Origin of the sequence: Arthrobacter pascens (genome assembly GCF_030815585.1) — a bacterium.
Classification (GTDB): Bacteria; Actinomycetota; Actinomycetes; order Actinomycetales; family Micrococcaceae; genus Arthrobacter; species Arthrobacter pascens_A.
This window is the reverse complement of the sequence record NZ_JAUSWY010000001.1, coordinates 965,791-1,023,141: the sequence shown is the minus strand read 5'-3', so window position 1 is coordinate 1,023,141 and position 57,351 is coordinate 965,791. Positions and strand designations below refer to the sequence as shown.

Below are 57,351 nucleotides of genomic sequence, written 5' to 3'. Positions count from 1 at the left end.
CTCGAGGAATCCTGGCAGGTCCGTGACCCGTCCGGCTGCGAACAGGCGTTGGGCGAGCTGTGATGCTGCGTCCGCCTTGTCCGATGCCTCCAGCTCGAGGATCACCATTTCAGGTGTGGTGAGTTCGGCATCGTACCGGTCAAGTGGTTCCGCCAAGGCGTGTCCCTTCAGTGAGGCGAGAAGTGCTGGCGCCGAGCCCCTCAGCGCAACGGAACGATGTCTTCCACGCCCAGACGGGCGGCGTCGGCGGATATATCGTCCGGCTGCTGCTGGCTCAGCCGCTCGGCTTCAACGCGTGCAATGTAGTGCTTGATTTCGCTTTCGCGCTGCACATCGCTCCAGCCAAGGACTTCACCCATAAGTTTAGCGACTACCGGCACCGCCGAGACACCGCGGTCCCAGGACTCGATGGAAATCCTGGTCCTGCGCGTCAGGACGTCATGGACGTGCCTGGCGCCCTCATGCGTGGCCGCATAGACAGCCTCGGCCTGCAGGTAGTCGTCGGCACCGGGCAGCGGCTCCGCCAGGGCAGGATTCTCTCCGATGATGTCCAGCACCTCGGATGTCATGGATCCGTATCGGTTGAGCAGGTGCTCCACCCGTGCCACATGCACGCCCGACTCCTCCGCGGTCCGGTTTCGGCGGTTCCATGCAGCCTTGAAGCCGCTGGCCCCAAGCAGCGGGATGGTTTCGGTGCAGCTCGGCGGGACGCGCTCGTCCATTGTGCGCGTGGCCTCGTCAACGGCGTCCTTGGCCATGACCCGGTACGTGGTCCATTTACCTCCAGCCACCACCACGAGCCCTGGGACGGGATGGGCCACGACGTGTTCCCGAGACAGTTTCGCAGTGGAATCGTTTTCGCCGGCCAGCAGGGGACGCAGCCCCGCGTAGACCCCTTCCACGTCCTCCCGGGTGAGGGGCCGCTTCAGTACCTTGTTGACGTGCTCCAGGATGTAGTCGATGTCCTTGCTGGACGCCGCCGGATGGGCTTTATCCAGGTTCCAGTCCGTATCCGTGGTGCCGATGATCCAATGCCGCCCCCACGGGATGACAAACAGCACTGACTTTTCGGTGCGCAGGATCAGCCCCACCGTGGACTGGAACCGGTCGCGGGGCACCACCAGGTGGATGCCCTTGGACGCGCGGACCTTGAGCTGGCCGCGGTCGGTAACCATGGCCTGGGTCTCGTCCGTCCATACGCCGGTGGCATTGATGACCTGCTTGGCCCGGATCTTGAACTGCGAACCGTCCTCATGGTTGACCACCTTGGCGCCAACCACGCGTTCGCCTTCACGCAGGAAGTCCACCACCGACATCTGGTTCACGGCATGGGCACCGTAATGGGCGGCCGTCCGGACCAGATTGGCCACGTATTTGGCGTCATCCACCTGGCCGTCGTAGTAGCGGATGGAGCCCACAAAGGCATCATCCTTCAGGCTGGGGGCCGCCCTGAGCGTGCCCCGACGGGTGAGGTGCTTGTGGAACGGGACTCCGCGGCGGTGCCCGTTGGAGACGGACATGAGGTCATACAGGGCGATGCCGGCACCCACGTAGGGCCGCTCCAGGAAAGGCCTGGTCAGCGGGTACAGGAACGGGACGGGCCGGGCCAGGTGCGGCGCGATTTCGGAGAGCAGCAGGCCGCGCTCTTGCAGCGCTTCCTTGACCAGGCCGAAGTCCAGCATCTCAAGGTAGCGCAGGCCGCCGTGGATCAGCTTCGATGACCGGGATGATGTTCCCGCTGCCCAGTCGTTGGCCTCAACAATCCCCACGGTGAGGCCACGGGTCACGGCGTCCAAGGCCGCTCCGGCGCCCACTATGCCGCCGCCCACAATGAGGATGTCGAGTTCCCCGCCGGGCTCTGTGGTGGCCCTCAGCTGAACAATCGACGCTTCCCTTGCTCCGGGGCCCAGGGCCCCACTGGTGTCTGGAACACTCTTCATCGAACGCCTCCGTTGCAGCTTGTGGCCGTAGTAAACCACCCTACTTCCTCCGTGCACGGTTGCGCAGGCCGGGGCCAGGCCGGTTCAGTCCGGGTTCAACCCGGCGGCGCTGCAGCAGCGTCTGTGGAGCCTCAGTTGCCGGCGTAGGGCGAGACCACGACGTCGACGCGCTGGAATTCCTTGAGGTCCGAATACCCGGTGGTGGCCATCGAACGGCGCAGGGCGCCGATCAGGTTGGACGTTCCGTTGGTGTGGTGGCCAGGCCCGAAGAGGACTTCCTCCAACGGCCCGACGGTGCCTACGTTGGCCCGGTCGCCGCGCGGAAGCTCCGTGTGGTGGGCTTCCTGGCCCCAGTGCCAGCCCTTGCCCGGGGCTTCCTCTGCCCGGGCCAGTGCCGTGCCCAGCATCACGGCGTCGGCGCCCATGGCGATTGCCTTGACGATTGCGCCCGAGCTGCCCATCCCGCCGTCGGCAATCACATGGACGTAGCGTCCGCCGGACTCATCCAGGTAGTCCCGGCGAGCGGCGGCGACATCGGAGATGGCGGAGGCCATGGGCGAATGGATGCCCAGGGCGCGCCGGGTGGTGCTGGTGGCTCCTCCCCCAAAGCCCACGAGGACTCCGGCAGCCCCGGTCCGCATGAGGTGCAGGGCCGGGGTGTAGCCCGCCGCGCCGCCGACGATGACGGGGACGTCCAGCTCGTAAATGAACTGCTTGAGGTTCAGCGGCTCGTGGTCCTTCGAGACGTGCTCGGCGGACACCGTGGTTCCGCGGATCACAAAAATGTCGACGCCGGCAGCCACCACCGTTTTGTAGTGCTCCTGGGTGCGCTGCGGGGTCAGGGAGCCGGCCACTGTCACTCCTGCAGCCCTCATCTCGGCGAGGCGCGACGTGATCAGCTCAGGCTGGATGGGGGCGCGGTACAGCTCCTGCATGCGTCCGGTTACCGCGGGACTGTTGGTCTTGTCCTCAAGGGCACTGATCTCATCCAGGATGGGCTGCGGGTCCTCGTAGCGGGTCCAGAGACCCTCAAGGTCCAGCACGCCGAGTCCGCCCAGGCGGCCCAGCGCAATGGCTGTCTGCGGTGACATTGCCGAGTCCATGGGGGCCGCAATCACCGGCATATCGAACTTGTAGGCGTCGATCTGCCATGAGACAGACACGTCCTTGGGATCGCGGGTACGACGGTTAGGGACGATCGCAATGTCATCCAGGGAGTAGGCACGACGCCCACGCTTGCCACGGCCGATCTCGATCTCGTAAGTCACTGCTCTAGGTTATCCCAGCGAACGCGCCCGCCACTGACGGCCCACGGCGGGGCGACCCGAGATCGCCCATACTGCAGGCAAGGAGTACCCCTCGGCTCGCTAGCCGAGAAGTGAGCGGCGGATTTCAGACGCCCTCAGGCTCTTCCACAGTCAGCTGGGACTCAAACATCCTGAAGTAGCGGCCACGCAACCCGACGAGTTCCTTGTGCGTTCCCTGCTCCACGATGCGGCCGTCCTCCAGCATGTAGACGATGTCGGCTTTCTCTATCGTCGCTAGCCGGTGGCTGATGGCGATGATGGTGCTGCTGCGGTCCGCAAAGAGCCGGGTGAAGATGCGGTGCTCCGCCAAGGCATCGATGGCCGACGTGGGTTCGTCCATCACCATGAACGAAGCGTTCCGGTAGAAATTCCTGGCCATCGCGAGCCGCTGCCACTGACCGCCGGACAACCCGCTGCCCTTCCGGCCGCGCGGGTCCTCCATCCAGTTACTGACGTGGTTGTCCAAGCCGTTGGGCAGCTTGTTAATGAAGTCCAGGGCTTCCGCGTCTCCGGCGGCGCGGCGGATCCGCTCATCGTCCCGGGGCGAATCGACGTCCCCGAAGAAGATGTTTTCGGCGGCGGTGGCGAACTCGTACTTGAGGAACTCCTGGCTCAGCACCGCCAGGTGGCGGTGCCAGGAGGTGACGTCGACGGCGGCGAGGTCCACGCCGTCGAGCATCACCTGGCCGGAATCAGGCCGGTAGAGTCCGGCGAGGATGCGGATCAGCGTGGACTTCCCTGCCCCGTTCTCCCCAACGAGGGCGATGTGCTGGCCCTCGCGGATGGTCATGCTGACGCCGCGGATCACCTCGATATCACTGCCCGTGTACGTGAAGCGGATGTCCAGGAGTTCCACGGACTTCGGCGCCTGCAGGAGGGGCGGGGCCTGAACCGAATGCACCGGCAGGGCCATGAACAGTTCATAGTCCTTGAGGTTGGCCAGGTCCTCGTCGATCGAGCTCATGGAGGAGACGAGGCTGTTGGCGGTGGACAGGGCGCGGCTGACGATCTGCTGGACATAGAGGAACTGGCCAACCGGCTGGGCACGGGCGATGATTTGCCCCACCACCCAGATCAATGAGACCACCTCCGCGCCGTACTGGAGGGCATCGGCAGCAAGCTGTTTAGGGATATAGCGCTTCTGGAAGTCGAGGCGGCGGCGCTCGTCCGCGTCGCGGAGCCGGGACCGGAAATCCATCAGGTAGCCCACGATGCCGTACAGGCGCATTTCGGCGATGTGCTGCGGCCGGAGGAGGTTGGTCTCGATCATCCTGCGCTGGCGTCGGGAGTCCACCTGCGTGTTCCAATGGGCAATCTGTTCCCTGGACAGTTTGAACTGGAGGTACACACTGGGCACGATCGCGACGAGGACGATGACGGCGATCCACCAGCTGACCAGCAGCAGGGCGCCGATGGCAAGGATTACCGAGACCAGCTGGGTGAAGATGGCCGCGATGCGGTCCAGGACCCGTGCGTAGGAATCGGAGAAGCGCTTGGCGCGGTCGTACAGGTCAACCGTCTCCTTGTCGTCGTAGCGCCAGAATTCGAGCGCCAAAAAACGGTCATACATCAGGTCGCCAACGATGGCGCCCACCTTGAAGCTCATGAGCTGCTGGATGTAGCGGTCCACGCTGCTGAAGGCTCCCCAGAAAAGTCCCAGGGCCGCAGTGATGATGACGTAGACGATGGCCTGCTGGCCGGCCGCGGCATCGCCGGCGTAGGCCGCCGCGAGCGCCGTCGTGGTGAGCGAGGCGAAGTAGGTGGTGACCAGCGGCAGCAGTGCCGAAATCAGGGAACCAACAACCTTCATCACCACCGCGGCCGGCGAGGCCCGGAAACTGACCCGCAGTATCTGGGCTACGGCACGTGCGTACGGCCGGATGGCAAGCTTTCGCTTGGGATCCTGCTTGGGGGTAAGCCCTGAGGGGTGCCGCGCTTCGGACATGATTACAGCCTAGTTCTGCCCGGCGCGTGGGCCCACGGCGCCCGGGTTCCCTGGCCGCAGCGAAGCGAGGACAGGGAGGCGCCGGGGACTAGCGCGAACCGTAGTTCGGGGCCTCCACCGTCATTTGGATGTCGTGGGGGTGGGACTCCTTGAGCCCGGCCGAAGTGATGCGGACGAACTTGCCGCGGGCCTTCAGCTCAGGAATGGTGGGGGAACCGACGTAGAACATCGTCTGGCGAAGCCCGCCCACCAGCTGGTACGCCACCGAGGCCAGCGGGCCGCGGTAGGCAACGCGTCCTTCGATGCCTTCCGGGATCAGCTTGTCGTCACCGGAGACATCGGCCTGGAAGTAGCGGTCCTTCGAGTAAGAGGTGTTCTTCCCTCGCGACTGCATGGCCCCCAGCGAACCCATGCCGCGGTAGCTCTTGAACTGCTTGCCGTTGACGAAGATCAGTTCGCCCGGCGATTCGTCACACCCGGCCAGCAGGGAACCCAACATCACGGTGTCGGCTCCGGCGACGAGCGCCTTGCCGATGTCGCCCGAATACTGCAGGCCGCCGTCGGCAATCAGCGGGACTCCGGCAGGGATTGCTGCCTTGGCGGATTCGTAGATGGCGGTGATCTGCGGGACGCCCACCCCGGCCACCACGCGGGTGGTGCAGATGGAGCCCGGACCCACGCCTACCTTGATGCCGTCAGCGCCGGCGTCGATGAGTGCCTGGGCACCTTCGCGTGTTGCCGCCTGGCCGCCGATGATGTCCACATGGGCTGCAACAGGGTCCGACTTCAGGCGGCGGATCATGTCCAGCACACCCTGGGAGTGGCCGTTGGCGGTGTCAACGAACAGGGCGTCGACGCCGGCATCGACCAGTGCCATGGCGCGTTCCCAGCCGTCGCCGAAGAAGCCGATGGCGGCACCTACCCGGAGGCGCCCCTCTTCGTCCTTCGTGGCGAGTGGGTACTGCTCTGCCTTGGTGAAGTCCTTAGTGGTGATGAGGCCCTTGAGCCGGCCCTGCTCGTCAACGAGCGGAAGCTTTTCGATCTTATTGGTGGCCAGCTTATGGGAGGCTTCCTCCCGGCTGATGCCCACGTGCCCGGTGACCAGCGGCATCTTGGTCATGACGTCGCTGACAAGCCGCAGCGGGAAGTCTGCCTCCGGGACAAAGCGCGTATCCCTGTTGGTGACGATGCCCAGGAGACGCATACCCTCATCCACCACGGGCAGCCCGGAAACGCGGTACTGGGAGCAGATCTCGTCCAGTTCCGCCAGTGTGGCCTCAGGGCCGATGGTCAGCGGGTTGGTGATCATGCCGGATTCGCTGCGCTTGACGCGGTCCACCTGGTCGGCCTGGTCCTGGATGGACAGGTTGCGGTGCACCACGCCCAGGCCGCCCTGCCGGGCCATCGCGATGGCCATCCGGGATTCCGTCACGGTGTCCATGGCGGCTGAAAGCAGCGGCGTCTCCACCGTGATCCGCTTGGAGATCCGTGAGGAGGTGTCGGCGTCGGACGGGATGACGTCGGTGTGTCCAGGGAGGAGCAGGACGTCGTCGTAGGTCAGGCCAATGAAGCCGAACGGGTTGTGCTCGGGCTGGGTCATGAGTGCGCCTCTTACCTTGGTTATTGATTCACTGGCAGGGGTTGCAGCTGATGACCAGCCCGTCATTACGGGACTGGTCCGTGCAGTGGTTCTTTGTGCAGGGTTCAGTGCAGAAAGTGTTGAATAAATATTAGAACCTCGCGGCCGATCCCCCTATTCCTCGGGGCCAATGTGAGCAACGGCATAGGGGTGCGGACGGCCCTGTTCAGACCCAGCCCGTGGCGGCCAGGAGCCGCTGTTCGAACATGGGGATCATGCTCTGCACGTAGGTCTTGGTGAGATGGTTGTTGTCCTTGTACACGTACACGTTGCCCACAACGGCTGGGCACGTGCCGGCAGCACAGATCAGGTCGCTCAGGTCCATGAGGTGCAGCCCCTCCACCTTGCCGCGGTAGCTGTCCAGCGGCGAGGACTCCGCCAGTGACTCGTTGAGCGGCGCGTTACATTCGGGCGCGTCGGCACCGTTCTTCTGGACGCACTCGGGCATGTTGATGCTGAACCGCGGATTGTCCCGCACGCCCACCACGTCCATCCCGGCGTCGGTGAACGGCCGGATTCCCTCAAGGTAGCCGGGAACCTCCGTTTCGAAGGGTGCCTGCGATTGGGTCAGCGACGCAACGGTGAACACGGCGTCCGGCCGGTGCTCCATGACGTAGGCGGCGCTTGCCCGGTTGAAGGCATTGCAGGCTTCGTCCCGTTCGGACGATTCGGCGCCGAAGCGGCAGTTGCCCTTGAGCAGCGTCACCACTTCCCAGCCGTGTTCCTTGGCGACCGGGCCCAAGGCGGCCATGTACTGTTGCGCGTGGGAATCGCCCAGCACCACGATTCTCTTCGTGACGGTCTCCCGGCCTGGTGTTCTGCAGGCAGCCGGCCAGTAACGGGTCGGAGGGCACGTTGGCATCGGTGCACAGTCCATCGATGTCCGCCCATTCGTTCTTCATGGCAGCCGGGACAGGGATGATCCGCCCTTCGGGGGTGGGTTTTCCGGCGTATTCCGGCGCCAGTGATGCTGCCCCCGGAGTCAGCTCACGGGGCTGCGCGGCTGCCGCCGCTTCCTCCGCCGTAAGGCTTGTTTGCCAGACTGCCACGGGCCCGGCGAGCACCGCGCAGCACGCAGCAATCACGACGGCGGTGCGCCAGGCCCGCAATTGCGGCCAGTGCCATTCGCGCAGCGGCTTTTCCACAAAGCGCGTGGTGAGGACGGCCAAGGCAATCGACGCGGCAACAATGCACAGGCCCTGTACGAGGGTTGGGGACTCGATTCCGGCTCCAGCCAGAGCCAGGACCAGCACGGGCCAGTGCCACAGGTACAGCGCATAGGAGTTGTCCCCCAACGCCACCAGTGGTTTCCAGCTCAACAGCCGGTCCACGCCAAACCGGCTCCCGCTCTGGCCAGCCACGATGATGGCGGCAGCCGCCAGGGTGGGCCAGAGCGCGACGTATCCCGGGAAGGACCGGTCCACGGTCAGCAGCAGCCCGCACGACACCATGGCGGCAAGGCCTGCCCAGCCGAGGACTATGCGGAGCACCTTGCCCGGCTTCAGGTACGGCATGGCCAAGGCCAAGAGCGAGCCCAAGGCGAATTCCCAAAGCCGGGTCCTGGTGTCGAAGTAGGCGTACGCCTGGTTCGTCGCCGTCTGTTCGATCGAGAAGATGAGGGATGCAATGAAGATGCCAGCGAAGGCTACCAGCATGACGAGCCGATAGCTGACGTCGGCCCGAAGGAAGAGGCGACGGCGGTACCGCCTGAGGAGCCGCCAGACGAGGGCGGCACCCGCGAAGATGAGTGGCCACAGGATGAACACCTGGCCCTGGATGGACAGGGACCAGAAATGCTGCAGCGGGCTGGCGCCGGAGTGGTCCTGCGCGTAGTAGTCCACGGCAGTATCGGCCAACAGCCAGTTCTGACGGTAAAGCAGCGAAGCCCATGCCTGGTCCAGGACGTCCGGCCAGCGACTCTGCGGCAAGAACAGCCAGGTGCCTGCCAGGATGCCCAAGAGAACCACGACGGCCGCCGGCAGCAGCCGCTTCAAGAGGTGCAGCCAGTGCGAAAGCAGGTTGAAGGACTTTCCTGCTTCGACTCTCCGTACGAAGGAGAGGGTCAGCAGGAAGGCGGAGATGAGCAGGAAGATGTCAACCCCGCCGGACACCCGTCCCAGCCACACGTGGTAGGTCACCACCATCAGGACGGCGAGCGCCCGGAGCCCCTGGACCTCCGGGCGGAACGTTGATTTCCGCCTGCCAGGGCCGGCTTCGCGAACACGGCCGGATGCAGACTCGGTTCTCGCTATCGACACAAAGCACCTCTCACAGCGGGTAACCAAAGCATCTATGTTACCGATCCGTAATTTCAAAGACCAATCAGTCCCGTTGTACCGGCCCGGCCGGGCGCCCCGGAACCTATGCTGGGTTGAGGCCAGGGAAGGGAGCCGCCGTGATAGTCCAGCTGCGCATTTGCGTTCCCGGAGAGCTCTCCGCAGTAGTGGTGGAATGCTGCACGGAACAGACAGGAACCGCTGAGGTGGCACTACACCCAGATGCGTCGGTGGTGCCTCCCGGCGATGTCATCGAGGTCCAGATTGCCCGTGAATCCGTGGAGGAGCTGCTGGAGAAACTTCATGTCCTGAAGGCGCGCGAGGTGGGTTCAATTGCCATCTCGATGCCGGACCTGGTCCTGTCCACGCGGGCGGAGCGTGCTGAGTCAACGGCGCCGGGCGACGGTGCTGACGCGCTGATCTGGGATGAGGTGACCCGCCAGACCGGTGAGGACTCACGGCTCACATGGAGCTACCTTGCCTTCCTGGTATTGGCCACCCAGCTGGCTGCCATCGGAATAGTCACGAATTCCACCATCGCCATCGTGGGCGCCATGGCGGTGGGGCCGGAGTTCGGTCCGCTGGCCGCCCTGGCCGTCGCCCTAGCCAGGCGCCGGTGGACGCTGGGCCGGCATGCGGCGCTCGCGCTCGGCGTCGGCTTCCCGGTGGCCATGCTCCTTGCGGCCCTGACCACCTGGCTGTCCGCGCCGCTGGGACTTTTTCCGGCCGATGCGTTGGACGCCGGGTCCGCGGTCGAGTTCATCTACCATCCCGGACCGTATTCGCTGATCGTTGCGGTACTGGCCGGTGCGGCCGGGATGCTGTCGGTCATCAGCCGTCGTTCGGCTGCGCTCATCGGTGTGTTCATTTCCGTGACCACCGTTCCGGCGGCCGGGTTCGTGGCTGTGGCACTGGTCCTCGGCGAATACCAGAAGGCTGCCGGCTCGGCACTTCAGCTGCTGCTGAACCTCGTGGGCATCGTCGTGGCGGCGTCGGCTGTGCTGGTCTTTTACCGGCTGGTCTCCAACCGATTGCCCGAGGGCACGGCCCGCCAGCTCAGGTGGCAGCTGAGGCGGGCTCGAGGCTGACCGGAACCGGGATCCTTCCTGCCAGGTAACGTGCGTCCCGGCACGAGCCCGGAAGGGTTGCCGACACCGCTGCGTACATGAATTCCTGTCCCAGGAAGAACAGCCCGGGAGAATCAAGCGCCACGCCGCGTTCCTGCCGGGGCAGCCCTCCGTCGTCGAGGAGGGCCGGATCGATCCAGCTGAAATCATCCTTGAATCCGGTGCACCAGATCACGTTCGAAACCTCCAGCCGCGTTCCGTCTGCCAGGACAGGCAGGCCGTTTTCCGCCCCAGCGACCCGCGGGACAAACCGGACACCAGCGGCTGCCAAGTCCTTGGACTTGGTCCGGATCAAGGGGGCGGCGTGGGCTTTGACGGCCGCCGCCGCCTTGCGGCCGATCGGCGTGCTGAGAGTGAGGACGTGGAGTCCGAGGAACCGCACCAGGGGCAGGACGAAGCGTGCAGCTGTCCTGCCATGCCTCACGGGAATCTCCCCCGCGGGTTTGCCGGCCAGGAGCGTCTGGTGGGTGCGGCAGACCTCAATGCCGATCTCCGCTCCCGAGTTCCCCAGTCCGACCACCAGCACCGGCCCTTCCTGTAGCTGCGCCGGATTCCGGTATTCGCTGGAATGGAACTGGACGATGGCCGGCGCCAATTCCGCCGCGAAGCCAGGCACTTTCGGTGATTGGCTGGAGCCTGTCGCCACCACAACGTTGCGCGCCTCCCAGCGGTGACCGTTGGAGGCGGCGATAAAGCGGTCTGCTTCGCGCCAGAGCCGCTGCACGCGGACGCCGTTGAGGACCGGCAGCTCGAATCTTGCGGCATAGCCTTCGAGATACGCAGCCACGTCGTCCTTGCTGGGGAAGGACAGCGGATCAGCGGGGAACGGTGCGCCGGGGAGTCCGTCGTACTTTGCCGGGGTGAAAAGACGAAGTGTGTCCCACCGCTGGCGCCACGCGTCACCGATTCTGGGGTTTTCATCCAGCACCACGAACTTCCGGCCCTGGCTCTTCAGGTAGTGGCCGATGGCAAGACCTGCTTGCCCGCCGCCGATAATCATCGTGTCCAGCGTGCCGGTCACGCCTTTGTTGTTGCTCATGGCTGCTCTCCTCCTTGGCTAGTCGCGATTCCTTGAGCTGAACATCCCGGGCTCCCTGATGACCGGATTCCTGCGGCGGACACCACCGTTGGAGGGGTGCCGGACAGGACCGGGAGGTTCATGCTTTGAGACTATGGCCGGGCCCAGGCACTCCGCGTCGGCCGAATCATGCAACTGGGCGGCGCCCCTGTGGGTATTTATGTGCAGGCCGCCGTCACCCTGCGAGTCCGTGCTCGTATGCATAACTGGTGGCGGCCGTCCTGGACGACAGTCCCAGTTTGAGGAAGATGTTGCTCATGTGCCGGGCCACGGTCTTCTCGCTCAGATAGAGTTCAGCAGCAATCGTACGGTTGGCCTTGCCGGATGCCACAAGGCGGAGCACTTCCCGTTCACGCGGTGTCAGCGGGCCGGGCTCGACTTCACTGTCTTCATGTATCAGCGATGCCGCCGAGGCTGCCGCCGGAGCCGCCCCAAGTGCCAGGAATTCCGCGTGGGCTGCTTCGAAATCCATCAGTGCCGACGCCTCGTCGCCCAGGGCCCGGCAGGCTTGGCCGGACAACACCCGGCAGCGGGCCGCCTCGAAGGGGACACCCAGTTCCAGCCACAGCGTCCATGCCTGCCGCAGCGACCGCAGGGCACCTGAAGCGTCACCCACCGCAAGGCGCACCGCTCCGTCAGACTGCCAGGACACGGCACGGAGCATTGGCGTGGGGCATTCCAGAGCGAAGGCCCCCAACTCGTCGGCAGCTAGCCGCGCCGCCTCGGGATCCGGGACTGCAAGCTCGATTTCGACCAACGCAGGCAACAAGTGCCGGCGGGAGGCTGGATCGGCATTGGCGGCAGCCCGTCGGATCAGGGCCTGGGCCTGGACCGCCTCGCCGCGCGCCAACCGCAGCAGGGCGAGGCCCGGCTGCGGTTCATCGCCCTCCCGGACGGCCTGCCGGTAAGATGCCTCGGCTGCATCCAACTTGCCGGTGAGCCGCTCCACCTCCCCCTGCTGGTAGTAGCCGCCGTACCGCGCCTGCGGATCACCCCTGGCCGAAAGCACCTGAGCCGCGGCGGCCGCCTCCATGGCCTCAGGCCAGGCCCCGTGCAGGCGGAAGAGCTCGGCGCGGTGGGATTGGCACTGCCCGCTGAAGGCCAGCATGTCGGGGCGGCTACTGCACCAGTGGTCCAGCGCGGCTGTCCATTCCAGTGCCCTTCGCAGGTCAAAAACCAGGTGGCAGTTGCCGATGACGGCGCAATAGACAATTCCGGAGGGGATCGGAGACAGCTCGCCCGCAGTCACTGCCACCATCACCTCATCAAACATCCGGAGGCCGTCGTCGGCATGCCCAAGCATGATGGTGGCCTGACCCGTCCCAAGCAGCGACAGCGCGGCAAGGTCCCTGTCCTGGAATCTCCGGCCGTACACACCTATCTCGGAGAAAATCTCGAGCGCACCTGCCGGGTCGCCGCCGTACAGCTTCCCCAGTGCTGCTGGAAGCAGCAGGAGGCCCCCCACAGCAGACGGTTCATCAAGTTCATCCAGGAGCCTCCGGCCGCGCGCGAACCAGCCCCCTGCACGGGCCATCTCTCCGAGGTTCATCAGCTGGATCCCCAGCCAGCCTGCACAACGGGCGGCGCCCTCAACGTCGCCGACAACCAGGAACTCTTCATGGGCCCGGGTCAGCGTGTCAATGCCTGCAGTGGTGTTGCCGGTCAGGATTTCCGCGGTGGCAAGCCGCTCAAGGTCAGGCGCCGGAAGTCCCCCACGCCTGTCGGCGTCAAGCAAGTTCTCAAAGGCGTCCGTCCAGCGTTGCTCCCTGAATGCTGACCGGCCCTGGTCAATGCCCGCCCCGGACGCTTCCACCCTGCCTCCTTCGGACACCACCCGGCACGCCGGAGCGGCTCCCGTCACTCCTCAAGCCACGGTAATAAGCGCCACGGTACGCCCGCTGAAGAGCCGGCACAAGCGGTCCGCAGGTGCCACGTGGAGACCTGATTCTGGTGTCATTCGCCGCGGCATCGGATGCGGCTGGCCCGAAGGATTCCTCCTCATGCGGCTACGAACGCAGCAGCGCGCGCAGGGTCTGAATGGTGTCAGCCTCCGCCGTCGTCTTGTCGTCGCGGTAGCGCTTGACGCGTGCGAACCGAAGGGCGATCCCGCCCGGATAACGCGAGGAATGCTGCACGCCGTCAATCGCGATCTCCACCACGGTGACAGGCTCAACCCAGACGGTGCCCGCCGTGCGCCGCATCTTAAGCTCCTGGAACCTCTCAGTCTGCCAGCGCAGCAGCGCGTCCGTGAGGCCCTTGAAGGTCTTGCCCACCATCACGTAGCCGCCGGGTTCGCCGAACTCGCCGCTCGGGTCGAGGGCTCCGAGGTGCAGGTTCGACAGCAGCCCGGTGCGCCGTCCCGACCCCCACTCGCAGGCGAGCACCACCAGGTCGTAGGTGAGCACAGGCTTCACCTTGACCCAGTTGGAACCACGCCGACCGGCCGCGTAGGCCGATCCGACGGCTTTCACCACCACGCCCTCATGGCCCGCGGCGAGCGCATCCCGCGACACTCTCTCAGCAACGGCCGCATCCGCCGTGATCTCCCCGGGGATCCGGTACCGGGGGGCGATGCGTTCGAGAACGCCGATTCGCGTGGCCAGCGGCTCGTCGAGCAGGTCGCGCCCGTCGATGTGCAGCACGTCGAAGAACCAGGGATGAAGCAACGTGCTGCGCGCGGCGTCCGCCCCGAACCGCGACATCGTCTCCTGGAAAGGCCGCGGTCCGCCGTCCTCGTCGAGGGCCAGGGTCTCGCCGTCGAGGATCACGTCGCGCACCGGCAGTCCGCGCACCACCTCCACCACCTCGGGCAGCCGGTGGGTCACCTCGGCCAGGGTGCGGGTATAGATGCGCACCTCATCGCCGAGCCGATGCACCTGGATCCGAGCGCCGTCGAGCTTGTATTCCACGGATGCCTCCCCCGTGGCCTCCAGCGCCGCGCCTGCGCTGCCCGCGGTTGAGGCGAGCATGGGCTGCACGGGACGTCCGACGACGAGACCGACGGCATCGAGTTGGGCCGCCGTGCCTGTGACCGCCAAGAGGGCGGTCCCGCCAAGATCGCCGGAGAGCATGGCTGCCCGGCGTACAGCGCCGACGGGCCGACCCGCGGCGCGGGCAACCGCATCCGTCAGAACCCCCTCAAGCGCACCGGTACGCAGTTCACCGAGCAGCACGCCAGCGATGAATGCCTGCTCGCGCTCGGTGGCTGCCGCCGTGAGCAACCGGAGGGTCGCGGCGCGCTCCGCGGCCGATCCAGCGCCTGCGGTGACGAGCAGCCGATCCAGCGCTGCATCGAGGTCAGCGACAGTAAGACTCGGCTCGGCGGCCGGCTCCCCCATGGCCGCTGCCATGCCGCGCCAGCCGATCCCTACCCGGCCCTGCCGCGGCTTGGCGATGAGCAGGCCCACGGCCGTCGCGATCTCCTCGGGCTCGAGCCGGCGCAGCAGGTCGGCCAGTGCATCGACCTTCGCCAGCCGGGAGCGGGTTGACGCGACGGCATCCGCGGTTCTCACGAGCTCGTCGAGCAGCATGGCACCAGTCTGCCACGCCAGCTGATGCTGGACAGGGCCGGAATGCAGTTCCAGACTGGACGCATGGGAATCATCGTCGCGAACCTGTTCATCACCCTCGACGGCGTCTACCAGGGCCCCGGCGGCCGAGAGGAGGACCCCGAGGGCGGCTTCGCCTTCGGTGGCTGGCAGGCGCCGGTATCCGATGACGAGGCCGGCGCTGCCATCGGCGAAGAGATCGCCCGCATCGATGCCCTGCTTCTCGGCCGGAAGACCTACGACATCTTCGCTGCCTACTGGCCCCACCAGTCCGACGAGATCGGCGGCACGCTCAACCGGGTGCCCAAGTTCGTCGTCTCCAGCACGCTGACGGATCCAAGCTGGGCGGGCACCACGGTGCTGCCAGACGCCGCGGCCGCGGGTCGGCTCCGGGAGGAGTACCACCAGGTGCACATGTTCGGCAGCGGCGTCCTCATCCGTTCGCTGCTTGCGGCCGACGTGATCGACCGCCTCCACTTCTGGCTCTATCCGGTCACCCTCGGGCAGGGCAAGCGCCTCTTCGACGCCGGGACCGTCCCCGCTTCCTTCCGCCTCGCCGAGCCGGCGCGCAGCTTTCCGAAGGGAGCAGTGTCGCTGGTCTATGAGCGCGCGGGCGACGTCGAGACGCAGGAGATGGGCACTTAAGGCGGTAGCCGGCCCGGCGCACACAAAAACCGGCCCAGCGGATGCTGGACCGGTTCTTGTTGCGCGGAGGCTGCAGCTTAGTGGCTGTGGCCCGCGTGCTCGTCTTCTTCAGCAGGCTTCTCCACCACGAGGGTCTCGGTGGTGAGGACCAGTGCCGCGATGGATGCAGCGTTGCGCAGGGCCGCACGGGTGACCTTGACCGGGTCGATGACACCGGCAGCAATCAGGTCCTCGTACTCGCCGGACTTGGCGTTGAAGCCGTTGTTGGTTTCCAGCTCTGCGACCTTGGCCGTGACAACGTAGCCGTCGAACCCGGCGTTCTGGGCGATCCAGCGCAGCGGCTGCACCAGTGCGCGGCGGACGATGCCCACCGCAGCGGCGGCGTCGCCGTCGAGCGCCTTGACAGCCGGATCCTCGTCGAGGGCGTTCAGCGCGTGGATCAGCGCGGAGCCGCCACCGGCCACGATGCCTTCTTCGAGGGCGGCGCGGGTGGAGGACACTGCATCTTCGATGCGGTGCTTCTTTTCCTTCAGCTCAACCTCGGTGGCTGCGCCGACCTTGATCACGCCGATGCCGCCGGCCAGCTTGGCCAGGCGTTCCTGGAGCTTTTCCTTGTCCCAGTCCGAGTCCGTGCGGGTCAGCTCGGCACGCAGCTGGGAAACCCGTGCTGCGACGTCCTCTGCTGAACCTGCGCCGTCCACGATGGTGGTGTTGTCCTTGGTGACCGTGATGCGGCGGGCGGTACCCAGCACCTCAAGGCCAACCGAGTCCAGGCTCAGGCCCAGTTCCGGCGAGACAACCTGTGCACCGGTGAGGGTGGCGATGTCCTGCAGCATGGCCTTGCGGCGGTCGCCGAAGCCCGGAGCCTTGACGGCTACAACGTTCAGCGTGCCGCGGATGCGGTTGACGATCAGCGTAGAGAGGGCTTCGCCGTCAACGTCTTCAGCAATGATGAAGAGCGGCTTGGAGCTCTGCAGCGCCTTTTCCAGCAGCGGCAGGAAGTCCTGGACCGAGGAGATCTTGCCCTGGTTGATCAGGATGAGGGCGTCCTCGAGGACTGCTTCCTGGCGTTCCACGTCGGTGACGAAGTACGGGGACAGGTAGCCCTTGTCGAACTGCATGCCTTCGGTGAGAACCAGCTCGGTCTGCGTGGTGGAGGACTCCTCGATGGTGATCACACCATCCTTGCCAACCTTGCCAAACGCCTCGGCCAGGAGCTCGCCGATCTCATCGCTCTGGGCGGAGATGGCTGCAACGCTGGCAACCTGGGTGCCTTCAACGGGGCGTGCATTCTCCAGCAGGCGGGCGGCGACGGCCTCGACAGAAACCTCGATGCCGCGCTTGATCTGGCCGGGAGCGGCGCCCGCCGCAACGTTGCGCAGGCCTTCCTTGACCAGAGCCTGGGCAAGCACCGTGGCCGTGGTGGTGCCGTCGCCGGCAACGTCGTTGGTCTTGGTGGCTACTTCCTTGGCCAGCTGGGCGCCAAGGTTCTCGTACGGGTCATCAAGCTCAACTTCGCGGGCGATGGTCACGCCGTCGTTGGTGATGGTGGGCGCTCCCCACTTCTTGTCCAGAACAACGTTCCGGCCGCGGGGGCCGAGCGTCACTTTGACAGTGTTGGCGAGCTTGTCGATGCCGGCTTCAAGCGACCGGCGGGCAGCGTCGTTAAACGCAAGCTGCTTTGCCATGGTTTTGTCCTTTCAAAGACAGAAACCCCGCGCTGCTGACATCGTCAGACATGAAAGACGAGTCAGCTGCGCGGGGTCCAAGAGTTACTTTACGACGATCGCCAGAACGTCGCGGGCGGACAGCACGAGGTACTCGGCGCCGCTGTGCTTGACTTCGGTTCCGCCGTACTTCGAGTAGATAACGACGTCGCCTTCAGCGACGTCGAGCGGAACGCGGTTGCCGTTGTCGTCAAAGCGGCCGGGGCCTACTGCAACAACTTCGCCTTCCTGCGGCTTCTCCTGTGCGGAGTCCGGGATAACCAGGCCGGAAGCCGTGGTCTGCTCGGCTTCGAGCGGGCGGACAACAATACGATCCTCAAGAGGCTTAATAGAGACCGACACTCGGACCTCTCCTTTTCGTCAGCAAATTTATGGACTGGAAAACTGTGGCGCCCGGCTGGCAAACCGTCGTCGCGGTGCCGGCAGCAGCCTGGCTGGCAGCTCTTCATGTGTTAGCACCCTCCTAGGGAGAGTGCTAATGAAGACTCTATGTAAGTGGTTAGCACTCGGTCAAGGCGAGTGCCAGTATTTCGTCTTCGGCGAACCCTGGTTCGGGGTAGCGGCCGGAGAACCCCACCCTGAATCCAGCAAGGCTTCCGGTGTAGATTCAAGCGGTGAGAGCGTCTGTTTACCTGATCCTGGCCAATCTCTTCTGGTCAGGGAACCTTGTGGTGGGCCAGGTGGCCATGGCTTCCATGACGCCGATCGACGTCACTTTCTGGCGCTGGGCACTGGCTGCCGTCCCGCTGCTGGTCCTTGCCGGTTTTGTGGAGCGCCCCGATTGGTCGGCCGTGCTCCGCCGCTGGCCCACGCTTCTACTCCTGAGTGTTTTGGGCATGACCGGGTACACGCTGCTTCTCTACTCCGCACTGGAACACACATCCGCGATCAACGCCTCGCTGATCGGCGCAGCGAACCCGGCGCTGATTCTGCTGCTGGCTGTTCTCATGCTGGGCGACAGGCCGCGTCCCCTCAGCTGGTTCGGCATTGGCCTTGGCCTGGTGGGCGTGCTCCTGGTTCTCACGGACGGAGACCCCCGGCGGCTGCTGGGCTTTGGCGTTAACACCGGGGAGCTGCTGATGCTTGGGGCCATTACCACGTGGGCGTTCTACACCATCATCGCCCGCCGGCTGAAGCTCCCTGTCATCACCGCCACGGCCATCCAGGTGGCCATGGCGGTGGTGCTGCTCGCCCCCGTCGCACTCGTTTCCGGTGTCCGGCTTCCGGCAACGGCGGCCGAAGGATGGTCGGTGGCCTTCATCGCATTGTTCCCCTCGCTGGGTGCCTACCTCCTGTGGAACCTCGCGCTGAAAACCACGACGGCGGCAAACGCCGGGAACTACCTGAACCTGATCGTTGTGTTCACCGCCGTCATCACCCTGCTTTTGGGCAATCCCATCACTGTTCCGCAGATCCTTGGCGGGATCCTGGTGATTTCCGGCGTGCTGCTGACTGGCCTCAGGAAGCGGCCCACCGACAAGCCGGACGGCATGGGCGAAACACCCGGTATTCCGTCCGCCAGACGGCCCTGACCTCAGCGTCCGGCGAGGTCGTCGAAATCCACGTCTTCGTCGCCTTCGTTGCCGTCCTCAAGCCCTGTGCCGCGCTTGAGGTACAGCACCACTGCGCCGCCCGCGGCGGCAAGCAGTGAAATCACCAGGAGGATGATGCCGCCAATCCGGGCCCCGGCGTAAAGGCCCCGGATGTCCCGTGCCTCGTCCGTGGCATCCTGGATGTTCTTGCCGCCCACGGAGTAGATAGTGGCGTTGAAGGTGTCCAGGAAGAAGATAATCACCAGGAGCGCGATGCAGACGACGGCCACGGCAGCCCCTGCGATCAGTGCAGGCCGCGCGAACCTCACCAGGTCCGGGTTCGCGGATCGGGGCTGTTCGGACGGCTGGGTGCCTGCGCTGTCTTCCATGCCTTCAACCATATCGGGAACTCGCCGCGGTGCTCCTCCACTAGGCTTGAACCCATGGCTCAAGCACCGCAGGACCAGATCGCCCCACTGCTCACCAGCGAAGGCTGGGAGCTGCTGGCGTCCCTGGGTCCCTACCGGGAGGACAGGGCTTTCGAACTCAATTCTTCCCTCCGCAAAGCCGGGCACTCCCCCGCCCTGGTGTCCGCGGTCCTCACCCAGTCCAGGCTGCGCACCAAAGCTGAGCTGAAATTCGGCGAGTTCGCCCGGCAGATGCTGTTTACCCAGGCCGGCCTGGAGCAGGCCACCCGGCTGAACGTCGCGGCCCGGCACGCGGAACGGTTTGCGCAGGCCGGCATCAGCCACGTGGCGGACCTTGGCTGCGGGCTTGCTGCCGATTCATTGGCGCTAGCATCCATGGGCATCACCGTCACCGCAGTGGAAATGGACGAAACCACAGCAGCCTGCGCCACTGTGAACCTCATTCCTTTTCCGAATGCCACCGTGGTGCACTCCGATGCCATGACGGTACCGCTGGACGGTGTCGACGGCGTCTGGCTGGACCCCGCGCGCCGTGTTACCTCCACCTCGGGAACCAAACGGATCTGGGACCCTGAGGCGTTTTCCCCGCCGCTCTCCTTTGTGGAATCCCTCGCGGCGACCGGCCGTGCGGTCGGAGTCAAAATGGGCCCCGGCATGCCGCACGATTCAGTTCCCGCGGGCTGTGAGGCGCAATGGGTTTCCGTGGGCGGCGATGTCACCGAGGTGACGCTGTGGTTCAACTCCGTGAGCCGGCCCGGAATCCGCCGGGCCGCGCTGTTGCTCGGCACACAGGGCGCCGCCGAGATCACCAGCGCAGAAGACTTCGACGGCGGTCCGGCAGCGCCTGTGGGTCCGGCAGAGGGCTATCTGTACGAACCCGATGGTGCCGTGATCCGGGCAGGCCTGGTGGCCGACGTCGCGCTTCAGCTGGGCGGGCACCTGGTGGATGAGCACATCGCCTACATCTGTGCGCCGGAACTTGTGGATACCCCCTTCGCGCGGGCCTACAAGGTCCTGGAAGTAATGCCGTACAACGTCAAGGCGCTCAAGGCCTGGGTGAAGGAGAACGGCGTCGGAGTGTTGGACATCAAGAAGCGCGGCACTGCGGTCACTCCGGAGGAGCTGCGCAAGCAGCTGCTCCCGGCAGGGAAAAACACAGGGAAGAACGCCAGCAAGAAAACAGGAAGCAAAACAGCCACCCTGGTCCTGACCCGCATCGGGGAGGACCGGGTGGCCATCTCGGTGGAACCTGTCTGACGCCGGGCTGCCTTGGTCCGGCGGCCGGGTATCCCGAAGTCTCTCGCTAGCCGCCGGAGGTCTCAGCTGCTACCTCGGCAGGGGCTGTCTTGGCGTAGTCGCTCGTGCTGACCTCGTAGGCGTGCTGGTCGAGCTTCAATGCCTCCTGGTTGACGAAGTCGAGCTGGGCGCCTGAGAGCTGTTCCGCTTTGACGAGGTCCAAGGTCTCCTGGTTATCGCCGCCAACGGCTGTCACCCTCACCAGGCCCGTGCCTGCCGAATAGAACTTCCGCATGTGACCTACTCCCGGTTCCAGCGGGTTGTGTTCATCAATCACCAGCACGTCGTCGTAACATCCCGTGGGAACACATACTTTCTCGTGCTCCTGGACGACGTCCCCACAGTCCAGGAGGCCCACTGCAGGCGCGTGCGCCTGCACATAGCTCGGTGTGTCGATCCGGGGCTCGACCCGCATCGCGATCCCCGCCTCGGCCTCGGAGATGCCGCTGATGAAGGTGTTCGGCGCCCCGATGAATTCGCCGCCCTCAAACTCTTCCGGATACTCCCCGAAGAGCCAGACGGCCCCACTTTCCGTCTGGGCAAAGAAAGCCAGTTCGGATTCCACCAGCTCCCCGTCCGCGAGGTCCTGGTCCCACAACACCTGGGTCTTCACGCCGTTGATCACTTTGGTCAGTCCGGTCACGGAGTGGATCACCGTGCGCTCAGTAGTGCCTTCTGCATTCGTGACCGTGCCCGTGGTCGTGTACTGCATGCCGGCTGTCAGCGGAAACCACTTGTTGTCTATCTTGGGTGTCGACTGGAAGGCAGCGGGGTCGTAGGCGATGGCGGAGCCTGGCCCGCAGAGCTCCGGGCCGCTCGGTGTCGGGGTGGGCGAAACTGCAGGCGACGAAGTCTCCGACGCCGTCGGCGTCCCCGCAGGCGATGCCGAGGCCGGGGCCCCTGTGGTTGTGTCCGGGGCCGCATTGGGCGCGGCACACGACGCCAGTATGGATGTCATGAGAAACAGCATGAGAGCGGAACCCAAGGCTGTTATTCGTTCGTGGGGCTGTAGCATCTCGGTGGCCTTTCGCCGTAGGAATTGTGGCTTCCAGCAGCTGTCCTTGGCCCACCGTTTTCGGAGCTCTCGTGCAAGGCGGCGCTGGCGAAACCGCGCTATACCGAGCGGGACGAAGTCGCCCTAACGGGGCGCGGATCTGGTCTCCCGTGGTGATTCACCAACGAAGGACCAGAAGGTACGTTCAGCCCCCTCTCCTCAACCCGAGACCTTTGCCAGTTCTGCACAGGCATTGCAAGAATGATGGCCCTATTTCTTCTGTTTGAGAAGAGTGCGCCGGCGCACGTGTTTCCAGAGCCAGAATCCGTCGGCCGAACCGGGGCGTGGCTGCAAACGGCGTGCGGGAAACCGCAAAAACCGCAGAGCCGAAGAACAGAAAACCGCGTCCGCACCGCGGGGATCTGTTCGGCAGTCCCCTGGGTTATTGCGCGCGCATGAACTCCTCAGCGGCGTGCACCTGCTCCCGGCTGGGACGGACTCCGGTGTACAGCACGAATTGCTCCAGCGCCTGGATGGTGGCCACCTCGGCGCCCGTGATGACCGGTTTACCCGCCGCACGCGCGGCTTTGATGAGGGGCGTCTCAGCGGGCAGGGCCACGACGTCGAACACCACTTTGGCAGCATCGATGGTGCCCTGCGGGAAGGACAGCGCGTCGGATTCCGGCCCTCCCGCCATTCCGATGGGTGTCACGTTTATGATCAGGTCCGCCGTCCCGCCGTCGAGCACTGCACGCCACCGGAACCCGTACTGCTCCGCGAGGGACCGTCCCGTTTTCTCGTTGCGTGCGATGACCGTGACATCCGTGAACCCTGCGTCCCGCAGGGCCGCAACGGTGGCCTTGGCCATGCCGCCGGCGCCCTGGACCAGCACCGAATAGCCAGCCGGCACGGCATTGCTCTTGAGCAGCTGCTCGATGGCGGTGTAGTCAGTGTTGTAGGCCTTGAGGTGCCCGTCGGTGTTAACAATCGTGTTGACCGAGTCGATTGCCTTGGCTGAGGGATCCATTTCATCCACCAGGGCAATCACGTCCTCCTTGTACGGCATGGACACCGCGCAGCCGCGGATCCCCAGCCCCCGGACGCCGGCGATTGCCTGGGCCAGGTCCGTGGGGGCGAAGGCCTTATAGATCCAGTTAAGTCCCAGCTGGTCGTACAGGTAGTTGTGGAATCGGGTCCCGTTGTTGCTGGGCCGGGCCGATAGTGAAATGCAGAGGGTCATGTCTTTATTGAGAATGGGCACCCGTCCATTAAACGCGGTTCCGCCGGGTTTACGGGCAGCCGGTCCCCGCCGGGAAACTTCCGACGGCGGCGGGCAGCTTCCCCGGTGCCGTCGCCTTTCCTGCCAACACGGCTGCCAGGGCATCAAACGCCCCCTGGCTCCGGCCGTACACCGCCATCTTGACCGGCGCAGTGGAGTCCTGCAGCGGCCACGGAGCGTCCAAGGCGACGGCGATATCTCCTCCCGCAGGGGCGCCGCCGTAACCGATCAGGCTGACGAGGGGCCCTTCTCCCAGCCCGAGCCCTGCCCGTGACGCCGCGGCCTCGAACCGGGCCCTGTCCTGCGGGGAGCCGCCGGCCAGCCGGACGCTCCCCTGGACCATGGGGCCGCTGCACGGACCGGCCAGGACAGTGACGGCGGCCGCGGAAACCCGGGCGGAGAGCGGGCTTCCGCTTCCCGGCGCCGAGCCGGCCGGCGGCGTTGTCCTGCCCCGCCAGATCATCATCGTGGCAACCCGCTGGGCGGCTTCGTCCAGCCGTGCTGCGGGCAGGCTGCCCGACGCCGCTGCCCGGACGATTGCCGCGTGTGCCTGCCCGACGTCGGCCGGCATCAGCAGCAGGTCCGCGCCGGCGGCGAGCGCGGCGGGGGCTGCGGTGCCGTCGGGGAACTGCTGCTGGATGGCACCCATGTTGAGGGCGTCCGTTACGGCCACACCGTTGAAGCCCATTCCGCGCAGCGCAGCATACGTCGGCCGGGACAACGACGCCGGGACGCCGGGTTCCAGCGCGGGAACGGCGATGTGCCCGGTCATGACCATGGGCGCGCCGGCAGCCACGGCAGCCTGGAAGGGCTTCCAGTCGCGGGCGCTGAGCTCAGCGACGCCCGCTGGCTGCACCGGAAGGCTCTGGTGCGAATCCACGGTGACTGAACCGTGTCCTGGGAAATGCTTGACGGCGGGCAGGAGGCCGGCTTCCTGCATGCCCTGGGAAAAGGCCACCCCCAGCCGGGCTGCCGCGTCCGGATCGCCGGACATGGAGCGCGCGCCGATGGTGGGATCCGCCGGGCCGATGGTGACGTCCGTGTCCGGCGCGAAGTCCACGTTGAAGCCCAGTGGTGCGAGCTCCGAGGCAAGGGCACGGCCGGCGTCCTTGGTGAGCGGCACACTGCCCGCAGCGCCGTAGCTCATCGGGGCCGGCCATTCGGTCAGAGGTGCGCCCAGGCGTGCCACGACGCCGCCTTCCTGGTCCACGCCGATGAGCCCGGGCCATCCCCTGCCGTCGGCGCGGGCGGCCTGTGCCAGCCGGGCATTCACTGCTGCCATGGCTGACGGATCCACCTGGTTCTGCGCATCGAGGGGAACGTTTTCGCCCATGATGATGGATCCCGCCAGGTGCAGGCGTTCAATGGTGCCTGCCTGGGCCTCGGGGTCAGTGCCGCTGTAGGAAGGCATCAGCACCTGCCCGGCCTTCTCTTCCACGGTCATGGCTGCCACTGCGGCAGCGGCTGTGTCCTGGTCGCGCTGTTCGGGTCCCCATCCCAGTGCCCGCGTTCCATCATTGGGTGAGGCGTCAGGCGAGGCCGAAGCGGACGGAGGTGCCGGCGTCGGGCTTGGCGACGAGGGTGTTGTGCCGGCGGCGGAACTCGAGGACGGGGGCGCCGGGACGGGCGGCGCGCTGCAGGCGGCAAGCACTGCGGCAGCGGATACCGCAGCCACGGCAAGGGTGGTTTTGTGAATACTGTCACGGGTCCGGGAGAACAACGCCATCAATACGATGCTACCCCTGCACTAGACTTGAACCACCCGTTCGGCTGCCGGCTGGCACCTTCCACTGCCGCCTGCCGGAAGCGGCGTGAGCCACGGAAACAGAACAGTTAGGGAACGCATGAAGATTGATTTCGCTTCATCGAGGCAATCAACTCTTGGCGTGGAATGGGAACTGGCGCTCGTTGATGGCCAGACCGGCGAACTGGCGTCCGTGGCCAATGAGGTGCTCCGCGGCGTCGCCGCCAAGCACCCGGAGCTCAACGAAGACGACGAACACCCCCACATCAAGCAGGAACTTCTGCTCAACACGGTGGAACTCGTCACCGGGATCTGCGAAACCGCCGGAGAAGCGAAGGAAGACCTCAACCGTTCACTGGCCGCCGTCCGCGAAATCACCGACCCCATGGCCGTGGAAGTCTTCTGCGCGGGCAGCCACCCGTTCAGCCCGCCGCAGCTCCAGCCGGTGACTGACAAGGCCCGTTACGCCAAGCTGATCGACCGCACCCAGTGGTGGGGGCGGCAGATGGTGATCTACGGCGTGCACGTCCATGTGGGGCTGGACAGGCGCGAGAAGGCGCTGCCGGTACTGGACGGGCTGGTCAACTACTTCCCCCACTTCCAGTCGCTGTCGGCGTCCAGCCCGTTCTGGGGCGGCGAAGACACCGGCTACGCCTCGCACCGGGCCCTGATGTTCCAGCAGCTCCCCACCGCGGGCCTGCCCTTCCAGTTCCGGTCATGGGAGGAATACGAATCCTACGTCCAGGACATGTTCACCACCGGAGTGATAGACACCCTGTCAGAAATCCGCTGGGACATCCGGCCGGTTCCGAACCTGGGCACCATCGAGATGCGCATCTGCGACGGGCTGGCCACACTGGAGGAAGTGGGCGCGATTGCTGCCCTGACCCAGTGCCTTGTTGACGAATTTTCCACCACGCTGGACAACGGCGGAACCATTCCCACCATGCCGCCCTGGCATGTCCAGGAGAACAAGTGGCGTGCCGCCCGGTACGGCATGGATGCCATCATCATCCTGGATGCGGCGGGCAAGGAGCAGTTGGTCACCGACAACCTCCTGGAGACCCTGAATCGGCTTGAACCCGTGGCAGCGAAACTCGGCTGCCCGGACGAACTCGCCGACGTGGAGAAGATCATCCGCCGCGGGGCCGGCTACCAGCGCCAGCGCCGCCTTGCGGCCGAACACGGCGGAGACCTGCAGGCCGTGGTGCTGGACCTCGTCAGGCAGATGCGCAACGGCCCCACCGCCTAACCCGTTGCCCTAACACGTACGGTTCCCTTGCCGCCGGTTGGGGACCATGAGTGCTAGCGCAACGGCGAAAAGTCAGGCCGGAGCGGAGACGGTGGTGACCGGCATCGAAGAATCCGGGGCGAAGCGGATGCCGCTCGGGCCGATCCCCGCCATGACCAGCTGGGACCCCAGGGCAGCCACCATGGCTCCGTTGTCCGTGCACAGGTCCAGCGGAGGCACGTAAAGCCTTATCCCTGCCGAAGCACAGCGCTGGCCGGTGAGCTCGCGCAGCCTGGAGTTGGCCGCCACGCCGCCGCCCAGCAGGACATCGGTGATGCCGTTCTCCCGGCAGGCCAGTACGGCCTTGGACGTGATCACGTCCACCACGGCTTCCTGGAAGGCTGCGGCAATATCGGCCACCGGAACGTCCTCACCTCGGGCCTCAAACTGCTCCACGCACCGCGCCACGGCAGTCTTCACCCCGCTGAAAGACCAGTCATAGCGGTGTTTCCCCGGTTCCTCCGCCGTGCCCATGTATTTGGGTTGAGTGAGCCCGCGCGGGAAGCGGATGGCCTTGGGATTGCCTTCCCGGGCCAGTCTGTCGATGGCGGGGCCGCCCGGATACCCAAGGCCAAGGATGCGGGCCACCTTGTCATAGGCCTCACCGGCGGCGTCGTCGATGGTGGAACCAAGCAGCTCCACGTCGTCGGTGATGCGGTTGATCTTCAAAATTTCGGTGTGCCCGCCGGAGACTAGGAGGGCGCCAAGATTGTCCGGGAGGCGCGGGGCAACCGCGCCGTGTGTGGCCGCGCTTCGGTCTGAGGCGGAGTCCTTGCCTGCCGGCGATTGTCCGTCCAGGAGCCCTACCCCCACGTGCGCCACCAGGTGGTTGATGGCATACAGCGGCTTGCCGGTGGCGACGGCCAAGGCCTTCGCTGCACAGACCCCCACCATCAGGGCGCCGGCCAGGCCGGGGCCCGAGGTGACGGCAATAGCGTCAATGTCCTCAAGGTCCACGCCGGCGTCGGACAAGGCCTGGCGCAGCGTCGGGACAAATGCGTCAAGGTGGGCCCGGGAGGCGATCTCAGGGATCACACCCCCGAAGCGCACGTGCTCATCCATGGAGGAGGACACCGTATTGGTGAGGAGCGTGGTTCCCCGCACGATCCCCACGCCGGTCTCGTCACAGGAGGATTCGATGCCCAGGACCAGTGGCTGTAAGCGGTTCATGGCTGGTCTGCTTTCGTTGTCCCGAGGCCGGCGGGGCGGGTCAGCTGTAACCTCATGATGAGGGCGTCAACGCCGTCGCGGTAATACTTCCGGCGGATATGAATCTGTTCGAAGCCGAACCGTAGGTACAGCTGCTGGGCGCGGGGGTTGTCCGCGCGGACCTCCAGCAAGACGTCGCCGGCACCGCGGCGCCGGGCTTCCCCGATGAGCAGCGTGAGCAGGGCAGACCCGATTCCCCGCCCCTCGAATTCTGGGACCACGGCGATCGTCTGCACATCGGCAATCGGCTCGATGCACATCAGACCCGCATAGCCCACGATCCCGGCGTCAGTTTCCGCCACCAAGTATCGGCGGGTCGTTGTCTGGGACAGTTCGTCCAGGAACATCTGCAGGGGCCAGGCGTCAGCCGGGAACAGGCGCTGTTCCAGGGCATTGACGGTGGGCACATCATCCACGGTCATGTCGCGCAGGATGACCCCGTCCGCGCGCGGCCCCGCCGTCGTATTCACAGGGCGCGCTTCCGCGGTCCAGGCACCTGGGCATCGGATTCCCGCAGGTACAGGGGTGTTGAGTCGAGCAGCTGCCCGCCGGCCGCCAGCCGCGCCAGTGCGAACTGTCCCAGGTAGAGGGCATCGGGCTGTTCGGTGCTGAACCCTGGGTCTGCCCGGAGCACGTCGGAGTACAGTCCCGCGCCTGCCCCGTACGCCGGCAGGTCGGGGAGGTCCACAGCGAAGCCCACATGCGGACCGTCTTCCAGCTGCGGCAGCTGTCCCTCCGCCAGGCTGTACCGAGCCCAGTAGACCTCTTTCCGCCGGGCATCGGTGACCACCAGGAACTCGGAAACAGCGGCCGTGGACTCCGCTACCTCCAGGGCAACGGCGTCCAGGCTCATCAATCCGTGCAGGGGCTTGTCCCACACGAACGAAAGCGTGCGGGCAGTGGCGATGCCTGAGCGCAGCCCGGTGAACGGACCCGGTCCCACCCCGGTCACGATCGCGTCGATGTCTCGGCCGAAGACCTCTGCCGAGGCCAGGAGGTCCTGGATCCCCGGGGCCAGAACTTCCGCATGGCTGCGGGTGTCCTCGGTGGAGAAGCTGGCCACCACCGCTTCCAGTGCGTCGTCCGAGACCAACGCGGCACTGGCCACGGCGGAGGTGTCGATGGCAAGAATGAGCATCAGGCGCTCCCTTCGGGAATCCCGCCGAGGGCCGGCCGTGCGCTCCAGCGCGGACCGAACCCCCGCATCACGATGGTGCGGGGTTCGTCGTCGTCCTCAGTCTCAAAATCCAGGGTTCCGGAGGCAGGGTTTGCGGAGGCTGCGGTGCCTGGGCCAGGGGTGCCGGCGGCCGTTTCCGGAGCCTGCAAGCCGATGGCGCGGTGCAGGTCCACCTCCAGCCGGCTCTCGCTCAGGTGCTCCACACGACCCAGTCCCCACTCCACCACGGTCACGGACGAATCCATGGTGTTCTCAAGGTCGATGTCATCGATCTCCGACGCCGACCCAAGCCGGTAGGCATCCACGTGCACCAGGTCGGGGCCGCCGGGACGGGGGCCGTCAGGCAGATTCGGGTGGATGCGCACCAGGACGAAGGTGGGCGAGATGATTCCGGCGCGCACGCCCAGGCCCTCTCCCAGCCCCTGGGTGAAGGTTGTCTTTCCTGCCCCCAGTTCGCCGGAGAGCACCACCAGGTCCCCGGCTTCCAGGGCATTCGCCAAGGCGGCGGCGAGTTCATGCGTCTGGTCCGCCGTCGATACGGTAAGCGTCAGCTCCCAGTTGGGCCGGTCTGCCTGGGCGGGCAGGCTCATGGCGTTGCCCGCTTGTTCACTGTGGGCTTCTTCACGGGGGACTTGTTCACGAAAGGCTCGTTGATGAACCGCCGGGGGACCCTGGGGCTGATCCTGGTCACAATCTCATAGTTGTTGGTGCCCGCCGCGCGTGCCCAGTCATCGGCGGTGGGGCCGCCGTCGGAGCCGCTGCCGAACAGTTCCGCTTCTGCACCCAAAAGGCCCGCGGCTGCCGGGCCGATGTTGCCGAGGTCGACGACCATCTGGTCCATGGCGATCCGGCCCACGATGGGGTAGGTCTTGCCGGCCACCCGCACGGGCCCGCCCGTTGCCACGCGGGGAACGCCGTCAGCGTAGCCCATCGGAATCAGGGCCAGAGTGCTGGGGCCTCTGGTGTGGTACCGGAGCCCGTAAGAAACACCCTGTCCCGCCGGAACGTCCTTGCACTGGGACACAAGAGTGCGCAGGGTCATGGCAGGGCGGAGGCCCAGTTCGGCGGATGTCTGGCCCTCAAAAGGCGAAAGTCCGTAGATGCCCAGTCCCACCCGGACCAGGTCGAAGTGCGTATCCGGCCGGGACAGCGTGGCCGGGGTGTTGGCGAGGTGCCGGACTTCCGGATCCACGCCGGCGTCCTCGGCCACTGCGAGCACTTCACGGAACGCGGCAAGCTGCTGGTCGGTTTCGGGGCGCTGCGGTTCGTCGGCAACGGAAAGATGGGAGAAAATGCCCACCACCCGCAGGATGCCTTGGTCCTGGTACTCCATGGCTTCGCCCACCAGCTGGTCCCAGGATTCGATTGTTGCGCCGTTCCGGCCCAGCCCCGTGTCCACCTTCAAATGGATCCTGGCGGGACGCTCCTGTTCACGGGCGGCTGCCACAATCCGGTCCAGCTCCCAGCCGGAGCATCCGATGTCGACGCCGGCAGCCACCGCCGCGCCGAAGTTGCTTTCCGTCGTGTGCAGCCAGGCCAGCAGGGGGGCATCGATGCCCGCGGTACGCAACGCAAGGGCCTCGGAGATGTGGGCCACCCCCAGCCACGACGCGCCGGCTTCCAATGCGGCCCGGGCCACCGGAACGGCTCCATGTCCGTAGGCATCGGCCTTCACCACGGCCATGACCTTGGCGGGCGAGGCCGCATCGGCCAGCCGGCGCACGTTATGCCGGATGGCGTCCAGGTCTATGACGGCGGACCGCTCGTACAGGGGATCCGCTCCTGAGGCCGCGCTGAAGTCGCCAGTTGTTACGGGGTAAGTCACGTTAGTGATTCTAGTGCGGGCGGTCAGGGCGGGATAATCGTGCCGGCTCCAGTCTCCGGCGGCCATGCCCAGGAAGCGGCCCGCCGGTCAGGCAACAGACGCAGGCAACGGACGCAGGCAACTGAGACTAGGCGTCAGACAGATGCGCGATGGTGGCCGTGGCCCGGCGCTGCGCTGCCAGCGGGACGTCCCGGACGATCTCGGCCAGGAAGGCGAAGCGGCGGAGCCACTGGCTGCTCTGGCGCTCACGCCGGGCGTTGGCCCGCTGCCACCAGTCGGCGATGTCGCCCCATCCGGGTGCTGCCAGCGAACCGCCTACTTCCTGCACTGCCAGCGAGGCGCAGAGATTGGCGAAGCGGAGCCTGTTCCCCAGCGGCCAGCCAGCAAGGCTGCCCACAATGAAGGCCGCATCGAAGCAGTCGCCGGCGCCGGTGGGATCGTAGGCTGTGACAGGCAGCGACGGCACCCACTCCTCCTCCCCCGTCTCCGAGTCCACAGCCATGGCACCTTGGGCGCCGAGCGTCACCACCGCAACCGGTACCCGGTCCGCCAGGGCGTACAGCGCTGCCCATGGATCGTCCTTACCGGTGAACGCCATGGCCTCCCGCTGGTTGGGCAGGAAAGCGTGGAAATACTGCAGGTTCTCCAGCCTGACCGGCGACCATTCCCCGCTGGGATCCCAGCCCACGTCCCCAAAAAGTTTGACACCGGCCTGATGGGCCGCCTTGGCCCACGGCTCAATCTCCGTGCCGAGTTCAGCGATGCCTGCGAGCGCCGACGGCGGCGGACCGATCAGCTCCGAGGACGTCATCGGCGGAGGGTGTCCGTGCGTCACCAGCGACCGGTCGTTATGGACACTGAGGGACACCGTGACCGGCGAGTGCCACCCCGGTATGCGGCGCGAGAGGCTGAGGTCCACGTGTTCCTGTCCTGCCAGGATCTTCCAGTTGTAGTCCCCGTAGCCGTCATCCCCGAAGGCCGCCGCCAAGCCCGTCCGGAGGCCCAGCCTGGCCGCGGCGATGGCCTGGTTTGCCACTCCGCCGGGGCAGCTGCCCATGCCCTCGCTCCAGATTTCGGTGCCCGGCTCAGGAGCATGGGGCAATCCGGTGAAGATGATGTCCTGGAACACCGTTCCGGCGAGAATCAGGTCGAACTCCCCGTCCGACGGCGTGCGGACGGCTGAGAGCGGGTCGAATCGGCGGGCGGGGATCGCGTCCATGTCCGGCACACTACGCCCTGCCGCCGCCCGGCGATAGGGGCAGGCCCGCCGCCAGGCCTAGACTGCTGCCTATGCGGCTCATGATTGCCGGCGGCGGCGGATTCCGGGTGCCGCTTGTGTACCGGGCGCTGGCCTCCGGCGCCTTTGCGGGGATGGTCAGCGAACTGGTGCTGTTCGACGTCGATCCCGCCCGCCTCAGCGCCATCACCGCGGTGCTGCGGGCCATGCCGTCCGCCAGCGGCGGAGAACCAGGCGGCGGCACCGGAGGCGCGCCGTCGGTCCGCACCGCCACGTCCCTGCCCGAAGCCCTGGCCGGAACGCAGATGGTGTTCGCGGCCATCCGCCCCGGCGGGACGGCAGGCCGGATCGCCGACGAACGCGTCGCGCAGGAGCTCGGCCTGCTGGGGCAGGAAACCACCGGCGCGGGCGGTATTTCCTACGCCCTGCGCACCATCCCCGAAATGCTGGACCTTGCCCGGCACATGATGGAGCACTGTCCGGACGCCTGGCTCATCAACTTCACCAACCCGGCTGGCATGGTCACCGAAGCCCTGGTGCCCGTCCTAGGGCGGAAAGCCATCGGGATTTGCGACTCCGCCGGCGGACTGGTGCACCGGGCGGCCCGCGCGGCCGGCATGCCGCTGCAGGACGGAAGGCTCGACGGCGTGGGCTACTACGGGCTCAACCACCTGGGCTGGCTCTACCGGCTGGAGTCCGGCGGGCGCGATCTGCTCGCGGGCCTGCTGTCCGACCCCCGGGCCCTCGAGTCATTCGAGGAAGGCCGCCTTTTTCCCCAACCGTTCCTGGCCCGCCTGGGTGCCCTGCCCAACGAGTACATGTATTACTACTACCAACGGGACAGCGCCGCAGCGGCCATGCGCGCCATGGCTCAGACCCGCGGCGAATCCATCCACAACCAGCAGGCAGAGCTCTACCCCCGGCTCGCTGCAGCAGGTGCCGATGCCTACCGGCTATGGGACGCGGCCCGCCGGTCCCGGGAGGAAGGCTACCTGGCCGAGGCACGGACTCACGGCGAGCAACGCGACGAGGACGACCTTGCCGGCGGCGGGTATGAGCGCGTGGCGCTCGCCGTCATGCGCGCTTTAACCGGCGGCAGCGCCGGAGCCGGCGCCACCCAGTTGATCCTCAACACACGCAACGCGCTGCCAACCAGTCCGGAAGACGCTCAAACGGCTGCCTCGGAAGCAGCAATTCCGGGACTTCCGGCGGACGCCGTCGTCGAGGTTCCCTGCACCGTAACGCCCGACGGCGCGGTGCCGCTTCCGCAGTCCGCCCCGCCGGAGGAGCAACTTGACCTGCTCCGGCGGGTCAAGGACGTCGAACGGCTCACCGTCCGGGCGGCGACGAACGGAGACCGGGCCGCCGCCGTCGACGCTTTTGCCCGGCACCCGCTGGTGGATTCCCCTCTGCTGGGGGCCGCACTGCTGGCCGGCTATGAACGGGAATTTCCCGCACTGAGGGGGCTCTGGCGTGCGTCCGACGGAATGGGCGCAGGCTAGAGCTTGCGGTGCATCACGTGAAGCCCGACGTATCCCAGGGTGGGATGGTCGAAAGCCTCGGGAACGGTGCCGAGCACCTCGAAGCCCATGGCCTGCCATGCCGCCACGGCCCGCACATTGCTTGCTACGACGGCGTTGAACTGCATCGCCCGGAACCCGGCGGCCCTCGCCGTGTCCAGGGAATAGGCACACAGCGCCTTCGCGACGCCCTTGCCTCCGTGGTCGCGGTGAACCATATAGCCGGCGTTGGCCACGTGGCGTCCCCCGCCGCCCTGGTTGGGGTGCAGTTCGCCGGTACCGATCACGCCGCCGTCGGACGTCACCGCCACGAACGCCTGGCCCGGCGCCTCCTTGAACCAGCGATTGCGGGCGTCCTCCTCAGTAGTGTCCCGGTCCCACGTGAACGTTTCGCCGGCCCTGATGACGGGCTCCAGCACGGCCCACATGCCGGGCCAGTCGGCGGCGGTGGCCGGCCGAACCGAGAAGTCCCCGGACGCTGATATCGAATCTGTGGCTGCCTTCACACGCGCCACGTTAGCAGCCGGGCACGGGCCGCGGAGACGGTCGTTAACAGAGGAGTAGTGTTTTATCGAATGCACTACCGAGGCGCGGCGGGTGCGCCGCCGCTGGTTGGAAGGAGAGATCCCATGGCACTGATCCGCAGGGTCGCGCTGCTCTCCCTCCACACCTCGCCGATGGAGCAGCCGGGCTCCGGCGACGCCGGCGGGATGAACGTTTACATCCGGGAGCTGGCTTCCGCACTCGCCGAAACCGGTGTGGAAGTGGAAATCTTCACCCGGTCCACATCAGCCGGGCAGCCAGCCGTCGAACATCCCGGCCCCGGCGTCTGCGTCCACAACGTCCTGGCCGGACCGCCGCGGAAGATCCCCAAGGAAGACCTGCCGGGTTTGCTGCACAGCCTGGTGGCCGAAATCGAGCAGATCCGCCAGCGCCAGCCGCACGGCCGGTATGACGTCATCCACTCGCACTACTGGGTATCCGGCATTGCAGGCCTGGAGCTGTCCGAACTCTGGGGCGTGCCGCTGGTCCACACCATGCACACCATGGCCAAGGTCAAGAACCTGCTGCTCGAGTCCGGGGAACACCCTGAGCCGCGGCGGAGGGAACTGGGCGAGCACAGAATTGTTGACGGAGCCGCGCGCCTGATCGCCAACACCAGCGCCGAAGCCGAGGAACTCGTGTCGCACTACAACGCGGATTTCGACCAGATTGACGTGGCAGCGCCAGGCGTGGACCTCAGCACCTTCACCCCCGCCTTCCGGGCGCGGTCGCGGGCCGAACGCGGGGTGCCCCGGGAAGCCTTCCATCTGGTCTTCGCCGGCCGCATCCAGCGGCTGAAAGGCCCGCACGTGTTGCTCAAGGCCGCCGCCCTGCTGCGCTCCCGGCGCCCGGAGATCAATCTGCGGCTCACCATCCTGGGCGCCCTCAGCGGCAACAAGGACTTCAACCTCCGTCACCTCATCGCGGATGCTGGACTGGACGACGTCGTCACGCACCTTCCCCCGGTGGGCGCACCGGAACTCGCCTCCTGGTTCAGGGCCGCGGACGTTGTGGTGATGCCCTCCTACAGCGAGTCCTTCGGGCTGGTGGCCCTGGAGGCACAGGCCTGCGGGACGCCGGTGGTCGGTACCCGGGTGGGCGGGCTGTCCCGTGCCATCTGCCATGGCCGGACCGGGCTGCTGGTGGAAGGGCACCATGCCGCGGACTGGGCCGATGCCCTCGAAGCCCTGTACGACGATCCGGCCACCCGGGAAGATATGGGCCGGGCCGCCTCCATCAGGGCCCAGAACTCCGGATGGCAGCGCACTGCCGCCATCACGCTGGAAAGTTACCACGCCGCCGTCGACAATTACTTGGAGCACCGGCTGATCCCGGCGCCCTGAGGCGGGCGCCACCCGCGCCTGCCTGAAGAAGATGCCCTAACAAAGGACAAAGATGTCTGAACGGATTTCCCCGAGCGACCTCGACATCGCCCGCCGGGCCCACATCAGGCCCATCGAGGAAATAGCGGCAGCAGCCGGCATCAATGCCGAGGCGCTGGAACTGTACGGGCGGTTCAAGGCCAAGGTTGATCCGGCGCGTCTGGATGCTCCGGCTCCGGCGGGAAAAGTGGTGCTGGTCTCGGCCATGTCACCTACTCCGGCCGGCGAAGGGAAGTCCACCACCACGGTAGGTCTCGCCGATTCACTGGCCCGGGCAGGCCACAAGGTGATGATCGCGCTGCGGGAACCGTCGCTGGGCCCCATCCTGGGCATGAAAGGCGGTGCAACCGGCGGCGGCTACTCGCAGGTGCTGCCCATGGACGAGATCAACCTGCATTTTACGGGTGACTTCCATGCCGTGACCTCTGCCAACAATGCGCTCATGGCACTCGTGGACAACCATATCTACCAGGGCAACGAGCTGAACATCGATCCCCGGCGCATGACGTTCAAGCGGGTCCTGGACATGAACGACAGGTCGCTGCGGGAGGTGATCATCGGGCTCGGCGGACCCACTCAGGGCGTCCCCCGGCAGGACGGCTTCGACATTACCGTCGCCTCGGAGATCATGGCGGTGTTCTGTCTGGCCACGGGGCTAGCAGACCTCCGTGATCGCCTTGGCAAGATCACCTTCGGCTACACCTACGGCCGGGAGCCCGTCACCGTGGCCGATCTCGGCGTGCAGGGGGCCCTGACCTTGCTCCTCAAGGAAGCCATCAAGCCCAACCTGGTGCAGTCCATCGCCGGCACTCCCGCGCTGGTCCACGGCGGTCCGTTCGCCAACATCGCCCACGGCTGCAACTCGCTGATAGCTACGCAGACAGCGCGCCGGCTCGCAGACATTGTGGTTACCGAGGCCGGCTTCGGCGCGGATCTGGGGGCGGAGAAGTTCATGGACATCAAGGCACGGGTTGAGGACGTGGCGCCGTCGGCCGTGGTGGTGGTGGCCACCGTCCGGGCCCTCAAGATGCACGGTGGCGTGGCCAAGGAACGGCTCACGGAACCGGATCTTCCGGCGCTCCAGGCGGGCGTCGCCAACCTTCGGCGGCACGTGCATAACGTGGAGAAGTTCGGTGTGACCCCCGTGGTGGCCATCAACAGGTTCGGAACGGACACGCAGGAGGAGCTCGACTGGCTGCTGGAGTGGTGCGCGGCAGAAGGAGTCCAGGCCGCCGTCGCGGATGTCTGGGGCCGGGGCGGCGGCGGGGACGGCGGCGATGAGCTGGCGGCCAAGGTGGCCGCTGTGGTCTCCGCGCCCAACAGCTTCAGGCACCTCTATCTGCTCGACCTGCCTGTGGAGGAGAAGATCAGGACCATTGCCCAGGAGATCTACGGCGCCGATGGGGTGGACTTCTCCGTCCCCGCCCTGAAACGGCTGGCCGACATCGAAAAGAACGGCTGGTCCGGCATGCCGGTCTGCATGGCCAAGACCCAGTACTCGTTCAGCGACGACGCCTCCCGGCTGGGCGCACCGAAGGGCTTTACCATTCACGTGCGCGACCTTATCCCCAAGACCGGGGCCGGTTTCATTGTGGCCCTGACCGGGGCCGTGATGACCATGCCTGGCCTGCCTGCCGTTCCCGCGGCAATGCGCATGGACGTGGACGGCGAAGGCAACCCCGTCGGCCTCTCCTGATCCTCCCTCCCCCCGACCCTCTCTCACTCCCTGCCGCATTTCCCGCGACCCTCTCTCACTCCCTGCCGCATTTCCCGCGACCCTCTCTCACTCCCTGCGCAGATCCTCACGCCCTGTGGATAACCTCTGCAGCGCCATCGGGTTTCGGTCACAATGCCAGCATGCAAAAGCGCAAAACTTTGCCAGGGCACCTCGCAACTGGTCCGTTCACATTCGATTCCGCGCGGGCGTCAGGCCTCCCCCCTCATAGGCTCCGACGAAAAGACGTGATTCATGTTGGTCGCGGACTCTACCGCCCGTCGGACTGGAACTTTGAACTGGAGGCTGCCGCAAGGGCGTTGTCTGCCGCATCGCCCGGTGCATGGGTCTCACACGTCACCGCAGCCCGGCTCCGATGCCAGTTACTGCCACCCTGGCTGGCGGACTCGACGGAGCTGCATTTGAGCAAGCCGCGGGCACTGCCCTCGGTGCGCCGCAGGGGCGTACTCGGCCACACGGTACTGGCACGGGAGGATGAAATTGAATCGATCGACGGCATCCGGATCAGCACCCGATCGCGGACGTGGCTGGACATGGCGCGGCGGCTGTCGGTCAGCGATCTCGTCTGCATGGGCGATCAGTTGATCCGCATTCCGCGAGTGGACTTCGAGGGACGGACACACCCGTACGACACCTTGGACGGGCTGCGTTCGCTGGTGGGCCGCCACCCAAACCTTCAAGGTGTGGTGCGCGCCAGGCAAGCGCTGGACCTGATGCGGGTCGGCGCCGATTCCGCACCAGAATCCCTGCTCCGTCTGGCGATGGCCGACGCCGGTCTGCCTGAACCCGACCTTCAACTTGTTTTGCGAGCCGGTGATGCCTTGTCGCCGACCGCCGATCTCGGCTATCGTCATTGGCGCGTGGCTATCCAGTACGACGGCGAACATCACCTTCTGGACGCCCAGGCCCTCAGTGACAGGAGGCGTGACAAGGCGTTCGAGGCGGCTGGCTACACAGTCCTGATACTGCAGAAAGACGATCTTGCTGATGGTTTCCAGCAGGCCGTAGCGCGGATCAAGCGGATAGTCCGCACCGCCGGGCTGGATCATCCCCATAGGTCCGGCTTTGCCGATGCGGGGTGAGAGAGCGCCGCCGCCAAACCTGCAAGGAAGTGAGAGAGGATCGTTCCTAAACCCGCAGGGAATGAGAGAGCATCCGATCCTTCGAACCCTGCGGTGCACCCGTGCGTCCACCCCGCTGGAGCGAAACAAACACCACCGCCACAGTCAGCACCACCAGCCCGGCGACAAACGCCGCGCTGGCCGGGTCCTCCGCGAGGAGCTGCGGAATGGCCCGCCCCGGTACCGCAACGGCAAAAATAAAGGCCACTGCAATGCCGATGTAGCTGCCGATCATGTTGCCCAGATGCGAGGGGATGTTGCGGCGGATGGCGCTGAGAAGGCCAAGGGTGACCGTCACGGTAGTGAAGGCGGACAGCCCGTGCAGCCAGGTGAAGTGCCCGGCCGTAACAATCCAGAAACTGCTGAAGCACACGTAGTACATGGCCGCCACCCACAGGTAGCCCATGGTGCGGTGGATGCGGTCACGGCGTCGGCGAAGGATTTGGAACGGGCCAATCGCGAGTACGAACAGCGCGGCGACCACATGGCTGACTAGCAGTACATTCCAAGGCTCCATAGCCTTAGGATAGAGCCACTATCCAAGTCGCGTATATCAAGATAGCTGGCGCCGGATCCACTATCCAATGGATCCTGGCCTTCCCACGAGGGATAACAAGCATGCAGCTCAAGGAACTGAGCAGCCGAACGGGGGTCTCGACCGCCAGCATCAAGTACTACCTGCGCGAGGGTCTATTGCCGGCCGGTGAGACGGTCCACGCCACCCGGGCCCAGTATTCAGCAAGGCATGTCGAGCGCCTCGAACTGATCCAGGCCCTTCGCCGGATCGTCGGACTGAACATCGAACAGATTCGCGGTCTCCTCAGAATGGCCGACGACGGCGCCCCGCTCCTTGAGCTGTTGGCGGCGGTTCAGCGCGAGGTGCTGGAGCTGGAGCTGGACACTTACGCCACCGTGAGCGGCGGGGGCCCGCACAACGGCGGCTGACGCCGTCGCGCATCTGCGAGGCTGGCCCGACTCCTCAAGCGATGCCCGGAACGCACTGAACGCGCATCTGGAACTGAGGGAAAGCCTCAAAATCCCGGTGTCCGGCGAAGTCTTGAACGTTTACAGCAAGGCCATGGACGACGTCGCCGGGCTCGACATTGCGGCCACGACCGCCCCGGAAACTGTCCACCGGCTCATTCTTACAGCTGCCGTCGGGATGCACATGCACAGCAAGCTGCTGCTCAGGCTCCTCGCCCTTGCGCAGGCCAGCCACGCCATCCGTCGCTATGAGGGGTACGCCTAAAGTGCGACGCTCCCCCATCAAGAGGTGAGAGAGCGTCGCCCCAAAACCCACCAAAGGTGAGAGAGCGTTGGGGAAAAACCCACCGAAAGTGAGAGAGCGTCGCAGGAACGGCAAACGCTCCCCCACCAAAAAGCTGGTGAGAGAGCGTCACGTCAAAACCTGCAGGAAGTGAGAGAGCGTCCGGGGTTAGCGGTCCAGGTCGCCGCGGATGAAGGCCTCCACCTTTTCACGGGCGAGGTCGTCATTGAACTGTTCCGGCGGAGACTTCATGAAGTAGCTGGAAGCGGAAAGAAGCGGGCCACCAATGCCGCGGTCCAGGGCGATCTTCGCAGCGCGGATGGCGTCGATGATCACACCGGCGGAGTTGGGTGAGTCCCAGACTTCCAGCTTGTACTCCAGCGACACCGGGGCGTCACCGAAGTTGCGGCCCTCGAGGCGGACGAAGGCCCATTTGCGGTCGTCGAGCCACTGGACGTAGTCCGACGGGCCGATGTGGACATCCTTGGCGGCCAGCTCGGCCTCCACGTTGGACGTCACGGCCTGGGTCTTGGAGATCTTCTTTGATTCGAGGCGGTCGCGCTCCAGCATGTTCTTGAAGTCCATATTGCCGCCGACGTTCAGCTGGTACGTGCGGTCCAGGGTCACGCCGCGGTCTTCGAAGAGCTTGGCCATGACCCGGTGGGTGATGGTGGCTCCGATTTGGCTCTTGATGTCGTCGCCCACGATCGGCACACCGGCGGCCGTGAACTTGTCAGCCCACGCCTTGGTGCCGGCGATAAAGACCGGCAGCGCGTTGACGAAAGCAACACCGGCATCAATCGCGGCCTGGGCGTAGAACTCTGCAGCTTCCTGCGAACCAACGGGCAGGTAGCAGACCATAACGTCAACGTTGGCATCCTTGAGGGCCTGCACGACGTCGACCGGCTCTTCGGGGGACTGTTCGATGGTTTCAAGGTAGTACTTGCCCAGGCCGTCAAGGGTGTGGCCACGCTGGACCGTCACTCCGGTGGGCGGAACATCCGCGATCTTGATGGTGTTGTTTTCGCTGGCCAGGATGGCGTCCGCGAGGTCAACGCCGACCTTCTTGCCGTCAACGTCAAAGGCGGCAACGAACTGGACGTCGTTGACGTGGTATTTGCCGAACTCCACGTGCATCAGACCCGGGATGGTGGCTTGGGGATCGGCGTCACGGTAGTAGTGCACACCCTGGACGAGCGAGGCGGCGCAGTTACCCACACCAACGATTGCAACACGAATCGGATTTGAAGACACGGAACTCCTTTGAGAACAAACGCCAGCCGCCGGAACAGTCAATACCGGAAAGTACGACGGCGGACACCAGGCACAGCGCCACTCGGCGCCTTTTCATAGTACCCAACTGTGTGGGGGCTGGCCTTGTTCCCGGCCCCCACACAGCCGACGCAGATCGTCATACGTTAGGACTTCTGCGCCCAAAGGTTGATGTCCGACTCCACCGCAAACTCGTCGATGGCTGTCAGTTCCTCTGGAGTGAACTCCAGATTGCTGATGGCGGACAGGGTGTCCTCCAGCTGCCTGACGCTCGAAGCACCCACCAGTGCCGACGTGACCGGCGTGCCCTTCGGCTGGTCACGCAGGATCCAGGCGATGGCCATCTGGGCGAGCGACTGCCCGCGGTCCGCTGCGATCTTGTTCAGGCCGCGGATCCGGTCCAGCTTCTCTTCCGTGATGGCGTCCTCGGACAGGAAGCGGGCCTTCGCCGCACGGGAATCCGCGGGAACGCCGTTCAGGTACCGGTCCGTGAGCATCCCCTGGGCAAGCGGCGAGAACGCGATGGAGCCGGCGCCCACCTGCTCCAGGGCTTCGTAGAGGTTGGGAGTTCCGTTCTCCGTCCAGCGGTTCAGCATGGAGTAGCTGGGCTGGTGGATCAGCAGCGGGGTGCCGAGTTCCTTCAGGATCCGGGCCGCCTCGATGGTCTGTTCAGGCGTGTAGGAGGAGATGCCGGCGTAGAGTGCCTTGCCCGAGCGGACTGCGTAATCCAGGGCGCCCATGGTTTCTTCCATGGGTGTTTCCGGGTCCGGCCGGTGGCTGTAGAAGATGTCCACGTAGTCCAGACCCATCCGCTGCAGGGACTGGTCCAGGCTGGAAATCAGGTACTTGCGGGAGCCCCACTCGCCGTACGGGCCTGGCCACATGTAGTAGCCGGCCTTGGTGGAGATGACCAGTTCATCCCGGTACGGTTTGAAGTCGTCCGCGAGGTGGCGTCCGAAGTTGGTCTCCGCGGAGCCGTCCGGCGGACCGTAGTTATTGGCGAGGTCGAAGTGGTTGACGCCCAGGTCGAAGGCGCGGCGAAGGATGGCGCGCTGTTCATCAAAGCGCTTGTCATCGCCGAAGTTATGCCAGAGGCCAAGCGAGATGGCCGGGAGCTTGAGTCCGCTGCGGCCGACGCGGCGGTATGGCATGGATTCATAGCGGTTTTCCGCAGCAGAATAAGTCATACGTTCCATCCTGCCAGTTGTGATCCGCGCTACACGCCTGAGGCGAAGTGTTACGCCGCGGGCTGACAAAATAGGGCTGACAAAATAGCCCGCGGCGCCACGCTAACCCTTCAGGATGGCCGCGCCCCACGGTGGCAACGTCAGCGCCCCGCCGTCCAGTTTGGTGGCCTCGTCGCTTGAGAGCAGCAGCGTTCCCCGCGCATCCTCAAGGCGGACCTCCTCCTCCGAGAAGTTCAGCAGCACCTCCACGGACCCTCGCCGGAAACGCAGCCAGCCGTCATCGTCATCGAACGAAATCTCAGTGTCAGTGAACCCCAGGCCTGCCAGCTCGGGGTGTTCGCGGCGCAGGGCGGTCAGCGAGCGGTAGAGCTCCAGTAGCCGGGCATGCCCACCGGCAGAGGCCTCGGCCCAGTTGAGTTTGGACCGCCGGAACGTTTCCGGATCCTGCGGATCCGGCACGACGGCGGGATCCCACCCCATCCGTTCGAACTCACGGATCCTGCCCTCCGCCGTCGCCTTGCCCAGTTCAGGCTCGGGGTGGGAGGTGAAGAACTGCCACGGCGTGGAGGCCCCGAATTCCTCGCCCATGAACAGCATGGGCGTAAAGGGCGATGTCAGCGTGAGCACAGCGGCCACGGACAGCGGCCCGTAGGGCAGCGACTGGGAGAGCCTGTCCCCCGTTGCCCGGTTGCCGATCTGGTCATGGTTCTGGTTGCACACCACCAAGGCCTCAGGCTGTACCAGGGAGGTGTTGATGGGCCGCCCGTGATGGCGGCCGCGGAAGCTGGAGTAGCTGCCGTCGTGGAGGAAGCCGTCCCTCAGGACCTTGGCGAGGACGCCCAGCGACGCGAAGTCTTGATAGTAGCCGGTGGTTTCGCCGCTGACATTGACGTGGACGGCATGGTGGAAGTCATCGCTCCACTGTCCGGCCAGCCCGTATCCGTTGGTGTCGCGCGGATAGATCAGGCGGGGATTGTTCAGATCGGATTCGGCGATCAGCGTCTTGGGAAGGCCCGTCTCCGCGGAGATGGCATCACCCAGGGCACCGAACTCTTCCAGGATATGCACCGCGCGCTCGTCCCTCAGCGCGTGGACGGCATCCAGTCGCAGGCCGTCCACGTGGTAGTCACGCAGCCAAAGCGCGGCGTTGTCCAGGATGTATTCGCGGACAACGTCCGAACCCGGCCCATCCAGGTTGACGGAGTCCCCCCAGGTGTTGGCATCGCCCTGCTTGAGGTACGGGCCGAATCTGGAAAGGTAGTTGCCGCTGGGTCCGAGGTGGTTGTAAACCACATCCTGGATGACGCCCATCCCGGCCGCATGGGCGGCGTCCACAAAACGCTGGTAGGCCGCCGGGCCGCCATAGCCTTCATGGACGGCGAACCACTGGACGCCGTCGTAGCCCCAGTTGTGGGTTCCGTTGAACCCGTTGACGGGGAGGAGCTCCACAAAATCGACGCCCAGTTCCGCGAGGTAGCCGAGCTTTTCCGCGGCCGCGTCCAGGGTTCCTTCCGGCGTGAAAGTCCCCACGTGCAGTTCGTAGATGACCGCTCCGCGCAGTTCCTTGCCCTGCCAGCCGGCATCCCTCCACTCATGGGAGGCCGGGCTGTAGGTCCGGGACAACGCATGGACGCCGTCCGGCAGGCGGCGTGACCGGGGGTCCGGCAAAGGATTGCTGTCCCCGTCCAGCAGATAGCCGTAGTCCACCTCCCCGTCAGCAGGCGCGGCTGCAGCCGACCACCAGCCTTCGGCTCCGGGGGCCGGTTCCAGCCGCACCATCGGATACTGCTGCCCGTTAGCGACCAGGGTGACTGATTCGACTCTCGGTGCCCAGAGGTCGAACCGTCCGGAACCGTTGTGTGCCAGGCTCATAAGCTGTCTCCGTTCACGGGCACCAGCAGCGCCACAGGGTAGATCCGCAGGATGTTCTCCACCGGCACCGGCCCGGGACCGAAGCTGTTGCCCGTGAGCTCATCCCGCATCGTGGTACCGAGTTCGACGGCGGTGTCCCTCCAGCCGCCGGCCTGTTCCAGCCCGAAGGGAAGCCTGGTGGCCAGCGTGACAGCGCCCGCCCCGCAGCCGGCATGGGGCGCGCTGGCCTGTATGGGGCCGCGATCAAAGGCCACCAAGTGCTCCGCTGCTGTCCCGGTAGCGTGTACTGGCCAGTAGCCCTGGAACAGCTCGGGCCGGTCACGGCGGAGTCGGAGTGCCCGCGACGTCACCAGCAGTTTGCTGGTCTCGGCCTGGAAGTCCGCCGGCAGTACGCCGTCGTCCAGGTCCGCCAGCGCACCTTCTCGCCGTTCGAAGTCCACGGTCCGCCGGTTGTCCGGATCGGCCAGCGAGCGGTCCCAGAACTCGGTGCCCTGGTAAACGTCCGGGACGCCGGGCATGGTGAGCTGGACCAGCTTGGCAGACAGGGAGTTGGATGCCCCGTGCGGATCGACGCGCGCCACAAAGGCCGTCAGCTCGGTCCTGACCTCAGGATCGTCAAAGACGGCGTCCACCGCCGCCAGCAGTTTCTCTTCGAAGGCGTGGTCCGGGTCAATCCAGTTTGTGGAGTTGCCGGCTTCGCGGGCCGCCTTTTCCGCGTAGCTGCGCAGCCTGCCGCGTCCGGCCGGCCAGGCACCGGCGATAGCCTGCCACAGCAGCGAAGCGAGGGGCCCGTCCGGCAGCGGTGCCAGCTCACGGAGCCGGGCGAGGGTGGCGGACCATTCCGGCACCATCTCGGAAATCACCGAGATCCTGGCGCGGGTGTCCTCACTGCGTTTGGTGTCATGGGTGGTCAACGTGGTCATGGACAGCGGCAAGGCGTCCTGGCGCCGGGCCATCCTGCGGTGGAAATCCCCGGGCGTTAGGGAGAATTCGGTGGGGTCCGCCCCTACCTCGGTCAGGGTCCCCAGGCGGGTGTAGCGGTAGAACGCGGTGTCCTCCACTCCCTTGGCCATCACCATGCCGGAAGTCTGCTGGAACCTGCGCCCCAGCTCCCCGGCCGGATTGTGCAGCAGCGGCAGCAGGACTCCCACAGCCTCCGCGAGGTCCGGTCTTGATTCAGCTGCCGAGTCGCAGGCTTCCTTCAGGACGCCGGCGCCCTCGGGCAGGTAGGTCCGATAGACGGGGAAAGCCGCGATGATCTCCGCCAAGGCCTCAACGGACTGGTCTTCGGTCAGCCCCGTGTCCTCGGGGAGAAGGCGCGCCAGGCGGCGGATCTCCGAGTGCAGGATCCCGTCCTCCATGTCCCGTTTGGTGCCGTGGATCATGTCCGCGTAGTCCGCAGGGCTCTGGCTTCCCCGCAGGCGTGAATCCAGGCGCGTCAGGGGCACCTGTCCCTTGGGATCCACAAAGAGGCGGTCAACGTCGGCCAAGGCGTCGTAGCCGGTGGTTCCTTCGCATTCGAAGTCCGGAGGCAGGTCCTCGCCCGACTCCAGGATCTTTTCGACCAGGATGTACGCTCCGCCGCTGATCTCCTTGAGCCGGTGCAGGTATCCGGCAGGGTCCGCCAAGCCGTCCGGGTGGTCCACGCGCAAGCCGTCCACCAGTCCCTCGCGGAACCAGCGGGCCACCTCGGCGTGGGCCTCGTCAAAGACCCAGGGGATTTCCACCCGGATGCCCGCCAGGGTGTTGACCGCAAAAAAACGCCGGTAGTTCAGTTCATCGTCGGCACGGCGCCAGGCCACCAGCTCATAGTGCTGCCGGTCATGGACAGCCCTCGGCGAATCACCGTCCGAATAGGTTCCCTCGGCGAGCGGAAAGCGGTGCCCGTAGTATCTGAGCTCGCCCTCCTTGATTTCCAGCTGGTCCACGTCGTCATCGCTGCCCAGCACTGGGATCCGGAGCCGGCCCCCGCCGAAGTCCCAGTCGACGTCGAACGCCTCGGCATAGCGCGAGGCGCGGCCTTCCCTAAGCAGCGACCACCACCAGGGGTTCTGCGGCGGGGAGGCCACCCCCACGTGGTTGGGCACGATGTCCACCAGCACGCCCATGCCATGCTCCCGGGCAGTTTTGGAGAGCGCCAGCAGGCCTTCCGCACCGCCCCGGTCCGGGTCCACGGAAGAGGGATCAGTCACGTCGTAGCCGTGATCGGATCCATGCTCGGCCGTCAGGATGGGCGAAAGGTAGATCCAGTCCACGCCGAGGGACTTCAGGTAGGGCACCTTGTCAGCAGCGTCAAAGAGCGTGAAGCCACGGCGGATCTGGAGCCGGTAGGTGGAGGCCGGAACCCTCACTTTTTCGCGTCCTTCCGGGCTGGCTTGACCTTCTTGGTGTGCGCCGGTTCGGGGACGATCGGTGTGGTCAGCGCTTCGGTCTCACTGGTGGTGGTCTGCGACAACGCCGCGAGCGAGGCCGCAACGGAGTGGTCCGGCTCGACTTCCGGGGTGCTGTGGGCGCGGAGCACCACGAGGGATTTGGCGTCCACGGGCAGGACGCCGCCAGCCGCGACGGGCTCGGTGTCCGCGTTGTGGCCGGCGGTATCAATGATGATGTCCCATGCCGGGGCGTGTTCGTCGGAGGGCAGTTTGAACTTAACCTCCTCGGTGTCCGCGTTAAAGTACAGCACGAAGTTGACGTCGGTGATCCTCCGGCCGCGCTCGTCCCGGCCCTGTATGCCGTCACCGTTGAGGAATACGCCGAAGGACCGCCCCAGGCCACTATCCCAGTCATCCGGCGTCATGGTGGAACCGTCGACGTCCAGCCATTCGATGTCCGGAAGCCTTTCCCCTTCGCCGCGGCGCACCGGCCTGCCGTCGAAGAATTTGCTGCGGCGGAACGTCGGATGCTTGTGCCTGAGTGCGTTGACGGCGGCCGTGAACTCCACGAGCGGCTGGTCAACGCTGTCCCAGTTGATCCAGGTCAGCTCGGAGTCCTGGCAATAGCCGTTGTTGTTGCCCTGCTGGGTGCGGCCCAGTTCGTCGCCGTGCACCAGCATGGGGACACCCTGGGACAGCAGCAGCGAAGCGATGAAGTTGCGCTGCTGGCGTGCGCGGAGGTTCAAGACCTTGGGATCGTCCGTGGGGCCTTCGGCGCCGCAGTTCCAGGAGCGGTTGTGCGATTCGCCGTCGTTGTTGCCCTCGCCGTTGGCTTCGTTGTGTTTCTCGTTGTAGGACACCAGGTCCGACAGGGTGAAGCCGTCGTGGGCCGTGACGAAGTTGATCGAGGCCACCGGCCGGCGCCCGGAGTGCTCGTAGAGGTCCGCGGAGCCGGTGATCCTCGAGGCGAATTCGCCCAGCGTAGCCGGTTCGCCCCGCCAGAAGTCGCGGACGGTATCGCGGTACTTGCCGTTCCATTCGGTCCACTGCGGCGGAAAGTTTCCCACCTGGTAGCCGCCGGGGCCAACATCCCAGGGCTCGGCAATGAGCTTCACCTGGGAGACTACGGGATCCTGCTGGATGAGTTCGAAGAAGGTGGACAGCTTGTCCACGTCATAGAATTCGCGGGCCAGGGTGGAGGCGAGGTCGAAACGGAAGCCGTCCACATGCATTTCGGTGACCCAGTAGCGCAGGGAATCCATGAGCAGCTGCAGGGAGTGGGGGTGGCGGACGTTGAGCGAGTTGCCGGTGCCCGTGTAGTCCATATAGTGCTTCTTGTCGCCGTCCATGAGGCGGTAATAGGCAGCATTGTCAATGCCCTTGAAGGAAAGCGTGGGTCCCAGATGGTTGCCCTCGGCGGTGTGATTGTAGACCACGTCAAGGATGACTTCGATACCCGCCCGGTGCAGGGACCGGACCATGGCCTTGAAGTCCTGCACCTGCTGGCCGGCGTCCCCCGTGGAGCTGTAGCTGTTGTGCGGGGCGAAGAAGCCGATGGTGTTGTAGCCCCAGTAGTTGCTGAGGCCCTTGTCTTGCAGAATGCCGTCGTTGACGAACTGGTGCACCGGCATAAGCTCGATCGCGGTGACGCCAAGTTTCTGCAAGTGGGAAATGATGGAGGGATGGGCCACCCCGGCGTAGGTGCCGCGCTGATCCTCCGGAACCTCCGGGTGCAGCTTGGTCAGGCCCTTGACGTGGGCCTCATAGATCACTGACTTGTGGTACGGGACGCGGAGGGCGTGGTCCCCGTCCCAGTCGAAGAACGGGTTGATCACCACGCCCATCATCATGTGCGGTGCGGAGTCCGCGTCGTTGCGGGAGTCGGGGTCGCCCATGTTGTAGGAGAAGAGCGCCGGGTCCCAGTCGATCTGGCCGTGAACGGCCTTGGCATACGGGTCCAGCAGCAGCTTGTTCGGGTTGAAGCGGTTGCCGGAGGCAGGATCGTAAGGCCCGTGGACCCGATACCCGTATTTCTGCCCGGGCTGGATCTGCGGAAGGTAGCAGTGCCACACATAGCCGTCCACCTCATGGAGCTGAATGCGGGTCTCCGCCCCTTCGTCGTCAAAGAGGCACAGTTCCACCTTTTCGGCCTTCTCACTGAACAGTGCGAAGTTGGTGCCTGTTCCATCGAAAGTGGCGCCCAAGGGGTAAGCCGATCCGGGCCAGATTTCCATGCGTGCTCCTTGTTGTTGTTCGCCAGCAGGGCACCGAAACGCTTCCGATCCCCGCCGCCGATACAGAACCTATGCCTACCGTAACGGGTGGGGATGACTATTACGTTCCTGAGCCAACCGAATACTAAGCGTGCTTACTTTACCCCAAACCTCGGGCAGTACGTCCGCGATGCGCCCGGCTGTCAGCGGTCCGCCAGCCGAGGCAGTGGTCCCCGCAAGGCCGTGGAGGCTGGCTGCCAGGGCGGCAATGGCGGCCCAGCGTTCGTCGGGATCGATGCCCGCGTCACGGAAGCGTCCGACGTCGGAACCCAGCTGTGCGAGCAGCGCACCGATGATTCCGGCCAGGACGTCGCCGCTGCCGGCAGAAGCGAGCCAGGGCACGCCGTCCGCCTGGCTGTAGAAATCCTGGAAGGGGGACGCCACCAGCGTAGTGGCGCCTTTCAGCAGGACGGTGGCCTCAGTCAGCCCGGCAGCGTACCGGACAGCGCCCAGAGTGTGCGCTTCAACCGCGGCACGGTCTGCGCCCTGGCCGAAGGCCGGGCTCTCCGCGGCCGGGCTCTCCGTGAACCTGCTGTCCGCGGCCGAACCGTCCGGGATGGAGCGCAGCCGCTCCAGCAGGGACGCGAGCTCGCCGGCATGGGGGGTGAGCACCACGTGCGGAGCCAAGACGGCGGGCAAAGCTGGAAGAGCACCGGCATCAGCGATGACAGGCAGGCCGGACTCCACAGCGTCCCGTGCGCGTTGGAGCTGTTCTGCGTCGCTGGGGCCCATTCCGGAACCCACCAGCCAGGCCTGGACGTGGGTGTCAGCCACCGAACTGGCACTGCACACCACCTCGGGACATGATTGCCGCACTGCCTGGGCCGCCTCGGGCGGGCCCAGGTAGCGCACCATTCCCACCCCGGCGGCAAGCGCACCGCGGCAGGCCAGCACCGCAGCACCGGGATAGTCGGCTGATCCTGCCACCACGCCCAGCACCCCGCGCGAATACTTGTGTGAGCGCCGTCCCGGCCGCGGCAGCAGCCGGAACAGGTCTCCGGCTTCAAACCTCCGCAACGCCGGCCAAGGGAGGTTCTCCTCGATGCCGATCGGCACCACGTGGACACGCCCTGCATGGTCCGCCCCCGGGTCGGCCAGCAGTCCGGCCTTGGCCGCGCCGAAAGTGACGGTCAGGTCCGCAGACAGTACGGGCGCGTGTACTTCGCCGGTGTCAGCATCCATGCCGCTGGGGACGTCACAGGCAACAACCAGGCTCCCGCCAAGTCCAGAGTACAGAAGCCTGCCCGCCAGGGCGGCGGCCGTTCCGCGGAGGCCGCCCTTTGCGCCCGTCCCCAGAACGGCGTCAATGACGACGTCGGCACGCGCCACTTCGGCGGTCAGCCGGTTAAGCGTGGAGTCGGTCAGGATATGCACCCGGCCGCCGGCACGTTCAAAGGCGGCCAATGCCTCAGGGTGTGCCGCACCGCCGGTGAGCACCGCCGTCGTACGCACTCCCCGGGCCGCCAGCAACGCGGCGGCAAAGAGGCCGTCGCCTCCGTTGTTGCCCTTGCCGGCGAGAACGGCCACGCTGGCGCCATAGAGTTTCCGTCCGCGGGCCTGCAGCTCGCGGATCACGGCGTTGGCGAGCCCCTGGGAGGCGCGCTGCATCAGGACAGCGCCCATACCGGCAGCCAGGAGCGGCTCTTCGGCCGCCCTGATCTGGGTTCCGGTGTAGGCGCTGATCATGGTGTCAGGTCCGCGGGCAGGCTCAGCTTCGGGCTCAGCCTTCCGCCAGGACCGTGGCGGTGGCGATCCCGCCGTCGTGGCTCATGGACAGGTGCCAGCGCTTGACGCCCTTGGCCTCGGCTACGGCAAGCACCGTGCCTTTGACCTGGATGGTGGGGCCGTTGTGGTCCAGGCCGATCCAGCAGTCCTGCCAGTTCATGCCGGCAGGTGCGCCCAGAACCTTTGCCACCGCTTCCTTGGCAGCGAACCGCGCGGCAAGGGAACGGGTGTTCAGCTCCCGCTCGGCGAGCACAAACAGCCGGTCACGCAGCCCGGGGGTGCGCTCCAACTGCCGGCCGAACCGGTCGATGTCTACAACGTCTACGCCTATGCCAACAATCATGCGGCTATTCTACGGTCACGCTCTTGGCCAGGTTGCGAGGCTGGTCCACGTCGTAGCCCTTGGCCGAGGCAAGTTCCAGGGCGAAGATCTGCAGCGGCACCGTGGTCAGCAGCGGCATCAGCAGCGTGGGAGTCTCCGGCACATAGAAGACGTGTTCGGCGTAGGCCTTCACGTCCTCGTCGCCCTCCTCAGCGACAACCAGCGTCCGGGCGCCACGCGCGCGGACCTCCTGGATGTTACTGACCACCTTGGAGTGCAGCGAATCCCGGCCGCGCGGCGACGGGACCACCACGAACACCGGCTGGCCTTCCTCGATCAGCGCGATGGGGCCGTGCTTCAGCTCGCCGGCAGCGAAGCCTTCGGCGTGGATGTAGGCGATTTCCTTGAGCTTCAGCGCGCCTTCCAAGGCCACGGGGTAACCCACGTGTCGTCCCAGGAACAGGACGGACTTCTCGTCCTTCATGCTGCGGGCCAACTCGCGGAGCGGACCGGAGTTGTCCAGAATGGTCTGGATCTTCGCGGGGATCTTTGACAGGTCGGCCAGGACGTCCTTGATCTGCCCGGAGAAGATGTTGCCGCGCAGCTGTGCCAAGTACAGGCCCAGCAGGTAAGCAGCGGTGATCTGGGCCAGGAAGGCCTTGGTGGAGGCCACCGCGATTTCCGGACCGGCGTGCGTGTACAGCACCGCATCTGATTCCCGCGGGATGGTGGACCCGTTGGTGTTGCAGATCGAGATGGTCTTGGCGCCCTGTTCCTTCGCGTAGCGAACAGCCATCAGCGTGTCCATGGTTTCCCCGGACTGGCTGATGGAGACAACAAGCGTGTTGCTGTCCAGGATGGGGTCGCGGTAGCGGAACTCGTGTGCCAGCTCCACTTCCGTGGGGATCCGGCACCAGTTCTCGATGGCATACTTGGCCACGGTGCCGGCATAGGCAGCTGTGCCGCAGGCGAGGACGATGATCTTGTTGACCTGCTTCAGCTGCTCAACATCGATCCGGAGCTCGTCCAGGGTCAGCCTGCCGTTGATGTCCGAACGGCCCAGCAGCGTCTGCGCCACTGCGTCGGGCTGGTCGTTGATCTCCTTTGCCATAAAGGAACTGAAGCCGCCCTTTTCCGCCGATTCGGGATCCCAGTCCACGTGGTATTCCTTGCCCTCGGCCGGGGCCCCGTAGAAGTCGGTGATCTCCACCGTGTCGGCGGTGATGGTGACAATCTGGTCCTGGCCCAGTTCCACGGCACGTCGGGTGTAGTCGATGAAGCCGGAGACGTCCGAGCCTAGGAAGTTCTCGCCCTCGCCCAGGCCAACCACCAAAGGTGAGTTGCGGCGGGCCGCGACCACAACATCGGGCTGGTCCGCGTGCACCGCCAGCAGGGTGAATGCGCCCTCAAGGCGCTGGCAGGCGAGCTGCATGGCCTTGGCCAGGCCGCCGTCGCTCACGTCGCCGTTCAGTTTGGTGCGGAAAATATCGCCAAGCAGTGCCGCAGCGACCTCGGTGTCCGTTTCGGAGGCGAACGTGACGCCCTTGGCCAGCAGCTCCCGCTTCAGCTCCGCGAAGTTCTCGATGATGCCGTTGTGGATCAGGGCCAGCTTGCCGCCGTCGGACAGGTGCGGGTGCGCATTCTGGTCCGTGGGCCCGCCATGCGTGGCCCAGCGGGTGTGCCCGATGCCGGTGAACGTCTCGGGCAGCGGTCGCGCCTCAAGTTCAGCGAGCAGATTGCTCAGCTTCCCGGACTTCTTACGGGACGAGATCACGCCGTCGGCAATAACGGCGACCCCCGCGGAGTCGTACCCCCGGTACTCCAGGCGGCGCAAACCCTCAAGAACAACATCCAGCGCACTGTGACCGGCATTTCCATGACCATCCGAGCGGCCTACATATCCTACGATTCCACACATAGGGTCAAGACTATCCGGAGCCGGGTTGAGATCTAAACTGAACCCGGGGCGGCAGCGAGCTTAACGTTGACGCATCCGCAGCGGATGGGCAGGTCGCGCATTTCGCTCTCGGCCGTGTGAAGGGCAGAATCTCTAAAGTGACTTTGCAACGCAATGAAGCGAACGGCGAGGGTGTCTCCCCGTTCGTGGAGCTGGACCGGCAGACCTGGTCCCGGCTCGCAGCCCAGATGGAACAGCCTCTCAACGAAGAGGACATTGTCCGTCTGCGCGGCCTCGGCGATCCCCTGGACATGAAGGAGGTCCGGGAGGTCTACCTGCCGCTCTCCCGGCTGCTTCACCTGTACGTGGAGGCCTCCCACCAGCTTCATTCGGCCACCACCACGTTCCTTGGCGAGAAAACGCAGCGCACACCTTTTGTCATCGGCGTGGCCGGATCGGTGGCGGTAGGCAAGTCCACCATCGCCCGTGTGCTCCGGGAGATGCTGCGGCGCTGGCCCGGCACCCCCAACGTGGAGCTCATCACCACCGACGGCTTCCTGTACCCCCTTGCCGAGCTGAAGCGGCGCCAGTTGCTGGAGCGCAAGGGCTTTCCGGAGTCCTATGACCGCCGTGCACTGCTGCGCTTTGTCAGCGAGATCAAGGGCGGCGCCGAGGAAGTCCGGGCGCCCTGGTACTCCCACGTCACTTACGACATTGTTCCCGGCAAGGAAGTGGTGGTCCGCCGTCCGGATGTCCTGATTGTCGAAGGCCTGAACGTCCTGGCACCTGCCCGCCCCCGGCACGACGGCAAGCAGGGCCTCGCGCTGAGCGACTTCTTCGACTTCTCCATCTACGTGGACGCCCCGACTTCCTATATCGAAGAGTGGTACGTGGACCGCTTCCGCAAGCTCCAAAGCACGGCGTTCGCGCAGCCGGAGTCCTATTTCCACCGCTATGCCACGCTGTCCGCTGCCGAGGCCGAAAGCACCGCGCGGGACATCTGGAAGCGCATCAATGAACCCAACCTGGAGGAAAACGTGCTGCCCACCAGGGGGCGCGCCCAGCTGGTGCTGTCCAAGGACGCCGACCATTCCATCCGCCGCATGCTCCTTCGGAAGGTCTAGCACGCGTGTGCTACGACTGCGCTGCGGTTAAGGGAACCCCGTCGGCGGAGACCAGCCGGCGCAGCTTCACACGTTTCCTCGCCGCCGGGGCGGGACTGACTGTCCTGACAGCGTGCACGCCGGACGTCCCGTCCCAAGTGGCGCCGTCGTCGTCGGCTACCACTGCTACGTCCGTGACGTCCGCGTCCTCCTCCCCCGTTGCGGCCCCCACCACGGAAAGCCCGACGCCGGCTGGACCGTCCCCGACGCAGCTTCCGGCGCCGCCGTCGGCAGCTGCCGCGCTGCCCCGCAAGTCTTCCCTGACGGATCCTGCCAGCCCCTGGCTGGTGGTCAACAAGCACCGCCCGCTGGCTCCGGCCGACTACATGCCGGCGGACCTGGTCCAGCCCAATATCGCGCTGGCGGTTTCCGGTGAAGCTGCCCTGTTGAACAGCACGACGGCGGCGGCCGCGGAGACGATGTTCGCTGCGGCGGCTCAGGAAGGTGTGGCGATGACGCTGGCGAGCGGCTACCGCTCCTATGGCACCCAGGTGTCCACCTATGCCGGCTACGTGGCGGCGCGTGGCCAGGCTGATGCCGATACCGCCAGTGCCCGGCCGGGATATTCGGAGCACCAGACCGGCTGGGCCTTTGATATCGGCGACGGCGGCGGGGCCTGCAGTTTCCAGCCCTGCTTCGCGGAGCAGCCGGCAGCTGTCTGGGCGAAAGCGAACGGGCACCGGTTCGGGTTTGTGGTCAGGTACCCGTGGATGTTCCACCCGATCACCGGGTATTACTACGAACCGTGGCACCTGCGCTACATCGGGGTGGAAGCAGCCACCGACATGTCGAACCGGGGCATCAACACGGTGGAAGAGTACTTCGGAGTGGAAGCAGCGCCGGGGTATCCCTGAACGAAGAGTGGGCAGGCCTAGTTCCCGACACTACGCCGGGGAGTTACGCCAATGACACAGCCTGTTCACGAGGTTCGGCTAGCGTGGTTGTCATGCTGACAGGATTCAAGAATTTCATCATGAAGGGCAACGTCGTAGACCTTGCCGTCGCCGTTGTGATGGGTGCCGCATTCAGCGCCGTCGTGACCTCAATCGTCGAAGGCCTGCTCACGCCCCTGATCGGACGACTGTTCAGCGCCAAGGGCATGGCCGAAATGCAGTGGGAGGGATTCATGTACGGGTCCGTCATCTCCTCCATCATTTCGTTCCTGCTGGTGGCCGCCTCTATCTACTTCGTGGTGGTGCTTCCCATGAACCACATGATCGAGCTCCGCAACCGCAAGCTGGGGATCAACAAGGACGTCAAGGAGGAGGCTGACGAAGACCCGCAGATCGCCCTCCTCACCGAGATCAGGGACGCTCTGAACCGCACGCGCTAAATCCCTATACCGATCCAGAAAAGAATGGTCCGCCTCCAGACGGAGGCGGGCCATTTCTATTGACGGTTCCGGCTCACTCGGCGACAAGCTCCAGGGCAAGCTCGGTCCGGACAATCTGGGCAAGGCGTTCAGCGATGGATTCCGCTGTGGCCGCATCGCCGGCCTCCACCATGACGCGCACCACGGGCTCAGTGCCGGACGGACGCAGCAGGACCCGTCCCGTGTCGCCCAGTTCGGCCTCAGCGGCCGTCACAGCCTTCGCCAGCGCGTCCGAGCTGCCGACGCGCGTGCGGTCCACTCCCCGGACGTTGATCAGTACCTGCGGGAGCTTGGTCATCACGGTGGCCAACTGCTTCAGCGGGCGGCCCGTCAGGGCGATCTGCGCTGCCAACTGAAGGCCGGTCAGCACACCGTCCCCCGTAGTGGCGTAGTCGGCGAAGATCACGTGGCCGGACTGTTCGCCGCCGAGGTTGAAGCCGCCGTCGCGCATTTCTTCCAGGACGTAGCGGTCCCCCACCGCCGTTTCACGGATGCTGATGCCCGCCTTGCGGAGGGCGATCTTGAGCCCGAGGTTGCTCATGACGGTGGCCACCAGGACGTCGTCGACGAGCTTGCCGGAGGCCTTCAGTGCCACGGCCAGGATGGCCATGATCTGATCGCCGTCCACCTCGTTGCCTTCGTGGTCCACGGCGAGGCAACGGTCGGCGTCGCCGTCGTGGGCAACCCCCAGGTCTGCTCCGTGCTTCAATACCGCAGCCTTGAGGGGGCCCAGGTGGGTGGAACCTACGCCTTCGTTGATGTTGTGTCCGTCGGGCTCGGCGCCGATGACCACGACGTCGGCGCCCGCGTCCTTGAAGACCTGCGGTGAGCAGCCGCTGGCAGCGCCGTGGGCGCAGTCCAGGACCACCTTCAGCCCCTCCAGGCGGTGCGGAAGGGTTCCCAGCAGGTGGACGATGTAGCGGTCTTCAGCGTCAGAGAAGCGCTGGATGCGGCCCACGTCCCCGCCGACGGGCCGGGTCGGCTCCTTGCCCATCTGTTCCTCGATGGCATTCTCGACGTGGTCGGGGAGCTTCCGGCCACCGCGGGCGAAGAACTTGATGCCGTTATCCGGCGCCGGGTTGTGCGACGCCGAGATCATGACGCCGAAGTCGGCATCGAGGTCGGCCACGAGGTAGGCCGCTGCCGGCGTCGGGAGGACGCCCGCGTCGTAGACGTCGATGCCAGAGCTTGACAGCCCCGCCTCAACGGCGGCGGCAATGAACTCACCGCTGGCGCGGGGATCACGCGCCACCACGGCACGGGGCCGGGTCCTGTCGGTGTTGCGGTCATGGCCAAGCACGACGGCGGCCGCCTGGGCCAGCTGCATTGCCAGCTCCGCCGTCAACAGGCCGTTAGCCAGGCCCCGGACACCATCTGTTCCAAATAATCTAGACATCGGGTCAAGTGTAGGCGATGGAGGCCGAGAGGCCTGAAACGGCCGGTCAGCTGCACTTCATACGCCATGGATTAACGGCGGAAGCCCGCCCCGCCAATGGCGGGACGGGCTTCTGTGCAAGCGGATTTAGCGCTTGGAGTACTGCTGAGCCTTGCGGGCCTTCTTGAGACCAGCCTTCTTGCGCTCGATGACGCGTGCGTCACGGCGCAGGTAGCCGGCCTTCTTCAGGGTGGCGCGGTTGTTCTCGGTGTCGATCTCGTTCAGTGAACGGGCGATGCCGAGGCGCAGGGCACCGGCCTGGCCGGAAATGCCGCCACCGTGGATGCGGGCAATGACGTCGTAGGCGCCGTCAAGATCGAGGATCTTGAAGGGCTCGTTGACGTCCTGCTGGTGCAGCTTGTTCGGGAAGTAGTTCGCCAGCTCGCGGCCGTTGATGGTCCACTTGCCGGAACCCGGCACAACGCGGACACGGGCAACAGCTTCCTTGCGGCGGCCAACAGCCGCGCCGGCAACGGTCAGTGCCGGACGCTCCTTCTTGGGCGCAGCAGCCTCGGCAGCTCCGCTTTCCGAGGTGTAGCTGGTCAGGGTTTCCTCAGCCTCAACGGCTTCGGTGGTCTCTTCGTTCTGAGCCACGGTTCTCCTTGTATAGATAAGTTGTTTGGTGGCCAGGACTACTGGGCGACCTGGGTAATTTCGAAAGTCTTGGGCTGCTGGGCGGCGTGGGGGTGCTCTGCACCGCGGTACACCTTCAGCTTGCCCAGCTGCTGTGCAGCGAGGGAGTTCTTGGGGAGCATGCCCTTGATGGCCTTCTCAACAGCGCGGACCGGGTTGGATTCCAGCAGTTCCGCGTAGGTGACGGAGGTCAGGCCGCCCGGGTAGCCGGAGTGGCGGTATGCGCGCTTCTGCTCCAGCTTGGCGCCGGTCAGGGCTACCTTCTCGGCGTTGATGATGATGACGAAGTCGCCCATGTCCATGTGGGACGCAAAGGTGGCCTTGTGCTTGCCGCGCAGCAGGATTGCGGTCTGGCTCGCGAGACGACCAAGGACAACGTCTGTGGCGTCAATGACGTGCCACTGGCGGTTGATATCGCCGGGCTTCGGGGTGTACGTACGCACGGTTTTTGCCTCGTTCTTGTTCTGGCGTTCTTGTTTAGGTGTCACTCAAGCGTGTGCACCTACTATCTATGCGCTACCGGAACAGAGGTGAGGGCTCCATGTAACCAGTCATCCTGAAGTCCCGAATGTGCTCGTTGAGTAGTCATCCTGCAACCGGATTCTCAAGCGGGCACGCATCATCGAGAAAGGACACGCACAACGACTACCAATAGTAGCTTGAAGCGGGCGTCAGGGTCAAAATGGGGTATCCGGTCTCGGGGTGCACGCGTGCCTTGGCCTGCGCCGGCCCGTTCCAGCCCTGGGAGTATGCGTGTCCTCAGCAGATATTGCCTCCGGCGCTGGACCGCTTTTCGTCCTCGCAGTAGGCCTGCTCGGCGTACTCCTTGGCGTGCTCACTGAACTGCTGATCGCCCGCTCGCTCCCCCGCCTTGGCGGATTGCCTTCCATCAGGTCCAGAATTACGACGGCGGTCCTCACCGCCGCGCTCTGCGCTGCCTTGGCGCTGCGGATCGGGATGGACTGGTCCTTGCCTGCTTTTCTGGTGCTTGGGGTGCTCGCCGTGCAGCTGGCGCG

General features: G+C 65.6%; 48 protein-coding genes and 1 pseudogene (2 of these 49 cut by a window edge). 15 read left to right on the top strand and 34 right to left on the bottom strand.

Annotated features, from left to right (window positions below; genetic code table 11):
* The 6 genes and pseudogenes from QFZ30_RS04870 to QFZ30_RS04845 form a co-directional block, all read right to left on the bottom strand.
* On the bottom strand, window positions 1-156 hold the start of the coding sequence (locus QFZ30_RS04870; RefSeq protein WP_307073997.1) for a PTS sugar transporter subunit IIA. 333 nt of this gene lie to the left of the window's left edge; only the first 156 of its 489 coding nucleotides appear in the window; its start codon is at window positions 154-156; the stop codon falls past the left edge of the window.
* Between the two features lie 44 nt (window positions 157-200).
* The gene (locus QFZ30_RS04865; RefSeq protein ID WP_307073995.1) at window positions 201-1,940 is read right to left on the bottom strand and encodes a glycerol-3-phosphate dehydrogenase/oxidase; all 1,740 of its coding nucleotides are present in this window, start codon (window positions 1,938-1,940) and stop codon (window positions 201-203) included.
* 131 nt (window positions 1,941-2,071) lie between these two features.
* Entirely contained in the window at window positions 2,072-3,208 is a 1,137-nt protein-coding gene (locus QFZ30_RS04860; RefSeq protein WP_307073993.1) for a GuaB3 family IMP dehydrogenase-related protein, read from the bottom strand.
* A 124-nt stretch (window positions 3,209-3,332) separates the two neighbouring features.
* Window positions 3,333-5,192 (bottom strand): ABC transporter ATP-binding protein, encoded by a 1,860-nt coding sequence (locus tag QFZ30_RS04855; protein ID WP_307073991.1) that lies wholly within the window; start codon window positions 5,190-5,192, stop codon window positions 3,333-3,335.
* An 88-nt stretch (window positions 5,193-5,280) separates the two neighbouring features.
* Window positions 5,281-6,792, bottom strand: a complete 1,512-nt coding sequence (gene guaB / locus QFZ30_RS04850; RefSeq protein ID WP_307073989.1) for an IMP dehydrogenase — start codon at window positions 6,790-6,792, stop codon at window positions 5,281-5,283.
* 205 nt (window positions 6,793-6,997) lie between these two features.
* Window positions 6,998-8,975: pseudogene (locus QFZ30_RS04845) on the bottom strand (acyltransferase family protein).
* A 251-nt stretch (window positions 8,976-9,226) separates the two neighbouring features.
* On the opposite strand from QFZ30_RS04845, the gene QFZ30_RS04840 reads away from it, so the two are divergent.
* Window positions 9,227-10,195 carry a DUF389 domain-containing protein gene (locus QFZ30_RS04840; protein WP_307073988.1) on the top strand — a complete coding sequence of 323 codons (969 nt, stop codon included), beginning with the start codon at window positions 9,227-9,229 and terminating at the stop codon, window positions 10,193-10,195.
* Here the strand turns inward: QFZ30_RS04840 and QFZ30_RS04835 are convergent.
* The 3 genes from QFZ30_RS04835 to QFZ30_RS04825 form a co-directional block, all read right to left on the bottom strand.
* Window positions 10,164-11,273, bottom strand: coding sequence for a flavin-containing monooxygenase (locus QFZ30_RS04835; RefSeq protein ID WP_307073986.1), 1,110 nt, complete (start codon window positions 11,271-11,273; stop codon window positions 10,164-10,166). The genes QFZ30_RS04840 and QFZ30_RS04835 overlap by 32 nt on opposite strands.
* A 214-nt stretch (window positions 11,274-11,487) precedes the next feature.
* On the bottom strand, window positions 11,488-13,125 hold the full coding sequence (locus QFZ30_RS04830) for a helix-turn-helix transcriptional regulator (RefSeq protein ID WP_307073984.1): 1,638 nt from the start codon (window positions 13,123-13,125) through the stop codon (window positions 11,488-11,490).
* A 193-nt stretch (window positions 13,126-13,318) separates the two neighbouring features.
* On the bottom strand, window positions 13,319-14,842 hold the full coding sequence (locus QFZ30_RS04825; protein WP_307073982.1) for an ATP-dependent DNA ligase: 1,524 nt from the start codon (window positions 14,840-14,842) through the stop codon (window positions 13,319-13,321).
* Between the two features lie 63 nt (window positions 14,843-14,905).
* Between QFZ30_RS04825 and QFZ30_RS04820 the strand changes: the two genes are divergently transcribed.
* The gene (locus QFZ30_RS04820; protein WP_307080045.1) at window positions 14,906-15,505 is read left to right on the top strand and encodes a dihydrofolate reductase family protein; all 600 of its coding nucleotides are present in this window, start codon (window positions 14,906-14,908) and stop codon (window positions 15,503-15,505) included.
* 77 nt (window positions 15,506-15,582) lie between these two features.
* On the opposite strand, the gene groL is transcribed toward QFZ30_RS04820, so the two are convergent.
* Window positions 15,583-17,193 (bottom strand): chaperonin GroEL, encoded by a 1,611-nt coding sequence (gene groL / locus QFZ30_RS04815; RefSeq protein ID WP_307073980.1) that lies wholly within the window; start codon window positions 17,191-17,193, stop codon window positions 15,583-15,585.
* Window positions 17,194-17,277: 84 nt separating this feature from the next.
* Window positions 17,278-17,574 (bottom strand): co-chaperone GroES, encoded by a 297-nt coding sequence (groES, locus tag QFZ30_RS04810; protein WP_307073978.1) that lies wholly within the window; start codon window positions 17,572-17,574, stop codon window positions 17,278-17,280.
* A 272-nt stretch (window positions 17,575-17,846) separates the two neighbouring features.
* Here groES and QFZ30_RS04805 point away from each other — a divergent pair, with 272 nt between their 5' ends.
* Window positions 17,847-18,764: a DMT family transporter gene (locus QFZ30_RS04805; RefSeq protein ID WP_307073976.1), complete on the top strand. Its 918-nt coding sequence runs from the start codon at window positions 17,847-17,849 to the stop codon at window positions 18,762-18,764.
* 2 nt (window positions 18,765-18,766) lie between these two features.
* Here the strand turns inward: QFZ30_RS04805 and QFZ30_RS04800 are convergent, their stop codons facing one another.
* On the bottom strand, window positions 18,767-19,153 hold the full coding sequence (locus tag QFZ30_RS04800; protein WP_307073974.1) for a hypothetical protein: 387 nt from the start codon (window positions 19,151-19,153) through the stop codon (window positions 18,767-18,769).
* Between the two features lie 54 nt (window positions 19,154-19,207).
* On the opposite strand from QFZ30_RS04800, the gene QFZ30_RS04795 reads away from it, so the two are divergent.
* Window positions 19,208-20,449, top strand: coding sequence for a class I SAM-dependent methyltransferase (locus QFZ30_RS04795; RefSeq protein ID WP_307073972.1), 1,242 nt, complete (start codon window positions 19,208-19,210; stop codon window positions 20,447-20,449).
* A gap of 46 nt (window positions 20,450-20,495) precedes the next feature.
* Here the strand turns inward: QFZ30_RS04795 and QFZ30_RS04790 are convergent, their stop codons facing one another.
* The 3 genes from QFZ30_RS04790 to QFZ30_RS04780 form a co-directional block, all read right to left on the bottom strand.
* Window positions 20,496-21,446 carry a hypothetical protein gene (locus tag QFZ30_RS04790; RefSeq protein WP_307073970.1) on the bottom strand — a complete coding sequence of 317 codons (951 nt, stop codon included), beginning with the start codon at window positions 21,444-21,446 and terminating at the stop codon, window positions 20,496-20,498.
* 478 nt (window positions 21,447-21,924) lie between these two features.
* Complete coding sequence (locus tag QFZ30_RS04785) at window positions 21,925-22,743, bottom strand: shikimate 5-dehydrogenase (RefSeq protein WP_307073968.1); 819 nt, start codon at window positions 22,741-22,743, stop codon at window positions 21,925-21,927.
* A 28-nt stretch (window positions 22,744-22,771) separates the two neighbouring features.
* The gene (locus tag QFZ30_RS04780; protein WP_307080043.1) at window positions 22,772-24,205 is read right to left on the bottom strand and encodes a glycoside hydrolase family 3 N-terminal domain-containing protein; all 1,434 of its coding nucleotides are present in this window, start codon (window positions 24,203-24,205) and stop codon (window positions 22,772-22,774) included.
* 400 nt (window positions 24,206-24,605) lie between these two features.
* Between QFZ30_RS04780 and QFZ30_RS04775 the strand changes: the two genes are divergently transcribed.
* Window positions 24,606-25,757 (top strand): glutamate--cysteine ligase, encoded by a 1,152-nt coding sequence (locus QFZ30_RS04775; RefSeq protein WP_307073965.1) that lies wholly within the window; start codon window positions 24,606-24,608, stop codon window positions 25,755-25,757.
* A gap of 72 nt (window positions 25,758-25,829) precedes the next feature.
* On the opposite strand, the gene tsaD is transcribed toward QFZ30_RS04775, so the two are convergent.
* The 6 genes from tsaD to QFZ30_RS04745 all read right to left on the bottom strand — a co-directional run bounded on the left by tsaD (window position 25,830) and on the right by QFZ30_RS04745 (window position 31,226).
* Window positions 25,830-26,966, bottom strand: coding sequence for a tRNA (adenosine(37)-N6)-threonylcarbamoyltransferase complex transferase subunit TsaD (gene tsaD, locus QFZ30_RS04770; protein ID WP_307073963.1), 1,137 nt, complete (start codon window positions 26,964-26,966; stop codon window positions 25,830-25,832).
* Window positions 26,963-27,427, bottom strand: coding sequence for a ribosomal protein S18-alanine N-acetyltransferase (gene rimI, locus QFZ30_RS04765; protein WP_307080042.1), 465 nt, complete (start codon window positions 27,425-27,427; stop codon window positions 26,963-26,965). Before rimI ends, tsaD begins: the two co-directional genes overlap by 4 nt.
* A 44-nt stretch (window positions 27,428-27,471) precedes the next feature.
* Entirely contained in the window at window positions 27,472-28,143 is a 672-nt protein-coding gene (tsaB, locus tag QFZ30_RS04760; RefSeq protein ID WP_307073961.1) for a tRNA (adenosine(37)-N6)-threonylcarbamoyltransferase complex dimerization subunit type 1 TsaB, read from the bottom strand.
* Window positions 28,143-28,772: a tRNA (adenosine(37)-N6)-threonylcarbamoyltransferase complex ATPase subunit type 1 TsaE gene (gene tsaE / locus QFZ30_RS04755; RefSeq protein WP_307073960.1), complete on the bottom strand. Its 630-nt coding sequence runs from the start codon at window positions 28,770-28,772 to the stop codon at window positions 28,143-28,145. The genes tsaB and tsaE overlap by 1 nt, the downstream gene beginning before the upstream one ends.
* Window positions 28,769-30,007: an alanine racemase gene (alr, locus tag QFZ30_RS04750; protein ID WP_307073958.1), complete on the bottom strand. Its 1,239-nt coding sequence runs from the start codon at window positions 30,005-30,007 to the stop codon at window positions 28,769-28,771. The genes tsaE and alr overlap by 4 nt, the downstream gene beginning before the upstream one ends.
* 127 nt (window positions 30,008-30,134) lie before the next feature.
* Entirely contained in the window at window positions 30,135-31,226 is a 1,092-nt protein-coding gene (locus QFZ30_RS04745; RefSeq protein ID WP_307073956.1) for a carbohydrate kinase family protein, read from the bottom strand.
* Window positions 31,227-31,297: 71 nt separating this feature from the next.
* Here QFZ30_RS04745 and QFZ30_RS04740 point away from each other — a divergent pair, with 71 nt between their 5' ends.
* The gene (locus QFZ30_RS04740; protein ID WP_307073955.1) at window positions 31,298-32,746 is read left to right on the top strand and encodes a family 4 glycosyl hydrolase; all 1,449 of its coding nucleotides are present in this window, start codon (window positions 31,298-31,300) and stop codon (window positions 32,744-32,746) included.
* Here the strand turns inward: QFZ30_RS04740 and QFZ30_RS04735 are convergent.
* The gene (locus tag QFZ30_RS04735; RefSeq protein ID WP_307073953.1) at window positions 32,743-33,270 is read right to left on the bottom strand and encodes a GNAT family N-acetyltransferase; all 528 of its coding nucleotides are present in this window, start codon (window positions 33,268-33,270) and stop codon (window positions 32,743-32,745) included. The genes QFZ30_RS04740 and QFZ30_RS04735 overlap by 4 nt on opposite strands.
* Before the next feature lie 123 nt (window positions 33,271-33,393).
* On the opposite strand from QFZ30_RS04735, the gene mshA reads away from it, so the two are divergent.
* From mshA to QFZ30_RS04720, 3 genes are all read left to right on the top strand, one after another.
* Window positions 33,394-34,650 carry a D-inositol-3-phosphate glycosyltransferase gene (mshA, locus tag QFZ30_RS04730; protein ID WP_307073951.1) on the top strand — a complete coding sequence of 419 codons (1,257 nt, stop codon included), beginning with the start codon at window positions 33,394-33,396 and terminating at the stop codon, window positions 34,648-34,650.
* A 52-nt stretch (window positions 34,651-34,702) separates the two neighbouring features.
* The gene (locus QFZ30_RS04725; RefSeq protein ID WP_307073949.1) at window positions 34,703-36,385 is read left to right on the top strand and encodes a formate--tetrahydrofolate ligase; all 1,683 of its coding nucleotides are present in this window, start codon (window positions 34,703-34,705) and stop codon (window positions 36,383-36,385) included.
* 440 nt (window positions 36,386-36,825) lie between these two features.
* Window positions 36,826-37,506, top strand: a complete 681-nt coding sequence (locus tag QFZ30_RS04720) for a DUF559 domain-containing protein (protein WP_307073947.1) — start codon at window positions 36,826-36,828, stop codon at window positions 37,504-37,506.
* Between the two features lie 46 nt (window positions 37,507-37,552).
* On the opposite strand, the gene QFZ30_RS04715 is transcribed toward QFZ30_RS04720, so the two are convergent.
* On the bottom strand, window positions 37,553-38,062 hold the full coding sequence (locus tag QFZ30_RS04715) for a DUF2306 domain-containing protein (RefSeq protein ID WP_307073945.1): 510 nt from the start codon (window positions 38,060-38,062) through the stop codon (window positions 37,553-37,555).
* A 101-nt stretch (window positions 38,063-38,163) separates the two neighbouring features.
* Between QFZ30_RS04715 and QFZ30_RS04710 the strand changes: the two genes are divergently transcribed.
* Window positions 38,164-38,490, top strand: coding sequence for a MerR family transcriptional regulator (locus QFZ30_RS04710; RefSeq protein WP_307073943.1), 327 nt, complete (start codon window positions 38,164-38,166; stop codon window positions 38,488-38,490).
* A 97-nt stretch (window positions 38,491-38,587) separates the two neighbouring features.
* Window positions 38,588-38,794 carry a hypothetical protein gene (locus QFZ30_RS04705; protein WP_307073941.1) on the top strand — a complete coding sequence of 69 codons (207 nt, stop codon included), beginning with the start codon at window positions 38,588-38,590 and terminating at the stop codon, window positions 38,792-38,794.
* A gap of 186 nt (window positions 38,795-38,980) precedes the next feature.
* Here QFZ30_RS04705 and QFZ30_RS04700 read toward each other — a convergent pair whose 3' ends face one another.
* The 8 genes from QFZ30_RS04700 to glmS form a co-directional block, all read right to left on the bottom strand.
* Window positions 38,981-40,066 carry an inositol-3-phosphate synthase gene (locus tag QFZ30_RS04700; RefSeq protein ID WP_307073939.1) on the bottom strand — a complete coding sequence of 362 codons (1,086 nt, stop codon included), beginning with the start codon at window positions 40,064-40,066 and terminating at the stop codon, window positions 38,981-38,983.
* 164 nt (window positions 40,067-40,230) lie between these two features.
* Complete coding sequence (gene mgrA / locus QFZ30_RS04695; protein WP_307073937.1) at window positions 40,231-41,271, bottom strand: L-glyceraldehyde 3-phosphate reductase; 1,041 nt, start codon at window positions 41,269-41,271, stop codon at window positions 40,231-40,233.
* Window positions 41,272-41,373: 102 nt separating this feature from the next.
* Window positions 41,374-43,143: a malto-oligosyltrehalose trehalohydrolase gene (gene treZ / locus QFZ30_RS04690; protein WP_307073936.1), complete on the bottom strand. Its 1,770-nt coding sequence runs from the start codon at window positions 43,141-43,143 to the stop codon at window positions 41,374-41,376.
* Window positions 43,140-45,494, bottom strand: coding sequence for a malto-oligosyltrehalose synthase (gene treY, locus QFZ30_RS04685; protein ID WP_307073934.1), 2,355 nt, complete (start codon window positions 45,492-45,494; stop codon window positions 43,140-43,142). The genes treZ and treY overlap by 4 nt, the downstream gene beginning before the upstream one ends.
* On the bottom strand, window positions 45,491-47,749 hold the full coding sequence (glgX, locus tag QFZ30_RS04680) for a glycogen debranching protein GlgX (RefSeq protein WP_307073932.1): 2,259 nt from the start codon (window positions 47,747-47,749) through the stop codon (window positions 45,491-45,493). The genes treY and glgX overlap by 4 nt, the downstream gene beginning before the upstream one ends.
* 75 nt (window positions 47,750-47,824) lie before the next feature.
* The gene (locus tag QFZ30_RS04675; protein WP_307073930.1) at window positions 47,825-49,474 is read right to left on the bottom strand and encodes an NAD(P)H-hydrate epimerase; all 1,650 of its coding nucleotides are present in this window, start codon (window positions 49,472-49,474) and stop codon (window positions 47,825-47,827) included.
* A gap of 34 nt (window positions 49,475-49,508) precedes the next feature.
* Window positions 49,509-49,856: a holo-ACP synthase gene (locus tag QFZ30_RS04670; RefSeq protein ID WP_307073928.1), complete on the bottom strand. Its 348-nt coding sequence runs from the start codon at window positions 49,854-49,856 to the stop codon at window positions 49,509-49,511.
* A gap of 4 nt (window positions 49,857-49,860) precedes the next feature.
* On the bottom strand, window positions 49,861-51,753 hold the full coding sequence (glmS, locus tag QFZ30_RS04665; protein ID WP_307073926.1) for a glutamine--fructose-6-phosphate transaminase (isomerizing): 1,893 nt from the start codon (window positions 51,751-51,753) through the stop codon (window positions 49,861-49,863).
* A 137-nt stretch (window positions 51,754-51,890) separates the two neighbouring features.
* On the opposite strand from glmS, the gene coaA reads away from it, so the two are divergent.
* The 3 genes from coaA to mscL all read left to right on the top strand — a co-directional run bounded on the left by coaA (window position 51,891) and on the right by mscL (window position 54,228).
* Window positions 51,891-52,856, top strand: a complete 966-nt coding sequence (gene coaA, locus QFZ30_RS04660; protein WP_307073924.1) for a type I pantothenate kinase — start codon at window positions 51,891-51,893, stop codon at window positions 52,854-52,856.
* A 5-nt stretch (window positions 52,857-52,861) separates the two neighbouring features.
* Window positions 52,862-53,749, top strand: a complete 888-nt coding sequence (locus QFZ30_RS04655) for a M15 family metallopeptidase (RefSeq protein WP_307073922.1) — start codon at window positions 52,862-52,864, stop codon at window positions 53,747-53,749.
* Between the two features lie 92 nt (window positions 53,750-53,841).
* Complete coding sequence (mscL, locus tag QFZ30_RS04650; RefSeq protein WP_307073920.1) at window positions 53,842-54,228, top strand: large conductance mechanosensitive channel protein MscL; 387 nt, start codon at window positions 53,842-53,844, stop codon at window positions 54,226-54,228.
* Between the two features lie 73 nt (window positions 54,229-54,301).
* Here the strand turns inward: mscL and glmM are convergent, their stop codons facing one another.
* From glmM to rplM, 3 genes are all read right to left on the bottom strand, one after another.
* On the bottom strand, window positions 54,302-55,663 hold the full coding sequence (gene glmM / locus QFZ30_RS04645) for a phosphoglucosamine mutase (protein ID WP_307073918.1): 1,362 nt from the start codon (window positions 55,661-55,663) through the stop codon (window positions 54,302-54,304).
* Between the two features lie 126 nt (window positions 55,664-55,789).
* Window positions 55,790-56,296 (bottom strand): 30S ribosomal protein S9, encoded by a 507-nt coding sequence (rpsI, locus tag QFZ30_RS04640; protein ID WP_307073916.1) that lies wholly within the window; start codon window positions 56,294-56,296, stop codon window positions 55,790-55,792.
* Between the two features lie 38 nt (window positions 56,297-56,334).
* Window positions 56,335-56,778, bottom strand: a complete 444-nt coding sequence (gene rplM, locus QFZ30_RS04635; RefSeq protein WP_307080040.1) for a 50S ribosomal protein L13 — start codon at window positions 56,776-56,778, stop codon at window positions 56,335-56,337.
* Between the two features lie 310 nt (window positions 56,779-57,088).
* Here rplM and QFZ30_RS04630 point away from each other — a divergent pair, with 310 nt between their 5' ends.
* Window positions 57,089-57,351: the start of a prepilin peptidase gene (locus tag QFZ30_RS04630; protein WP_307073914.1), read on the top strand. Its footprint extends 403 nt past the window's final position; the window shows 263 of its 666 coding nt (coding positions 1-263); it begins with the start codon at window positions 57,089-57,091; the stop codon falls past the right edge of the window.

What these genes read in the sequence shown, in the direction of transcription:
- mscL (WP_307073920.1), top strand. Translation starts at nt 53,842, where the DNA reads ATGCTGACAGGATTCAAGAATTTCATCATGAAGGGCAACGTCGTAGAC.
- guaB (WP_307073989.1), bottom strand. Translation starts at nt 6,792, where the DNA reads ATGACCCAGCCCGAGCACAACCCGTTCGGCTTCATTGGCCTGACCTAC.
- QFZ30_RS04800 (WP_307073974.1), bottom strand. Translation starts at nt 19,153, where the DNA reads ATGGAAGACAGCGCAGGCACCCAGCCGTCCGAACAGCCCCGATCCGCG.
- QFZ30_RS04725 (WP_307073949.1), top strand. Translation starts at nt 34,703, where the DNA reads ATGTCTGAACGGATTTCCCCGAGCGACCTCGACATCGCCCGCCGGGCC.
- QFZ30_RS04675 (WP_307073930.1), bottom strand. Translation starts at nt 49,474, where the DNA reads ATGATCAGCGCCTACACCGGAACCCAGATCAGGGCGGCCGAAGAGCCG.
- tsaD (WP_307073963.1), bottom strand. Translation starts at nt 26,966, where the DNA reads ATGAACCGCTTACAGCCACTGGTCCTGGGCATCGAATCCTCCTGTGAC.
- QFZ30_RS04825 (WP_307073982.1), bottom strand. Translation starts at nt 14,842, where the DNA reads ATGCTGCTCGACGAGCTCGTGAGAACCGCGGATGCCGTCGCGTCAACC.
- QFZ30_RS04835 (WP_307073986.1), bottom strand. Translation starts at nt 11,273, where the DNA reads ATGAGCAACAACAAAGGCGTGACCGGCACGCTGGACACGATGATTATC.
- glmM (WP_307073918.1), bottom strand. Translation starts at nt 55,663, where the DNA reads ATGTCTAGATTATTTGGAACAGATGGTGTCCGGGGCCTGGCTAACGGC.
- groL (WP_307073980.1), bottom strand. Translation starts at nt 17,193, where the DNA reads ATGGCAAAGCAGCTTGCGTTTAACGACGCTGCCCGCCGGTCGCTTGAA.
- QFZ30_RS04780 (WP_307080043.1), bottom strand. Translation starts at nt 24,205, where the DNA reads ATGACCGTGGAAGAGAAGGCCGGGCAGGTGCTGATGCCTTCCTACAGC.
- tsaB (WP_307073961.1), bottom strand. Translation starts at nt 28,143, where the DNA reads ATGCTCATTCTTGCCATCGACACCTCCGCCGTGGCCAGTGCCGCGTTG.
- QFZ30_RS04670 (WP_307073928.1), bottom strand. Translation starts at nt 49,856, where the DNA reads ATGATTGTTGGCATAGGCGTAGACGTTGTAGACATCGACCGGTTCGGC.
- QFZ30_RS04790 (WP_307073970.1), bottom strand. Translation starts at nt 21,446, where the DNA reads ATGACATCCATACTGGCGTCGTGTGCCGCGCCCAATGCGGCCCCGGAC.
- QFZ30_RS04855 (WP_307073991.1), bottom strand. Translation starts at nt 5,192, where the DNA reads ATGTCCGAAGCGCGGCACCCCTCAGGGCTTACCCCCAAGCAGGATCCC.
- QFZ30_RS04795 (WP_307073972.1), top strand. Translation starts at nt 19,208, where the DNA reads ATGGCTCAAGCACCGCAGGACCAGATCGCCCCACTGCTCACCAGCGAA.
- mshA (WP_307073951.1), top strand. Translation starts at nt 33,394, where the DNA reads ATGGCACTGATCCGCAGGGTCGCGCTGCTCTCCCTCCACACCTCGCCG.
- QFZ30_RS04775 (WP_307073965.1), top strand. Translation starts at nt 24,606, where the DNA reads ATGAAGATTGATTTCGCTTCATCGAGGCAATCAACTCTTGGCGTGGAA.
- QFZ30_RS04820 (WP_307080045.1), top strand. Translation starts at nt 14,906, where the DNA reads ATGGGAATCATCGTCGCGAACCTGTTCATCACCCTCGACGGCGTCTAC.
- tsaE (WP_307073960.1), bottom strand. Translation starts at nt 28,772, where the DNA reads ATGAGCCTGCCCGCCCAGGCAGACCGGCCCAACTGGGAGCTGACGCTT.
- QFZ30_RS04710 (WP_307073943.1), top strand. Translation starts at nt 38,164, where the DNA reads ATGCAGCTCAAGGAACTGAGCAGCCGAACGGGGGTCTCGACCGCCAGC.
- glmS (WP_307073926.1), bottom strand. Translation starts at nt 51,753, where the DNA reads ATGTGTGGAATCGTAGGATATGTAGGCCGCTCGGATGGTCATGGAAAT.
- glgX (WP_307073932.1), bottom strand. Translation starts at nt 47,749, where the DNA reads ATGGAAATCTGGCCCGGATCGGCTTACCCCTTGGGCGCCACTTTCGAT.
- treZ (WP_307073936.1), bottom strand. Translation starts at nt 43,143, where the DNA reads ATGAGCCTGGCACACAACGGTTCCGGACGGTTCGACCTCTGGGCACCG.
- mgrA (WP_307073937.1), bottom strand. Translation starts at nt 41,271, where the DNA reads ATGACTTATTCTGCTGCGGAAAACCGCTATGAATCCATGCCATACCGC.
- QFZ30_RS04715 (WP_307073945.1), bottom strand. Translation starts at nt 38,062, where the DNA reads ATGGAGCCTTGGAATGTACTGCTAGTCAGCCATGTGGTCGCCGCGCTG.
- QFZ30_RS04740 (WP_307073955.1), top strand. Translation starts at nt 31,298, where the DNA reads ATGCGGCTCATGATTGCCGGCGGCGGCGGATTCCGGGTGCCGCTTGTG.
- rimI (WP_307080042.1), bottom strand. Translation starts at nt 27,427, where the DNA reads ATGACCGTGGATGATGTGCCCACCGTCAATGCCCTGGAACAGCGCCTG.
- QFZ30_RS04865 (WP_307073995.1), bottom strand. Translation starts at nt 1,940, where the DNA reads ATGAAGAGTGTTCCAGACACCAGTGGGGCCCTGGGCCCCGGAGCAAGG.
- QFZ30_RS04745 (WP_307073956.1), bottom strand. Translation starts at nt 31,226, where the DNA reads ATGGACGCGATCCCCGCCCGCCGATTCGACCCGCTCTCAGCCGTCCGC.